Below are 57,022 nucleotides of genomic sequence, written 5' to 3' on the forward strand. Positions count from 1 at the left end.
TTCCAACAGATCGCCCTTGCCGGTCACGACTTTCATGCCCGCGACCCAGTTACGGGTCATGCCGTAGCGAATCACCTTGATTCCGCCGGCATTGGTGCCGATATTGCCGCCAATCTGGCTCGAACCTGCCGAGGCGAAATCCACCGGGTAGTACAGGCCTTTTTCTTCGGCGACGTTCTGCAGGTGCTCGGTGACCACGCCCGGCTGGCAGACCGCAGTGCGATCGGTCATGTTCACGTCGAGGATCTGGTTCATGTAGTCGAAGGACACAACGACTTCGCCATTGGCGGCCACGGCAGCGGCGGACAGCCCGGTGCGACCGCCGGACGGCACCAGCGCAACCTTGTGCTCATTGGCCCAACGGACAATGGCCTGAACCTGCTCAGTGGTCTTGGGGAACACGATGGCGGTCGGGGCCGGGGCAAAATGCTTGGTCCAATCCTTACCGTAAGCATTCAGGGAGTCGGCATCGGTCAGCACCTTGCCAGGCTCAACCAGGGTCTTCAGCTCTTCAATCAGGGCAGGATTGGTCATCGACAGAACTCTCGAACAATTCATGGTCATCCTGAGAACGCTTCACGTCGCAGGAATGAGTGTTTAGCGGGGTGCATATGCTAGCATAACGACCCCGCAGGATAGTGCCCAACGGCTGTTCTGCGGCGACGGCTTTCTTGCCGTCCGGGTCAGCATCTGTTGACCATTTCCTGCCATTTTTCTCCGGGATACAGGTTTACGCAGATGAGCAAGACTTCTCTCGATAAGAGCAAGATCAAGTTCCTTCTTCTCGAAGGCGTCCACCAATCGGCTGTCGACGTCCTCAAGTCGGCGGGCTACACCAGCATCGAGTACCTCACAGGTTCTCTGCCGGAAGCCCAGCTGAAGGAAAAGATCGCTGATGCTCACTTCATCGGCATTCGCTCCCGCACTCAACTGACCGAAGAGATCTTCGATCAGGCGAAGAAACTGGTGGCTGTCGGCTGTTTCTGCATCGGCACCAACCAGGTCGACCTCAACGCGGCTCGCGAACGCGGCATCGCGGTGTTCAACGCACCGTACTCCAACACTCGCTCGGTAGCCGAGCTGGTGCTGGCCGAAGCGATCCTGTTGTTGCGCGGCATCCCTGAGAAGAACGCCTCCTGCCACCGTGGCGGCTGGATCAAGAGCGCGGCCAACTCCTTCGAAATCCGCGGCAAGAAGCTGGGTATCGTGGGTTACGGCTCGATCGGTACTCAATTGTCGGTCCTGGCTGAAGGCCTGGGCATGCAGGTGTACTTCTACGACACCGTGACCAAGCTGCCACTGGGCAACGCAACGCAAGTTGCCAGCCTGCCCGAGCTGCTGGGCATGTCCGACATCGTCACCCTGCACGTACCAGAAACCGCTGCGACCCAGTGGATGATCGGCGAGAAAGAAATCCGTGCGATCAAGAAGGGCGGCATTCTGATCAACGCCGCTCGCGGCACCGTGGTCGAACTGCAAGCCCTGGCGGACGCGATCAAGGACAAGCACCTGATCGGTGCGGCCATCGACGTATTCCCGGTGGAGCCGCGCTCCAACGAAGAAGAGTTCGAAAGCCCGCTGCGTGGCCTGGACAACGTGATCCTGACCCCGCACATCGGCGGTTCCACCGCTGAAGCCCAAGCCAACATCGGTCTGGAAGTGGCAGAGAAGCTGGTCAAGTACAGCGACAATGGTACGTCGGTATCGTCGGTGAACTTCCCGGAAGTGGCTCTGCCGGCTCACCCTGGCAAGCACCGTCTGCTGCACATCCACGAGAACATTCCGGGTGTGATGAGCGAGATCAACAAGGTCTTCGCCGAAAACGGTATCAACATTTCCGGTCAGTTCCTGCAGACCAACGAGAAAGTCGGCTACGTCGTGATCGACGTCGACGCCGAGTACTCGGAAATGGCACAAGAGAAGCTGCAGCACATCAACGGCACCATTCGTTGCCGCGTGTTGTTCTGATCGCGTTTTGAGCGACAAAAAAGGGAGCTCCTCGGAGCTCCCTTTTTTACGGCTGCTTTTTCATGCCTGTGGAAACGTTACTTCACATTCACGGTGATCTTCTTCGACACGATGGGCGGATCGAACGGCAGGTGAGTGCTATCGCCCAGCTCGAGCTGCAAGGTGTGCTTGCCTGGCGTCAGTTTAACTTCAGCCTGGGTCTGCGCCTTGCCGAAGTGCATGTGGTTGGCATCTTGCGGAATGGGAGCGCCGGCGGCAGGAAGCTTGTCGACATCGATCAGCAAATGGTGATGACCGGTGTTTTTGGTGACATTACCCGCTGGCGCCAACGCGATGTTCTCGACGGCGAACTTGACGATGAAGGTTTGCGGAACCGTGGCACCGTCCGCAGGAGAAACGATGGACACTTCTGCACCCTTGGGGGCCGGGGTAGCAGCCGTTGCCAGCATCGAAGCACTCAGCAACAGGCCAGCGAATGCTGCTCGTGACATAAACGTTTTCATTCTCTTCTCCAGTTTTTTCGTAAAATCCGCGTGACCATGACAACTTCACGGCCATTCGTTGTCGAAGGCTCTCGACAACCATAGCAAAGCGAGCCTGAACAGAGCGTCGCGATAATGAATTCAAAGGAGTGACCATGCGTTTTCTGCCTGGCCTGATCTGCCTGCTACCCCTTCTGAGCCCTTTGGCTCATGCCGAAATGATTGACGATGTAAACGACCGTGGTGAATTGCGTATTGCCCTTGAGGCTAATACACCGCCCTTCAATTTCAAGGAGGACGGCAAACTTACGGGCTTCGAAGTCGAATTGGGGCAACTGCTGGCCGACGAACTGGACGTACGGGCCGACTTCGTCGTGACCGATTCCAGTGATCTGTTGCAAGGCGTTGAAACCGGCAAGTACGACGTCGCCATCAACCACATAGCAGTGACCCCGGACCTCAAGGATCGTTTCGACTTCAGCGAACCTTACATTCACACCAACGCGCAATTGATCGCGCAGAAGGAAGAGCAACCGCGCTCGATGCTGCTGGTGCAATCGCTGACTGAAGAAAAGCCAAAAGACAGCTCGCCGGTTAGCCTGGCGATTCCGTTTCAGAAGGGTAACCCGGCGTTTCATGCCAGCCTGGAAAACGCGCTGCAGCGGATCAAGGCGGATGGACGATTGGAGGCCTTGTCGCAGAAGTGGCTGGGGGCGGATACGAGTGTGGCGCCCAAGCCTTAAGAAGTTTGTCGCTCTTTAGATCCAGCCCCTCACCCTAACCCTCTCCCCAGAGGGGCGAGGGGACTGTCCGAGGTGTCTGGCGCTATCCATCGACCTGAAAAGTCGAATGGAACTCAGGTTTGAAAAGCTTGAAGATCAGCTCCCTTTCCCCCTCTCCCCATTGGGGAGAGGGCTGGGGTGAGGGGTGGCTCTTGAATCAGTTCAGATTATTCAAAGCCACCGCAGCTTCAACCAACTCGAGCTCACTGAAAACCTGCACACCGTGACGCTTGAGCAACGCCGCAGTAACACCCTCGCCACTCACCTTCACACCACTAAACGTCCCGTCATACGTCAACAGATTCCCGCAAGACGGGCTGTTGGCCTTGAGTACGGCAATGCGGATGCCGTGCTTTTGCACCAACTCCAACGCCTGATAAGCCCCCGAGAGAAACTCGGCGCTGACGTCCTCGCCCTCGGTGGTGATCACTGAGGCGTGGCCATCAAGCACTTCACTACCCTGCCCGCCCGGAATCTCTGCCGCCGCCCGTGGCGTCGGCAAGCCACCAGCAACCTCCGGACACAACGGCACCACCCGACCTTCATCAAGCCACTGCTGAAGCTGATCGAAAGGCCCACTGGCCCCGCCGTCGTAACGTACCCGGTGGCCCAGCAGACAGCGGCTTACCAGAATTTTTTGCATGATCAGAACGGCTCGTTGCCACGCCGCCGGAACCAGCCGGTCAACGACAGGCGATCTCGGGTCGCGGGCAGGACTTCGTGGGGCACTTCACCCGACAGAAACACCACCAGGCATCCGCCGGTAGGCACTACATCGTGCTCGACACCTTCACCCAGGTACATACGCAACTGGCCGCCGTGCTTGGGCAACCAGCCGTCATTGAGATAGACCACCGCCGACACCATGCGCCGGTCGTCGTCGCGGAAACGATCGACATGCTTGAGGTAGAACGCACCGGGCGGGTACAGCGCGAAATGGCTTTCGAAATCGTCCAGGCCCAGAAACAAACCGCGATTCATCGCCTCGCGCAGGCTGTCCATCAAATCCAGATAGCTGTCGCACGCCAACGCCTGGCCGTGCTCGATCCACTGGATATGGTCGCCGCGAATCCCCTCGCGAATCTCGGATGTCGACCCGCGCCCCACAGCGGCCGGGGCCAATTCACCCTCGGCAGCACGTTTACGGCACTCAGCCGCCAGTTCCTGGGTCAGACCCAGAGGAAGGAAAACGTTCTGCTGCGACCAGCCGTGTTCAGCCAGGTCATCGACGATACGTAACAGCAGCGGGTGATCAGAGGGTATTTGCATGCCGCGCATAGTATTCCTGTGCCTGAAAATCCGACAGAGCCGCGCAGCGGGTTGATACGAATTCTCGACAAGTACGAATGCCCCACGGAGAATAGTCGCCTGCTGACAGGAGTCCCTATGCGCCGTTTGCTTTTTTCACTGTTGATGTTCTGTGTATTGCCCGCTTGGGCAGACGGCCACGACCAGTTGTACAAGGTCGCCGGTTGGCCAGAACAACGTGCGCATTTCAACGACGCTCTCTCCGCCGCTCAGCAGCGGTACCAGAACAGCCTGCCGCCGGCAGTGTTCCAGGCGCTGGTGAATAACAGCAATCAGCGCTTTGCCCCCCAGGCCGTGGACCAGCGCGCCGAAGCGCAATTGCGCAAGACCCTGGCCGATCCGAAACCCGCGCTGAGTTTCTTTCAGTCCCCTCTGGGCAAAAAAATCGTTGCCGCCGAATTGCTCGCGACCCGTCGCGATCAGCTGGCAAAAAACGCCAAGGGTTTACCCAAGATCCAGGCCAGCGACAGCCGCATGCTGATCATCGGCCATCTGGCCCAGGCCCTGCCCGCTCGCGAGGCTGGCGCTGAAGTCAGTCTGGCGATTGCCGGCGTCGCGGCTGACAGCCTCAGTTCGATGATCCCCGGCCTGCTCGGCGGTGGTCAGGCTCAAGGCATGTTGAACGGTCAGCGTCAGCGCTTGATGGACCAGATCGGCAACGACCTGAACAACACGCTGTTGTATGTCTATCGCGACCTGTCGGATAACGAACTGGAAGAGTTCGCCACGTTTGCCGAGTCTGCCGAAGGCAAGGCTTACTATCAGGCAGCCCTGGCGGCGATTCGCGCGGGGTTGGCGGTGGGGCAGGACACTTCAACGCTTCGCCAGTAATATTCGGCGCCTGAAAGACCGCCTTCGCGAGCAGGCTCGCTCCCACAGGAGAATGCATTCCAATGTGGGAGCGAGCCGGCTCCGGGCGGCGTTCCGACGAAGAGGCCCGAACTGCCACTAAAGATTCCGGCCTTTAATCCGCTTGCTCAAAAACCCGAAATACTCCCGCCGCAACGCCAGCGTCTCATTCGCCAGGTGATGCCGCGCCTCAGGCAACATCAACACCTGCGGCCGATCGAACTTGCCCTGCAATACTTCAAGGTTATGCTCCCAATCCACGGTCATGTCCGCCTGCCCCTGCACAATCAGCGGTCGCCGCGTGCTGTCCGGTGCGGCTTCGATACGTTTGATCCAGCGTGCCAGCGCACCGACCCAGGCGGTTGGCAAGCGGAGCGGCTGCAACGGATCGGCTTGCAGGAAGGGCAAAAAATCCGGGTCGTTGGAGTTCTCGCTGAAGCGCCGGGCGATGGCTTTGACGAAAGGCTTGAGCAGGTAATAGCTGAGCTGTGACCAACCCCAGGCCCGCGGCCTTACCAGCGGCGACAGCAGGATGACCTGGCCCTGGGCCGGGCTGCTGGCGCCTTGATTGAGGACATGATCAATCACGATCGCGCCACCCGTGCTTTGCCCGCACAGGTGCCACGGCTGCGGCAGATCGAGGGATTGCGCCTCGGCGAATAATTTTTGCAGCGTGTCCTGATACTCGGCGAAATCCTTGATGCTGGCCCGTTCGCCGCTGGACAGCCCATGCCCCGGCAGGTCGCAGGCAATCACCGCGAAATCCTGATCCAGCGCCCATTCGATCACATGCCGGTAAAGCCCGGTGTGATCGTAAAAACCGTGGAACAAAAACAGCGTCGCCTTCGCCCGCTCGGGCCACCAGACCTGGCTGACCACTTCATAACCATCGACGTCGAAACGCCCAAGGCCACTGCGCAGGTCACGCCCCGCAAAATCCAGCCCGTAGAAACGCTGGTAAGCCAGCGCTTCTACCGACAGCGGCTGCCTGTCGGCCAGTGGCCGCAGGCTGGCACGCAGGTGATCGGGGTCGAAAGTGGCAGACATGAGCAATTCCAGAACGCAAACGGACTTTATAGGCCTGCGATATTCATCTGTCGCGGCAAGCATGGCAAGCTAGCGCACCTTCGAGGATTGAAATCCATGCGCTCGCCCTACCGCGCCACACTGCTTGCCAGCCTGCTCGCCCTCGTGTGTGCCGGCGCGCTGTGGGTTGCCTACGACTGGTTTCAGGGCCGCTACCTGCGAACGTTCAGCGGGCACACCGCGGTGTTCTCCGGCGACCCGTTGCGCCTGCCCGATAACCTCGCCGGCCCCGGCGCCATCCGCCTCGTGCACTTCTGGGACCCGGCCTGCCCGTGCAATGTCGGTAACCAACAACACCTGAGCGAACTGGTTGAGCACTATGCACCGCAAGGCGTGGAGTTTTATGCGGTACAAAAGCCTGGCAGTCACGGTCAGTTGCCGAGCACCTTAAGCCGCCTGAAAAGCATCGTCGTCCTGCCAGGCTCCGAACAGATCCCCGCGAGCCCGGCCGTGGCGATCTGGGATCGCAGCGGCAAACTGGCGTATTTCGGCCCGTACAGCGAAGGCCTGACCTGCAATTCGAGTAACAGCTTTATCGAACCGATTCTGCAAGCGTTGAACGAAGGCCGCCCGGTGAATGCCACGCACACACTGGCCGTGGGTTGTTACTGCCCGTGGCCCGTCGACGCAGTGAAGTAAAGCTGACAGGAGACGTGAATCCCTCCTAAGTGCGATGGCCCTATCGCCAAGCCGTGTTAAACAGTGCCGCCAGGGAACTGCTGCCACTCATAACAACAAGGAATCACCATGAAACGTAGCTTGACCGTTCTCGCCCTGCTGATTGTCGCGCTCGCCGCAGGTGGCGGCTGGTACGTTTACAGCAAGCAGCCGACACGTCAGGGCATGGTGGAGCTTCAACACCTGCAAGGTTCGGTCACCGTGCGCTACGACGAGCGCGGCATCCCGCACATCCGCGCCGAGAACGAAACCGACCTGTACCGCGCCCTCGGGTACGTGCACGCCCAGGATCGGCTGTTTCAGATGGAAGCCCTGCGCCGCCTCGCCCGCGGCGAGCTGGCCGAGGTACTCGGCCCAAAACTGCTCGACACCGATAAGCTGATGCGCAGCCTGCGCATTCGCGAACGCGCCGACACCTACCTGGCGAATATGGACAAACAGTCGCCGGCCTTTATCGCCATGCAAGCCTATCTGGATGGCATCAACCAGTATCAGGACAGCCATCCAAAACCTGCGGAGTTTGATGTACTGGGCATTCCCAAGCGCCCATTCACTGCCCAGGACACCATCAGCATCGCCGGTTACATGGCCTACAGTTTTGCCGCAGCGTTTCGCACCGAACCGTTGCTGACCTACGTGCGCGATCAGCTCGGCGCCAACTACCTGACTGTCTTCGATCTCGACTGGCAGCCCAAAGGTGTGCTCAACGGCAACACACTGCCCCTCGCCAGTACCGACTGGAAAGACCTCAACGCCCTCGCCCGCCTCAGCGAACAGGCACTGGCCGACAATGGCTTGCCGCAGTTCGAGGGCAGCAACGCCTGGGCCGTCTCCGGCAGTCGGACCAAAAGTGGTAAACCGCTGTTGGCCGGCGACCCGCATATCCGTTTTTCCGCACCGTCGGTGTGGTATGAAGCGCAGCTCTCGGCGCCGGGCTTCGAGCTCTACGGCCACTATCAGGCATTGATGCCGTTCGCCTCCCTCGGGATGAACCGCGACTTCGGCTGGAGCATCACCATGTTCCAGAACGACGACCTCGATCTGATCGCCGAAAAGGTCAACCCGGACAACCCCAATCAGGTCTGGTATCGCGGCAAGTGGGTGGACATGGTGACCAGCGAACAGCAGATCGCGGTCAAGGGCCAGGCGCCGGTAACCCTGGTGCTGCGCCAGTCGCCCCACGGTCCGATCGTCAACGATGCGCTGGGGAGTGGCGTCGGCAAAACGCCGATCGCCATGTGGTGGGGTTTTCTCGAAAGCCAGAATCCGATCCTTGAGGGCTTCTACCAGCTCAACCGCGCCGACACCCTGGCCAAGGCGCGCGGTGCCGCCGCAAAGGTTCAGGCGCCGGGCCTGAACATCGTCTGGGCCAACGCCAAGGGCGACATCGGCTGGTGGGCAGCGGCGCAGCTGCCAAAACGTCCGGCGGGTGTGCGCCCGGGGTTCATCCTCGACGGCAGCACCGCCGACGCGGACAAGGAAGGTTTCTACCCGTTCAGCGCCAACCCACAGGAAGAGAACCCGGCACGCGGTTACATCGTCTCGGCCAACTTCCAGCCGGTGTCGCCGACCGGCATGGAGATTCCCGGTTACTACAACCTGGCTGATCGAGGTCAGCAGCTCAATCGCCAGCTCAGCGACAAAACCATCAAGTGGGATCTGGACGCCAGCCAGAAGCTGCAACTGGGCACTACCACCGCCTACGGCCCGCGCTTGCTGGCGCCGCTGCTGCCGGTATTGCGTGAAGCGGTGAGCGATCCCGCCGAACTCAAACTGGTTGAGCAATTGGCCCAATGGAAAGGCGACTACCCGCTCGACTCCACCAGCGCCACGCTGTTCAACCAGTTCCTGTTCAACCTGGCTGACGCGACGATGCACGATGAATTGGGCAATGACTTCTTCGAGACATTGCTATCGACCCGAGTCATCGATTCCGCCTTACCGCGACTGGCCGCGACCCCCGACTCGCCATGGTGGGACAACCGCAACACCCTCGGCAAGGAAACCCGCGCCGATACGGTCAAGGTTGCGTGGCAAGCGAGCATCGCTCATCTCAAGACCACCCTCGGCACCGATTTCGCGCAATGGCAGTGGGGCAAGGCGCACACGCTGACCCATGGCCATCCGCTGGGGCAACAAAAGCCGCTGGACCGGATCTTCAATGTCGGCCCCTTCGCGGCACCCGGCACTCACGAAGTACCGAACAACCTCTCGGCCAGGATCGGCCCGGCGCCTTGGCCAGTGACGTACGGTCCGTCGACCCGCCGCCTGAACGACTTCGCCGACCCCACCCACAGCCTGACCGTCAATCCGATCGGCCAAAGTGGCGTGCCGTTCGACAGCCACTATGACGACCAGGCTGAGGCGTATATCGAAGGGATCTACTACCAGGCGCATTTAAACGACGAAGAAGTCACGGCCAACACGCGCAGTACGTTGAAGCTATTGCCGGCGCGTGCGGCGCAATAGATTTTTGTTGCCTGGGCGGCCGTCTTCGCGAGCAGGCTCGCTCCCACATTGAACCATGTCTACCTGGACAACTCGGTCAACTGTGGGAGCGAGCCTGCTCGCGAAGAGGCCCTGAAAGGCAACAACAATGTCTGCTCAAACCATCGCCGCAAAGTTCAGCCTGAACTGCTGCGGCGTCACCCCCAGCCGGCGGTTGAACACACTGCGCATGTGCTGGGCATCGCGAAACCCGCACTGATAGGCCACGGTTTTAAGCGGCGAATGGGTGCTTTCAAGCAGCACCCGCGCCGCGTCCACTCTGGCCCGCTCGACGAACTCCGCCGGGGTGATTTTCGCCTCTTTGGTAAACACCCGGGAAAAGTTGCGTGCACTCATGTTGGCGGCGTTGGCCAGGTCGGCAATCGTCAGATCGCCCGTCAGGTTGGCCAACACATAGAGCTGCGCCTGCGCCACCGCCGAAGTGGGTTCGGCGTGTGGCGTGAGGAATGGGCTGAACTGTGACTGCCCGCCGGAGCGCTGAGTGAACACCACCAGTCGCTTTGCCACACTCAGCGCTACTTCCGGCCCGTGATCCCTGGCCAGCAAGTACAGCGACAGATCAATCCCCGCCGTGACACCTGCCGAGGTGTAGAGCTCGCCGTCCTCCACGTAAAGGCGATCCGCCTCGACCTGAGTCGACGGGCACAACTGCGCCAGCGCCGCGGCGTCGCCCCAGTGGGTGGTCACCGTTCGCCCGTCCAGCAACCCGGCCCGGGCGAGCATGAACGCGCCGTTGCAGATCGAGCCAAAGCGTTGCGCCAGTGCGCAGGCATCACGCAGCCAGGCATCGAATGCCGCACCGAAATCCATGAACGGCAACTGCGGCCCACCGGCCACCAGCAGCAAGTCATAGGCCTCAAGCGCTTCACTGAAATGTCGATGGGCATTGAGTGACAAACCGTTGGAGCACGGCATCACCCCGCGCTCGACACCGATCACCTCCAGTCGATAGTGATCTGGCGACTCAAGGAAACGATTGGCTTCTGAAAACACATCCATGGGACCGGTGACGTCCAGAGACTGAACGCCTGAGAACACCACGATGGCAACGGTTTTACTCATGGCAAGATTCGCCTTCCAGGTATTGAAATGAAAGTCGGCCATCACACGATCTGTAGCAGCTGCCGAGCCTGCGAGGCTGCGTTCGGCTGCGTTCGGCTGCGCAGCAGTCGTAAACCCTGCGCACGCGATTCACCTGAAAGACCGCAGTGCCTGATTTCACGACTGCTTCGCAGCCGAACGCAGCCTCGCAGGCTCGACAGCTGCTACAGGGCGTGCGTGTGTCCCGGATTCAAACTTAGCCAATCCTCGGGCAACAAGCGAGGCTGGCGCGATATGCATGTTCATTGGCCGGGATCGCAGCCATGGATCGATTGTCCGGTTTCGGGTGCGCGAACAGACTGAACCTATCAGCGCCGCCACGGCGTTCCCCATGAGGAAAGCACCATGAGCAGCATCATTGCCGGTATCAAAATCCCCGACAGCGCGTTGGCCAAGGCCACCACGGAATACATCCGCGACGTCGAATCAGACCTGCTGTATCACCACTCGCGTCGGGTGTTCCTGTTCGGTGCCTTGAGCGGTGAACGCAAGCAACTGGCCTACAACCCCGAACTGTTGTACGTCGGCGCAATGTTCCATGACTTGGGTCTCGTGGAAGGTCATCGCACTGACGATGAACGCTTCGAAGTCGATAGCGCCAACGCTGCCAAAGCGTTCCTCAAGCCCTATGGTTTGTCCGACGACGATATCGAGCAGGTCTGGTTGTCGATTGCTCTTCATACTACGCCGGGGGTGCCGCAACACCTGCGGCCTAACGTAGCACTGGTCACTGCCGGCGTTGAGATGGATGTGTTGGGCATTGATTACGCGGCGTTCCCCAGCGCGCAACGCGAAGAAGTGGTGCATGCCCACCCGCGTGGCGAAGGGTTCAAGGAGTGCATTCTGTGTGCGTTCGCCAATGGCTTCAAACACAAGCCGGACACCACTTTCGGCACCGTAAACGCGGATGTTCTGGTCGACAGTGAGCCGGGCTTCAAACCGATGAACTTCGTCGAGATCATCCGCAAATCCCCTTGGGTCGCCTAAACAAAATGTGGGAGCGAGCCTGCTCGCGAAGTGGCCATGTCAGTCGACACAGATGTTGACTGATAGACCGCTTTCGCGAGCAGGCTCGCTCCCACATTGGATTCGGGTTGGCCACAGCGTTGTGGTCAATCCGACATCAGGCTCAAGCCGCTTCCGGCGCCTGGGCGCGACGCACGTCCGGTTGTTTCCAGGAGTCGGCAGCACCTTCTTCGATCGCCTGCTGAATCGCACGTTTGCGACTTTCTTCGGCACGACGGCTGAAGAACCAGACCAGGAACGTCATCAGCGATACCGCCAGCAAAATCAGGCTGGCCACGGCATTGATCTCGGGCTTCACGCCCAGACGCACCGCCGAGAACACTTCCATCGGCAGGGTCGTGGAACCCGGGCCCGATACGAAGCTTGCCAACACCAGGTCATCCAGAGACAGGGCGAAAGACATCATGCCGCCTGCGCCCAGCGATGGCGCGATCATCGGGATGGTGATCAGGAAGAACACCTTCCACGGCCGCGCACCAAGGTCCATGGCCGCCTCTTCGATGGACAAGTCCAGCTCACGCAAACGCGCCGACACCACCACCGCCACATACGCCGCACAGAACGTAGTGTGGGCAATCCAGATGGTGACAATGCCACGCTCCTGCGGCCAACCGATCATCTGCGCCATGGCCACGAACAGCAGCAACAGCGACAGACCGGTGATCACTTCGGGCATCACCAGCGGCGCGGTGACCAGGCCACCGAACAGCGTGCGACCTTTGAAGCGGGTGATACGGGTCAGGACGAACGCGGCCAATGTACCCAGTGCCACCGCCGCCACCGCCGTGTAGCAGGCGATTTCCAGCGAGCGCACCACCGAGCCCATCAGCTGAGTGTTGTCCATCAAACCGACGTACCACTTGATCGACCAGCCGCCCCACACCGTTACCAGTTTCGAGGCGTTGAACGAGTAGATCACCAGGATCAGCATCGGCGCGTAGATGAACAGCAAACCTGCTATCAGCATGAAGCTTGAGAAACGGAAGCGTTTCATTCTTTGCCCTCCATTTCTTTGGCCTGGCTACGGTTGAACAGGATGATCGGCACAATCAGGATCGCCAGCATCACCACCGCCAGGGCGGACGCCACCGGCCAGTCACGGTTGTTGAAGAACTCTTGCCAGAGCACTTTACCGATCATCAGGGTTTCCGGACCGCCGAGCAGTTCCGGGATCACGAACTCGCCCACCACCGGAATGAACACCAGCATGCAGCCCGCGACGATGCCGTTCTTGGACAGTGGAATGGTGATCTTCCAGAAGCTGTTGAAGGTGCTCGAACCCAGGTCGGATGCGGCTTCCAGCAAACTGGCATCGTGCTTCACCAGGTTGGCATAGAGCGGCAGGATCATGAACGGCAGGTACGAATACACCACGCCGATGTACACGGCGAGGTTGGTGTTGAGGATCTGCAGCGGCTCGCTGATCCAGCCCATGCTCATCAAAAAGCCGTTCAACAGACCGTTGTTGCTGAGGATGCCCATCCACGCATAAACGCGGATCAGGATCGCGGTCCAGGTCGGCATCATGATCAGCAGCACCAGCACCGTTTGCAGCTCTTTACGGGCACTGGCAATGGCGTAAGCCATCGGGTAGCCGATCAGCAAACAGAGGACGGTGCTGATCAGCGCCATCTTCAACGAGCCGAGGTAGGCGGCGATGTACAACTCGTCGCCGGCCAGCATCGCGTAGTTACTCAGGTTAAGCAGCAACTGCACTTTTTGGTCGAGGTAGCTGTAGATCTCGGTGTACGGCGGAATGGCCACGTCGGCTTCGGCGAAGCTGATCTTCAGAACGATGAAGAACGGCAACATGAAGAACATGAACAGCCAAATGAACGGAACCCCGATGACCATCTGACGGCCACCGGGAATTATTCGATTGAGGCGGCGTTTGAGTTTGCGCATGTTCATGAGCGAAGTACCACGCCGCTGTCGTCTTCCCAATACACGTAAACCTGGTCACCCCAGGTTGGGCGCTGACCGCGGCGCTCGGCGTTGGCGACGAAAGACTGGACGATTTTGCCGCTCGGCAGTTCGACGTAGAACACCGAATGGCCACCGAGGTAGGCGATGTCGTGCACCTTGCCGCTGGACCAGTTGTACTCGCAGGTCGGCATGGTCGGCGTTACCAGCAACTTTTCCGGACGGATCGCGTAAGTCACGGATTTGTCCTGCACCGAGGTGCTGATGCCGTGGCCCACGTAAATCTGGCGGTCCAGGTCCTTGCAGGTGATGGTCGCGTGACCTTCAGCGTCGTCGATCACTTCACCGTCGAAGATGTTGACGTTGCCGATGAACTCGCAGACCAGACGGCTGGTCGGGGTTTCGTAGATGTCGATCGGGCTGCCGATCTGGGCGATCCAGCCCAAGTGCATGATCGCGATGCGCTCGGCCATGGTCATGGCCTCTTCCTGGTCGTGGGTCACCATGACGCAGGTTACGCCGACTCGCTCGATGATCTCGACAAGCTCAAGCTGCATTTGCGAACGCAGCTTCTTGTCCAGAGCACCCATCGGTTCGTCGAGCAGCAACAGCTTCGGTCGCTTGGCCAACGAACGCGCCAGGGCCACACGCTGACGCTGACCACCGGACAACTGATGCGGCTTGCGCTTGGCGTATTGCGTCATCTGAACCAGCTTGAGCATGTCCGCGACACGGGCATCGACTTCAGCGGCGGGAATCTTGTCCTGCTTGAGGCCGAAGGCGATGTTCTGCGCCACGGTCATGTGCGGGAACAAGGCGTAGGACTGGAACATCATGTTGATCGGTCGCTCGTACGGCGGCATTTCGGTGATGTCTACGCCATCGAGGTAAATGCGCCCCTCCGTGGGCCGTTCGAAGCCTGCGAGCATACGCAGCAATGTGGATTTGCCCGATCCCGAGCCGCCGAGCAGGGCGAAAATCTCGCCTTTCTTGATTTCCAGGGACACATCGTCCACGGCAATCGTCTCGTCGAACTTCTTCGTGACCCGGTCGATTTTGACCAGCACCTGTTTAGGTGACTGGTCGCCCTCGAGGGCTTTCTTATAGGCGCCGGAGGCAACTGCCATTTACGAAACTCCCAACAAAATTTGCAGTTCGCCCGAGGTGGGCGAACCTTGGATAGTTTGAGCCTTGCAGCTATTTACCCGATTTGACCTTGGTCCAGCTGCGGGTCATCAAACGTTGAATGTTTGGTGGTAACTCGATAGACACGTAAGTCTTGTCGAGCACTGCTTGCGGTGGATAAACCGATTTGTCGGTGCGAATGGACTGTTCCATCAGTGTGTCCGACCCTGGGTTAGGGTTGGCGTAACCCACGTAATCACTGACTTGGGCGATCACCTCAGGTTTCAGCAAATAGTTGATGAAGGCGTGGGCTTCCTTGACGTTGGCCGCATCCTTGGGGATCGCCAGCATGTCAAACCAGAGCGCGCCGCCCTCTTTCGGAATCGAGTAGGCGATGTTCATGCCTTTGCCGGCTTCAGCCGCGCGGGCCTTGGCCTGGAACATGTCGCCGGAAAAACCGATCGCCACGCAGATATCGCCGTTGGCCAGGTCCGCGATGTATTTGGACGAATGGAAATAGGTCACGTAAGGCCGCACCGCCAGCAACTTGGCTTCGGCCTTTTTGTAGTCTTCGGGGTTGGTACTGTTGGCGTTCAGGCCCATGTAGTTGAGGACTGTGGGCATCATTTCATCGGCGGAGTCGAGGAACGCCACACCGCAGCTGTGCAGTTTTTTGATGTTTTCCGGCTCGAACACCACATCCCAGGAATCGATCTTGTCGAGGCCCAGCACAGCCTTGACCTTGTCGACGTTGTAACCGATGCCGTTAGTGCCCCACAGATACGGCACGGCGTACAAGTTACCCGGATCGTTTTGCTCCAGGCGCTTGAGCAGCACCGGGTCGAGGTTGGCGTAGTTGGTGAGCTTGGACTTGTCGAGCTTCTGGAAAGCGCCCGCCTTGATCTGCTTGCCAAGGAAGTGGTTCGACGGAACAACCACGTCATAACCGGTACGCCCGGCCAGCAACTTGCCTTCCAGGGTTTCGTTGGAGTCAAAGACGTCATAAACCGGTTTGATGCCGGACTCTTTCTGGAAATCTGCCAAGGTGGTCGAGCCGATGTAGTCCGACCAGTTATAAATATGCACAGTCCCAGCGGCCTGGACACTAACGGCAAGCGTCAGCCCGGCACCGATGAGCAGCGCATTGCGCAACAAAGAAAAAATTGGCACGTGGAGGTCCTCTAAAATTAGTTGGGCCCAAGTTGCCCCGCGTTACATGACAGCCATGGCGGCCTGGCAACAAAACCGGCGCGCAACTTACCCTCGAAAAACCGTTCCAGCAAAACTTTTATGCAGATACCTGTAGCAGCTGCCGAAGGCTGCGTTAAGGTCCGAAGGACCTTCCCGCGTTTTCAACAGCACAACTGCTTCGCAGTTGGACGCAGCCTGCGGCAGCCGCTACAGGGTTTTACTTACTTACCGGATTTGATCTTGGTCCAACTGCGAGTCAGGATCCGCTGGGTGGCGGCCGGCAAGTCGGCAATCGCGTACAGCTTGGCCAGCACGTCCGCTGGCGGGTAGATGCCTGGGTCGGCGGTGATGTCTTTATCGACCAGTGCGGTGGCTGCCGCGTTACCGTTCGGGAAGCGCACGGCGTTGGTGATTGCAGCCATGACTTCCGGCTTCTGCAAGTAGGTCATGAACTTGTAGGCGCCTTCGACGTTTTCGGCATCTTTAGGGATGGCGACCATGTCGTAGAAGCTGCCTGCACCTTCTTTCGGAATGTTGTAGCTGACTTTCACCTTGTCACCGGCTTCTGCCGCACGGGACTTGGCCTGGTAGATGTCGCCCGAATAACCCACGGCGACGCAGATGTTGCCGTTCGCCAGGTCGGAGATGTACTTGGACGAGTGGAAGTAGGCGATCGAAGGACGGACTTTCAGCAGCAGGGCTTCGGCCTTGTCGATGTCTTCTTTCTTCTGGCTGTCGGTTGGCAGGCCCAGGTAATGCAACGCCGCCGGAATCATCTCGGTTGGCGAATCCAGCAGGCTGATACCGCACGACTTCAGTTTGGCGGCATTTTCAGGCTTGAAGATCAGGTCCCAGGAGTTGGTCGGTGCATCGGCGCCCAGTGCAGCCTTGACCTTCTCGGCGTTGAAGCCGATACCGATCGAACCCCACATGTAAGGGAAGGCGTGTTCGTTGCCCGGGTCGCTCACCGATACCGCTTTGAGCAGGTCAGGGTTCAGGTTTTTCCAGTTAGGCAGCTTGGACTTGTCCAGCTTCTGGTAAACGCCGGCCTTGATCTGCTTGGCCAGGAAGTTGTTCGACGGTACGACGATGTCGTAGCCGGACTTGCCTGCCAGCAACTTCGCTTCCAGAGTTTCGTTGCTGTCAAAAACGTCGTACACCACCTTGATCCCGGACTCTTTCTCGAAGTTCGCGATGGTGTCCGGTGCGATGTAATCGGACCAGTTGTACACGTGCAGAACCTTGTCGTCCGCCTGAACTGCGCCCGCCATCATGCCCATCAGGGACATGGCGAGGAGGGTCTTGCCAGCTATCTTCATACCTAATGCCTTCATGGGTAATGCTCCAATTTTTCTTTTTAACCACGTGTTCAGCGGCCTTTCCTGGGCATCTGAAACAACCGGTAGTCTGGCAACATCCAAGGCAGGCTTTCAAGGAAAGACCCATCCTTTGTTTGCGCTGAGCGAAATGCGAACATCACACTCCGCTCAGAGCCTAGCACTTAGCCCTGTAATGCACTCAGGGTCAGGTCCAGACACTTGCGTGCCTTGGTCACCAACTCATCGATTTCAGCCGGTGTAATCACCAGTGGCGGAGCGATGATCATGGTGTCACCGACGGCGCGCATGATCAGGCCGTTGTCGAAGCAGAACGTGCGGCAGATCATGCCAACGCCCTTGCCTTCGTAACGCTTGCGAGTGGCCTTGTCCTGCACCAGTTCGATCGCCCCCAGCAGCCCCACCCCACGCACTTCCCCCACCAACGGGTGATCGTTCAGTTCCCGTAGACGCTTTTGCAAATAAGGTGCCGTTTCTGCACGAACGCGCTCGATAATTTTTTCTTCGCGCAGGATGCGGATGTTCTCCAATGCCACCGCAGCAGCCACCGGGTGCCCGGAATAGGTGAAACCGTGGTTGAAATCGCCGCCTTCATTGAGCACCGCCACCACTTCGTCACGCACAATCAGGCCACCCATAGGGATGTAGCCGGACGTCAGGCCTTTGGCGATGGTCATCATGTCGGGTTTGAGGTCGTAGAAATCGCTACCGAACCACTCACCGGTACGGCCGAAACCACAGATCACTTCGTCAGCCACGAACAGGATGTCGTACTTGGCGAGGATTTCCTTGATGCGCGGCCAGTAGGTGTCTGGCGCAATGATCACGCCGCCGGCACCCTGGATCGGCTCGGCGATAAAGGCACCGACGTTGTCCACGCCGACTTCCAGAATCTTCTCTTCCAGCTGATTGGCCGCCCAGATACCGAACTCCTCCGGTGTCATCTCGCCGCCTTCACCGAACCAGTACGGCTGCGCGATGTGGACGATGCCCGGGATCGGCAAGTCGCCTTGTTCGTGCATGTACGTCATACCACCCAGGCTCGCGCCGGCCACGGTGGAACCGTGATAGCCGTTCTTGCGGCTGATGATGACTTTCTTCTTCGGCTGGCCCTTGATCGCCCAGTAGTGACGAACCATACGCAGCATGGTGTCGTTGCCTTCGGAACCGGAACCGGTGAAAAACACGTGGTTCATGCCTTCAGGCGCGATGTCGGAGATGGCCTTGGCCAGTTCCAGCACCGGCGGGTGAGCCGTCTGGAAGAACAGGTTGTAGTAAGGCAGTTCGCGCATTTGTTTACTGGCGGCATCGGCCAGTTCATCGCGACCGTAGCCGATGGCTACGCACCACAGACCGGCCATGCCGTCGAGGATCTTGTTGCCTTCGCTGTCCCAGAGGTAAACGCCCTTGGCGTTGGTGATGATCCGTGGGCCTTTCTCTTTCAGCTGCTTGAAGTCGCTGAACGGGGCCAGGTGGTGATCGTTACTCAGGGTTTGCCATTCACGGGTTTGCGGGTTGTTGCTGGTCATGCGAATTCTCCTAAGATTTCAGTGAAGGCGCCCTCTTGCGGCGCCCGGCGCATCAGACGGCGAAGAGCAGGAATTCCCGCTCCCACGAACTGATCACGCGCTTGAAGTTTTCATGCTCGGCCCGCTTGACCGCGACGTAGCCAGTGATGAATTTTTTGCCCAGGTATTTCTCGATAGTCGCGCTGTGTTCCATGCGTTCCAGCGCGTCTTCGATGGTCAGTGGCAGGCGCAGGTTGCGGCGTTCATAGCCACGGCCCACCACCGGCGCACTCGGGTTCAGGCCTTCGACCATGCCGATGTAACCGCAGAGCAGGCTCGCAGCGATCGCCAGGTACGGGTTGGCGTCGGCGCCCGGCAGGCGGTTTTCCACCCGACGGTTTTGCGGCCCGGCATCTGGAACCCGCAGACCCACGGTGCGGTTCTCTTCGCCCCACTCCACGTTCACCGGTGCCGAGGTGTCCGGCAGGAAGCGGCGGAACGAGTTCACGTTCGGGGCGAACAGCGGCAACAGTTCGGGGATCAGTTTCTGCAAACCACCGATGTGGTGCAGGAACAGCTGGCTCATGCTCCCGTCTTCGTTGGAGAAGACGTTCTTGCCGGTCTCGATGTCGATGATGCTCTGGTGCAAGTGCATCGCACTGCCCGGCTCGCCAGTCATGGGTTTGGCCATGAAGGTGGCCGCCACGTTGTGCTTGAGCGCGGCTTCGCGCATGGTGCGCTTGAACACCAGGATCTGGTCGGCCAGGGACAGGGCATCGCCGTGACGGAAGTTGATTTCCATCTGCGCCGTGCCGTCCTCGTGGATCAGCGTGTCGAGGTCCAGCTCCTGCAATTCGCACCAGTCGTAGACGTCTTCGAACAGCGGATCGAATTCGTTTGCCGCTTCAATCGAGAAGGACTGGCGACCGGTTTCCGGGCGACCGGAACGGCCAATCGGCGGTTGCAACGGGAAGTCCGGGTCTTCGCAGCGCTTGGTCAGGTAGAACTCCATTTCTGGCGCCACGATCGGCTGCCAACCCCTGTCGGAATAGAGTTTCAGAACCTTCTTGAGCACGTTGCGCGGCGACAGCTCGATCGGGTTGCCTTGCTTGTCGTAGGTGTCGTGGATCACCTGGGCGGTGGGCTCGATGGCCCAAGGCACAAGGAACACCGCGTTCTGGTCGGGGCGGCAGATCATGTCGATGTCGGCCGGGTCGAGCAGTTCGTAATAGATGTCGTCTTCGACATAGTCGCCGGTCACGGTTTGCAACAGAACGCTCTCGGGCAGACGCATGCCTTTTTCGGCAATGAACTTGTTGGTCGGCGAGATCTTGCCCCGGGTGATACCGGTCAAGTCGCCAACCATGCATTCGACTTCTGTGATCTTGTGGTCTTTCAACCAATCGGTGAGCTGGTCGAGGTTGTTACTCATAAATGCCTCTTAGGCTTGGTTTCCTGACTCTTAATAAGTCAGGCGTTGTTTGACGCATCGGCGTCGCGTTGTAATGCGCGCTTGCGGCAGGCATCGCCAAATGCCTGGAAGATCGCAAGGTAATCCGGGTTTGAGCTTACCTGCCATTCGGGATGCCATTGCACTCCCAAAGCAAAACCCTTGCCCTGCGGGATCGAGACGGCCTCGATCAACCCGTCAGGAGCCAAGGCCTCGACGCAAAGGCCCGGCGCCAGACGTTCAACGCCCTGACCATGAATCGAATTGACGTGTATCTCGCTCGCCAGGCCCAGACCTGCGAGCACACCACCCGGTTGAATGTGCACCGGGTGACTTGGCGCATACTGTCCTTCAAGCGGTAGGCTATCGTCCTCACGGTGATCCATGAATGGACCGGCTTCGTGGACTTTTTGATGCAGGCTGCCGCCGAACGCCACGTTCATTTCCTGAAAGCCGCGGCAAATACCGAGCACGGGAATACCGGCCTCGACTGCGGCGCGGATCAACGGGAGGGTGGTGGCATCGCGTGCAGAATCATGAGCAGTGCCCGGCGCACTGGCGGGGCCGCTATAGTGAAACGGTTCTATATTGGAAGGAGAGCCCGTAAAGAGAATGCCATCCAGACCGTCCAGAATATCGGACGGGGATAGCAGATCCGCCAGGGACGGAAGAATCACCGGCAGGCCCTTGGCCGCTGAAGCCACGGCGCGGACGTACTTGTCGCCACTGATGTGATAAGCATGCAGACCGATCTGCTTAGAGCAGGCGGTGACGCCGATTAACGGCAGGCGAGACATGAAGCACCCCGGTATTATTGGTGTTATGGGTTTGAATCGAGCTTAGCCTTGTTCATTTTTTTACACAACACCCCCGTAAAAAATACAACACGGCCCGCTCAAGCCCGCAGGCGCTAAAGCGCTCAAAGGCATAAAAACGCCCTAAAGTGCCTCAAAAAAGCCCCGCGGGCGCTTTTTTAGGGCAAAAAAGGCCTCGCTTGACTTCGGCATGCCGTTCGGGTTGACTGGAATCCGAAGAGATCAATGATTGATATTTTTAACAACAAAGGTGTTGCATCATGTCGGTACCCCCGCGTGCCGTTCAGCTTAACGAAGCGAACGCGTTCCTTAAGGAACATCCTGAGGTTCTGTACGTTGACCTTCTGATTGCGGATATGAATGGTGTGGTGCGCGGCAAGCGCATTGAACGCACCAGCCTCCACAAGGTTTACGAGAAAGGCATCAACCTGCCGGCCTCTCTATTTGCTCTGGATATCAATGGCTCGACGGTCGAAAGTACCGGTCTGGGCCTGGACATCGGCGATGCTGACCGAATCTGCTATCCAATCCCTGACACCCTGTGCAACGAGCCTTGGCAGAAGCGCCCTACCGCGCAACTGTTAATGACCATGCACGAACTCGAAGGTGAACCTTTCTTCGCGGATCCCCGTGAAGTTCTGCGTCAAGTTGTTGCCAAGTTCGACGAGATGGGTCTGACCATCTGCGCCGCGTTCGAACTGGAGTTCTACCTGATCGACCAGGAGAACGTGAACGGTCGCCCACAACCGCCTCGCTCACCAATATCCGGCAAGCGCCCGCATTCGACTCAGGTTTACCTGATCGACGACCTCGACGAATACGTCGACTGCCTCCAGGACATTCTGGAAGGCGCGAAAGAGCAAGGCATCCCTGCCGACGCAATCGTCAAGGAAAGTGCCCCGGCGCAGTTCGAAGTCAACCTGCACCACGTGGCCGACCCGATCAAGGCCTGCGACTACGCGGTCCTGCTCAAGCGTCTGATCAAAAACATCGCCTACGACCATGAAATGGACACCACCTTCATGGCCAAGCCTTACCCGGGCCAGGCGGGCAACGGTCTGCACGTCCATATCTCGATTCTTGATAAAGATGGCAAAAACATTTTTGCCAGTGAGGATCCCGAGCAGAACGCCGCACTGCGTCACGCGATCGGCGGTGTGCTCGAGACCCTACCGGCGCAGATGGCTTTCCTCTGCCCGAACGTCAACTCCTACCGTCGTTTCGGCGCACAGTTCTACGTGCCGAATGCCCCGTGCTGGGGTCTGGACAACCGTACTGTTGCGGTGCGTGTGCCAACCGGTTCCGCCGACGCGGTCCGTCTGGAACACCGCGTTGCCGGCGCGGACGCCAACCCGTACCTGCTGATGGCTTCGGTCCTGGCAGGCGTGCACCACGGCCTGACCAACAAGATCGAGCCGGGCGCACCCGTGGAAGGCAACTCCTACGAGCAGAACGAGCAAAGCCTGCCGAACAACCTGCGCGATGCATTGCGCGAGCTGGACGACAGCGAAGTCATGGCCAAGTACATCGATCCGAAATACATCGATATCTTCGTCGCGTGTAAAGAGAGCGAGCTGGAAGAGTTCGAACACTCCATCTCCGACCTCGAGTACAACTGGTACCTGCATACCGTGTAAGCGGTTGCAGTAAAAACAACGCCGCCGGCCTCACAGCTTGCGGCGTTTTTATGTCCGAACACTAACTTTGTGGCGAGGGGATTTATCCCCGTTGGGTCGCGAAGCGGCCCCAAAGTCTGCAGTTGCAGTGTGTCAGGGATATCGCGTACAGAGGTTTTGCGACTGCTTCGCAGCCGAACGGGGATAAATCCCCTCGCCACAGGGGTAATCGTCGCTATATGGATCTGCGTACAATGCCCGCTGCCCCGCAGGAGACTTCAATGACCCGACTCGCCACCCCACGCAAACCCCGCGCACGCAGCCAGGCCCGGATCGACTCGATACTCGATGCCGCCCGCACGCTGCTGGCTGCCGAGGGCGTGGCCAGCCTGTCGATCTACAGCGTCGCCGAACGCGCAGAGATCCCGCCCTCCTCCGTCTACCACTTCTTTGCCAGCGTCCCGGCGCTGCTCGAAGCCCTGACGGCCGACGTCCACGCTGCGTTCCGTGCCTGCCTGCAAGCGCCCATCGACCACGACGCCCTCAACGGCTGGCGCGATCTGTCGCGACTGGTGGAACAACGCATGCTCGCGATCTACAGCGAAGACGCCGCCGCCCGCCAGCTCATTCTTGCCCAGCACGGGTTGACCGAAGTCACCCAGGCCGACCGTCAGCACGACATCGAACTCGGCGACCTGATGCACAAACTCTTCGATCACCACTTCGAGTTGCCGACGCTACCGACCGACGTCGACGTGTTTGCCCTGGCCATGGAGCTCGGCGACCGCGTCTATGCGCGCTCGGTGCAACAACACGGACAGATCACCCCACGCATGGCCGAAGAAGGCATGCGGGTGTTTGATGCGTATATCGGTTTGTACTTGCCGCCGTACTTGCCCAAACGTGCGCTTGCAGTCTGACGCACTATCAAATTTCGCAATCGTAGAGGGACAAACGCCGGATCACTGTTCCCGGCAGCAGCAATCCCCCTGGCGCCACCACGGCGTTGGCACCAAGGCGTGATCCGTCACCCAGCAGGGCCCCGAATTTGTCACACCCCGTCGACTGAAGAACATCGTTCACCCTCACGTTAACGCCTTTGTCAGCGCGCTCATTGCGGTAGTTGGCGATGATACTGCCGGCTTCCAGATTGACCCCGGCGCCCAACACCGAGTCACCGACGAAGTTGAAGTGGGCGAGTTTGGTACCGCTGAAGACGAACGAAGACTTGAGTTCCGCACCGGGACCGATGATGCAGTTTTCACCCAGCCAACAACCGCCGCGCAGATAGGCGCCGGTTGCAATGAAACAACCGGGGCCGATGATTAAGGGACCTTTCAGTACAGCGCCCACCTCCACCTGCGTGGTGCGATGAATGGCGATATCGTCGACGATGTCATAGTCGTCCTGCGGCAACTGCGAGAGCAGGTGATGCACACGCCCCGGTGCATCGACCACTAACGCCCAAGGTGTCAGTTCAGCCCATTCGGCAAGCGGTGAACAGGGTGCATCCTGAATGTAATCACAAAGCCTGACCATCAATGTCTAACCCCCTTATTTCTCCAGAAACGGACGCATGGAGCTTCTCCCGCAAAGCCATGCCCACTACACCGTACTCAATGCCGTCACAACAGGCCATCGGCATAGGGGACGGCCTTCATAGGCCGTTCCCCTGCCACACCACCCGGCATGCGGGTCCGCACCGGGCGGTTCGAGAGATTGAGGTCAGGAGAGACGCGGTAAACCCGTTCTGTCGAACCACGCTATATCGAGCACTCGGTTGAGTTCAAGAGCGCTATTGCGCCACCAGCAGCGAGAGCTTCCCGCCACTTTGCGAGCAGTAGCCTCACTTGCACCCAACCTGCGCAGCTCTCGATAGATCGTTGAACTACGCCGCCATTGCTTGAGCTGGATTGCTCGTAGTCGGTGTCGTATCCATTCATCTAACTCTCGCCAGATTCTGGGAGTTTGCGACAAGCCGAAATATCCCTTCCAGCCAAGCATGTAGGGCCTTAATCGGTCGACAACTTGTTGCAAGCTGCGGCCACCTGAGCGCCGGGTAAACCAGCGGATGCACTGTTTGAAGCGCTGACGCGCTTTGACCGCTACTGTCCTTTTGACGCCTTGTGGAGAAGCCCAGAACGCGTACCCCAGAAACTTGCGACCAAATACACTCGCCACCGCACTCTTGCTCTCGTTGACGCTCAAGTGCAGCTTTTCATACAGACGCTTGAGCAAGGCCATCACTCGCTGCCCGGCCTTCTTGCTGCGAACATACACATTCGCATCGTCGGCATAGCGCACGAAGCAATGACCTCGACGTTCAAGTTCCCGATCCACTTCGTCCAGCAGCACGTTCGCCAGCAACGGCGACAGCGGGCCGCCTTGCGGCGCCCCGCAGCGGCTTTTCTCGACTACGCCATTGATCTGCGTTCCCGCATCCAGATACGCCCGAATCAGCCGGATAACCGCCCGATCCGCAATCCGCTTGCGTAAACGATCAATCAAAATATCGTGATCGACCCGGTCGAAGAACTTCTCCAGATCAACATCCACCACCACTCTTCGCCCTGAAGACACATGGCGCTGAGCCGCCAAAACAGCATCCTGCGCGCAACGTCCCGGGCGAAAGCCGTAGCTGTGTTCACTGAAAGTCGGATCGAGTTCTGGTTGCAAGACTTGCAGCAACGCTTGTTGGATCAAGCGATCGGTGACCGTTGGAATTCCCAACTCGCGCTGACCGCCGTCAGGTTTGGGGATGACCACACGTCGTACCGGGCTGGGCCGGTAGACGCCTGAAAGAAGCTGTTCGCGAATCGCCGCCCACTGGCTCAGTAGATGTTCGGCGGTCTGTTCAATATCCAGACCATCGACGCCCGCTGCTCCCTTGTTGGCCTTGACCCGCTTCCATGCCCGCTTCAGGTTTTCTCTCGCAAAGGCCCGATCCAGCAGCCCTTGCCCTGCGTTGTCGGATTCATCTTGCGGGCGATTGACCTCGTCGCTGATGGGGCTTCTCACGGTTTCACCGCTCGCGTCCTCACATCCGCCCCGCGTTTGGCAGGCATCTGACTTCCGGTCGTTCGCATCAACATGGCCTATAACGCTTTCTCTCGTTCGGCCCTTCGTCAAAAAAAAAAAAAAGACTACTACGGCCTCTGCTGACTTCTCGCTCCGGCTTGCACCGTCGCCCTTTCAGGCACAAGGCGAGATCTCCCCAGGTAAGAACGCAATCCTTCACCACACAACCGCCGGATTTACGCAACCTGATCCTTGACCACAAGAGCTTCGCGGTTTTATGCCCGCTCGCCCTGATCGGCTTCGCCTTCTATCCGGTTCTTGTACATCGGCTCATGGCTTCGATCCACGCTTCCTCCCCACACTCGGTCGCCCTCATGCAGTTGCGCTTCACTTCGTTCGCTGTGGTCAGCTTACGGCGGGACTTTCACCCACAAGATTGCGCCCATGCTGGGCGCACATAAAAAACCCCGAAGGGCTTAAACCCTTCGGGGTTGTTGTTTGCGCACGCGTTTACAACTTGGCGATCGACACCTCGGTGGATTTCACAAACGCGATCACTTCGCTGCCGACCACCAGTTCCAGCTCTTTCACCGAGCGAGTGGTGATCACCGAGGTGACGATGCCGGAGGCGGTCTGTACGTCGATTTCGGACAGTACGTCGCCGAGTACGATTTCCTTGATGGAGCCTTTGAACTGGTTACGAACGTTGATGGCTTTGATCGTCATGATGTTGATTCCTGTCGTTGGATAAGGCTTGAGTTATTGAGCCCAACGCAATTGCGTGGGCAATGGTGAAACAGGTTCCGGTGCCGGCGGTTCGCCGGGCAACGCCAGCACGCGATTGAGGACTTCGGTTTCCAGCGCCGCCAGCCGATGAGAGCCGCGAACCCGAGGGCGCGGCAACTCGACGTGCAGGTCGAGTCCGACTTCGCCCTCTTCGATCAGGATCACCCGATCGGCAATCGCCACCGCTTCACTGACGTCGTGGGTGACCAGCAACACGGTGAAACCGTGCTTCTGCCAGAGCCGCTCGATCAGCTGCTGCATTTCAATTCGGGTCAGTGCGTCCAGCGCGCCCAGCGGTTCGTCCAGCAACAGCAAACGCGGTTGATGGATCAGCGCGCGGGCCAGGGCCACACGTTGCTTCTGGCCACCAGACAAGGCGGCCGGCCATTCATTGGCGCGATCCGCCAGGCCCACCGACTCCAAGGCTTCCAGCGCTTGTGGCCGCCAGTTGCCATTGAGCCCGAGACCGACGTTGTCGATGACCTTTTTCCACGGCAGCAATCGCGCTTCCTGGAACATCAATCGAGTGTCTTCCCGCGCATCACTGAGCGGCGCGGAACCCGCGAGCAATTCACCGCCCGTGGGTTTGTCGAGACCGGCGAGCAAGCGCAGCAAGGTACTTTTGCCGCAACCGCTACGACCGACCACGGCGACAAACTGACCGGCCGGGATGTGCAGGTCGATCTCTCGCAGCACTTGCCGCGAGCCGAAGGTTTTTTGCAACTTGCGCACTGCCAGCGGAATCCCGCGCAGCAGTCGTGGAGGTTGTTGAGCCGTCATGCCGCACCTCCTTTGACAACCTGATAGGCCGGGTGCCAGCGCAACCACACGCGTTCAAGTCCACGCGCCGCGAGGTCGGCGAGTTTGCCGAGCACCGCGTACAAAAGAATCGCCAGCACCACCACGTCGGTCTGCAAGAACTCCCGGGCATTCATTGCCAGGTAGCCGATGCCGGAACTGGCGGAAATGGTTTCCGCGACAATCAACGTCAGCCACATGAAGCCCAGCGCAAAGCGCACGCCGACCAGAATCGACGGCAGCGCGCCCGGCAGAATCACCTGACGGAACAGGCTGAAACCGGACAAGCCATAACTGCGGGACATTTCCACCAGCGCCGGATCGACGTTGCGGATGCCGTGATACGTGTTGAGGTAGATCGGGAACAACGTGCCCAACGCCACCAGGAAAATCTTCGCTGACTCATCGATGCCGAACCACAGGATCACCAGTGGAATCAGCGCCAGGTGCGGCACGTTGCGGATCATCTGCACCGAACTGTCGAGCAGGCGCTCGCCCCATTTCGACAGGCCGGTGATGAAACCGAGGGTCAGACCGATGCTGCCGCCGATGGCGAAGCCCAGCGCCGCGCGCCAGCCGCTGATCGCCAGGTGCGTCCAGATTTCGCCGCTGCGCACCAGGCTGATGCCGGCTTCGATGACCGCGATCGGCGCCGGCAGAATCCGTGTCGACAACCAGCCCGCCGACACCGACAACTGCCACACCGCCAGCAGCAACACCGGCAACGCCCAAGGCGCGAGGCTATGGATAAGTTTCTTCATGGCGCGCCTCAGCTCTGCGACGCGGCTTTGGGGAGGATGTCGTTGGCGACCATCTCACCAAACGGGCTGACGTAACCGGCGCTTTTCGGCAACTCCGGACGCTCGATATCGAGGTGCGGGAACAGCAACTCGGCGACGCGGTAAGACTCCTCCAGGTGTGGGTAACCGGAGAAGATGAACGTGTCGATGCCCAGGTCCGCGTATTCCTTCACGCGGGCGGCCACGGTCGGACCATCGCCCACTAATGCTGTACCGGCCCCGCCGCGCACCAGTCCGACACCGGCCCACAGGTTGGGGCTGACTTCCAGGTGGTCACGGCTGCCGCCATGCAGCGCGGCCATGCGTTGCTGACCGACCGAGTCGAAGCGCGCCAGAGAAGCCTGGGCGCGAGCGATGGTGTCGTCGTCCAGATGAGAGATCAGCCGATCCGCCGCTTGCCAGGCTTCGGCATTGGTTTCACGAACGATCACATGCAAGCGAATGCCGAAGCGCACGGTGCGACCGAGCTTTGCGGCTTTGGCTCGTACTTGTTCAATCTTCTCGGCAACAGCGGCCGGTGGTTCGCCCCAGGTCAGAACCATTTCGACCTGCTCTGCCGCGAGGTCTTGCGCCGCTTCCGAAGAACCGCCGAAGTACAGTGGCGGACGCGGTTGCTGGATCGGCGGGTAGAGCAACTTCGCGCCCTTCACGCTGATGTGCTGACCGTCGTAATCGACGGTTTCGCCTTCCAGCACGCGGCGCCAGATGCGGGCGAATTCCACCGAAGCTTGATAGCGTTCTTCGTGGGTCAGGAACAAACCGTCGCCGGCCAATTCTTCCGGATCGCCACCGGTTACCAGGTTGAACAACGCACGACCGCCGGACAGACGATCCAGCGTCGCGGCCTGACGCGCTGCCACCGTCGGGGAAATGATCCCGGGGCGCAGGGCGACGAGGAATTTCAAACGCTGGGTCACCGGGATCAGCGACGCGGCCACCAGCCACGAATCTTCGCAGGAGCGTCCGGTAGGAATCAGCACCCCGCCGAAGCCCAGACGATCCGCCGCTTGCGCGACTTGTTGCAGATAACCGTGGTCGACGGCACGAGCGCCTTCGGCGGTGCCAAGGTAATGGCCGTCGCCGTGGGTAGGCAGGAACCAGAAGATATTGAGGCTCATGGAGTGGTCTCCTTAGGAATCGAATTACTGCGCTTTGGCAACGGCCGCCGGTGGCGTCCAGATCACGTCTTTGATGCTCAGCGGCTTTGGAATCAGCTTGAGCTGGTAGAAGCTGTCGGCGATTTTCTGTTGGGCGGCGACCACTTCAGGCGTGAGGAACAGCGCGCCGTAACCCTGGCGTTTCACCGAGGTCAGGGTGATGTCGGCCGGCAGGCCGAGCAGCGGCGAGACTTGTTGAGTCACGTCTTCGGGATTGGCCTTGGACCATTCGCCGACCGCGCGCACTTCTTCCACCAGGGTCTTGATCACCTCCGGATTTTTCTGCGCATAGGGCTTGGTCGCGAGGTAGAACTGATGGTTGTCGACGATGCCTTGGCCATCACGCAGGGTGCGTGCTTGCAACTGTTGTTCGGCAGCGGCCTGGTACGGGTCCCAGATCACCCAGGCATCGACGCTGCCACGTTCGAACGCAGCGCGGGCATCGGCCGGCGGCAGGAATACGGTCTGGATGTCGGTGTATTTGAGGCCGGCGTCTTCCAGTGCGCGGACCAGCAGGTAGTGAACGTTGGAGCCTTTGTTCAGGACGACTTTCTTGCCCTTGAGGTCCTGCACCGATTTGATCGCCGAGTCCTTCGGTACCAGGATCGCTTCGCTGTGCGGCGCGGGTGGTTCGTAGGCGACATAGAGCAAATCGGCGCCGGCTGCTTGAGCGAATACGGGTGGCGTTTCACCTGTAACGCCGAAGTCGATGGAGCCGACGTTCAGGCCTTCGAGCAGTTGCGGGCCGCCGGGGAATTCGGTCCATTGCACGTCCACGCCTTGGGCGGCGAGGCGTTTTTCGAGTGTGCCTTTGGCTTTGAGCAGCACCAGGGTGCCGTATTTTTGATAGCCGATTCGCAACGTCTCGGCTTGTGCTTGAGAAATAACGCCGAAGGACACAGCCGCAGCAAACAGAGCGACCAGACCACGACGCAAAATGACAGTGCGCATAGCGCTCTCCTTTTTTGCAGTTGGGTTTTGGCTGCACCTGCTTGGCCGTTAGCGGCTGAGTAAGGTGAGTGGATCAAATTCAGGCTTGGCTTAAGTGCTGGCTTAAATGCTCCAGCGAGCACTCAACAAACGTTCATTCAACAGGTTCGGATCGATCGGCTTGGGCCGCCTCGCCATGGCGCTGAAAAACAGCTCCAGTGATTCATTCAGTCGTTCTTCCAGTTCGGGTGCCAACTGCGCCTGGGCGCTGCCTTCGCCGTAAGCGATCTGGCTGTCTACGGCGAAAATCCCGTGAAGCATTTCCTGGGCTTTCAACGCCGAGAGCACCGGCTTGAGCGCGTAATCCACCGCCAGCATGTGGGCGATGCTGCCGCCGGTAGCCATTGGCAAAACCACCTTGTGGGCCAGGGCGCGTTCGGGCAGCAGGTCCAACACGGTTTTCAATGCGCCGGAGAACGACGCTTTGTAGACCGGTGTAGCGATCAGCAGGCCATCGGCGTTTTCAATCTGCTGCAGCAGGTCGATCACCTTCGGGCTGTCGAAGCGTGCATGCAGCAAGTCTTCGGCCGGGAAGTCCCGGACCTGGTAACTCACCACTTCCACGCCTTGCTCCTGCAACCAGCGTTGGGAGCGCTCCAGCAGCACCCCGGAACGGGAGCGTTGGCTGGGACTGCCACCGAGTGAGACGACCAGCATTCAGACGATTCCTTGAACGGTGTTAGCGATTCGCGGTTTGCGATCTCGCTTAGGTGGAAGTGACCTTAACAGGTGATTGTTATATCCATAAATCATATTTATTCATTTGGTTATGCCTTGTAGATCTATGCGAAACAGCTTAGTCCAGGCAAAAAAATGGGCCGTAGAAACGGCCCGAAATCCCCTGCTTTGTGGATGCTGTTTACTCTGAACCTGTAGCGGCTGATGGGCCGCCTTCGCGAGCAGGCTCGCTCCCACATGGACGGGCGAACTCCTGTGGGAGCGAGCCTGCTCGCGAAAGCGGCATCAGCGGCACCGCGAAGAACGAAGGCTTACTTGTTCGGCTGTGGCGTCAGACGCAGGTACGGCTTCACCGCGCGATAGCCCTTGGGAAAGCGCTTCTGGATTTCGTCTTCATCCTTGAGCGACGGCACGATCACCACTTCATCACCGTCCTGCCAGTTGGCCGGGGTGGCCACCTTGTAGTTGTCGGTGAGTTGCAGCGAGTCGATCACCCGCAGAATTTCATGGAAGTTACGGCCAGTGCTCGCCGGGTAGGTGATGGTCAGCCGAACCTTTTTGTTCGGGTCGATCACGAACAGCGAACGCACGGTCAGGGTGTCGTTGGCGTTGGGGTGGATCAGGTCGTAGAGGTCCGAGACCTTGCGGTCGGCGTCGGCAAGGATCGGGAAGTTGACGAGGGTGTTCTGGGTTTCGTTGATGTCTTCGATCCACTTGTGGTGCGAGTCCACCGGGTCCACGGACAGGGCAATGGCTTTCACACCGCGCTGGGCAAATTCGTCCTTGAGCTTGGCAGTGAAGCCCAACTCGGTGGTGCACACCGGGGTAAAGTCCGCCGGGTGGGAAAACAGCACGCCCCAGCTATCGCCCAGCCATTCGTGGAAACGGAGGGTGCCGGCGCTGGAATCCTGTTCAAAGTCGGGGGCGATATCGCCCAGTCTGAGGCTCATGGTGCTGCTCCTGGTGAGTGCTTGTTGAGGTCAACTGTGCCTGCATTTTTTATTCATTAAAAAGAATAAATATCGATTTGTTTAGAACTTAAATGAATATTAAAAATGTGTTCACTGGACCCCGGCGACGATCGGGACGACTATCGCCCACAAGGTTCGAGAAGGCCTTGAGTTGCTGCACAAAGAGGGAAATGTCGAGGAGGGTTTACGGGGGTGAGCCTGACTTGAAAACGCAAAAGCCCCGCCCGGCGTGATGCCGGGCGGGGCTTTTTTTTACATCGATTAGCCACTGTGGGAGCGAGCCTGCTCGCGAAGGCGCCGTGTCAGTCACAAATTTGCTGAATGACACACCGTTTTCGCGAGCAGGCTCGCTCCCACACGCTATTACAACAGCGGGATCGAGTAGCTGACGATCAGACGGTTTTCGTCCTGGTCGCGTTGGCCTGGGATGTCGTTGCGCCACATGGCGTTTTTCCACATGACGCCCAGGTTTTTCAGTGCGCCGCTCTGGACTACATAGGCCAGGGTCAGGTCGCGCTCCCACTCGGAACGGCCGGTTGCGTTGACGTTAGCCTGAGCAACCCCCACTTTGCCGGTGGTGTCGATGTTATCGCCCCGCACGTAAACGATGCCGGCAGTAGCGCCTGGCAAGCCAAGCTTGGCGAAGTCATACGAGTAGCGAGCGTTCCAGGTACGTTCGCCTGCGCGGGCGAACTTGGAGATCTGCATGTCGGTAGTGAGGTAAGCCGACGCGCCGTCACCCTGGTTCAGGTAAGGGAAGTCGCTGTTACCGTTGCTGACCTGGTAACCGCCACCAAAGGTGTGACCGGCAACCGAGTACAGGAACAGGCCGCTATACAGGTTGTTATCGACTTTGCCTTTGGTGATGCCGGTACCGTAGTCACCCGTGGTGAAATAGGCGGAATCATGACCGTTGGCGCCATCGTCGCGGCTGTTGAAGTAACGCAAGTCAGACTTCAGTACGCCCGGACCGATCGACCAGTTGTGAACCAGACCCAGGAAGTGTTGCTTGTAGAAATCGTCCAGGTTGCCGTAGTAGTACTGGGCAGTCAGGTCTTTGGTGATTTTGTAATCGCCACCACCGTAGATGAACTTGTTGCTGTCACGACCAGCAGCGGTGTGAGCGTTCGCACCAGCAATCGACAACTCTTCGTTGTTGCTGGAGTTACGACCCTTGGCGTGCTCGATCTGACCACCGACCAGTGTCAGGTCTTTGATCTCGTTCGTGGTGATCTGACCACCTTGAAAGGTTTGCGGCAGCAGACGGCCATCGTTGCTCACGATAACCGGCAATTTTGGCTGCAGAGTGCCCAACTTCAGTTCGGTCTGGGAGATCTTGGCTTTGGCAGTCAGGCCCAGGCTGGAGAAGTTATCAACCGCTTCGCCGTTGGACTTGCTTGGGAAAACCGTACCGCCGTAAGAAGTCGACGTGGCGCCGTTAGTGCCGCCGCCCGAATCCAGACGCACACCCAGCAGACCGATAGCATCAATACCGAAGCCCACAGTGCCTTGGGTGTAACCGGAGATGAAGCGCAGGTCGAAGCCTTGACCCCATTCTTCAGCCTTGCTTTGAACGCCGGCGGCCTTGGCCCTGGCGGTACCCGCGTCGGAGTCACGGTTATCGTTGTTGATGTAGAAGTTACGCAGCCCCAAAGTAGCCTTGCTGTCTTCGATGAAACCGGCGGCGCCTGCCTGCTGCGCCAAAACCCCTACGGCCACAGCCAGGGCCAAGGTGGACTTGTTCATTTGTTTCGCTCCTATCGTTTCTAATTTTGTGGTCCTGGGTCGAACGCCCTGGATCCTGAAATGCGCGGTTAGCGCCAGAGCGCATGTCAACGTAACCATGCGCATCTACGGTCGTGGTCTACCCACGGTGATTTGGGCCCGCATATTAAACCTAAAAGATTTATTCCATCTTTTTTAATGCCATTCAGGAATATAGCTTCGCGCTATTACTCTGAGTCGGGACACAAGGTATCGGCTCATAAGCCACCCACTTTAGGCGTTTGGCTTAAAAGCTAAAAAGAATAAAAAATTACTACATAAGCTCTGTTTGGAATATTGAAAAACACACAAAAAAAAGCCTCGCCGGCGGGCGAGGCTTTTTCTGACGGCTGTTACAAGAAGCTGTAGGTGTAGTTGAAGATCAGACGGGTCTGGTCTTGATCAAGGGTGCTGGTGTTGCCACGGTAGGTACCGTGACGCAGTGTTGTACCAAACCCTTTAAGTGCGCCCGTTTGAATCACGTAGTCAATACGCGCGTCGGTCTCGTGCTCACTCAGGTCTTTACCAATACCGTTGGTAGCCTTGATGTCTTGGCCATTCAAGTAAGCAATCGAAGCTTTCAAACCTGGCACGCCCAGTGAGGCGAAGTCATAGGAGTACTGACCGAACGTGGTGTTTTCACCGGCACGGATAAAGCTGCCAACCGTGGCGTCGGTAAACGAGTAGAAGCTGGAGCCACCGGCACCTTCTTGACGACCGTTGCCATCGATAAGGCTGCCCTGGTTCAAGAAAACGAAGCCGCCGTCATCGTTGACACGCTGATGCCCGAGCAGGAACGCGCTACCACCCAGGGTGTAGGTGAACATGGCGCTCCAGGTCTTGTTATCAACCTCGCCCGGGGTCTTGGCAAAGCCGTTGTTGTTGTTGAAGCGGTAGCCCACATCGCCGTTCTTACCGTCAGAGCGGCTATCGAAATAGCGAATGTCGGTCTTGAAGGACTGGTTAGGGGCGATCGGGTAAACGTGCACCAGGCCGAGGAAGTTCTGCTTGTAGTAGTCTTCCAGGTTCGCATAGTAGTACTGCAGCATGAGGTCTTTGGTGACCTTCCAGTCAGCACCGGCGTAACGGAACTGGTTGCTGTCCTGAGTACCGCCAGCCACCGCCAGGCCAGTTCTGTTGGAGGAGGCGCGACCCGACGCGTGCTCCAGTTGACCCAAGTTGAAGGTCACATTGTCAATTTCCTTCGAGGTGATGGTGCCACCGTCAAAGGTCTGCGGCAGCACACGGCTGTCGTTCGCGATCAGGATCGGCAAGTTAGGTGCCAGAGCGCCACCTAAGTGGGCCTCGGTCTTCGAGAAGCGCGCCTTGACGTTGCCATCTAAACGGCTCCACTCATTCGCCGCCGAACCATCGGAATCGCTGGGGAAGAATGAGTTGCTGTTACCGCTCGGGTGGTGACCCTTGCCACCATCCAGATGGATACCCACGAGCGCCTGGGCGTCGATACCAAAACCAACGGTACCTTGGGTGAAACCGGACAGGTAATCGAACTTGAGCCCCTCAGCAGTTTCTCGCTGTCTGTTAGCAGGAGTGCTGGCACCTTCACGCATATCAGCGTCGTAATACATGGTGCGAGAGCTGACGGAAGCCTTGCTGTCTTCCAGGAAACCCGCGGCGCCTGCCTGCTGCGCCAAAACCCCGACGGCCACGGCCAGAGCCAAGGTGGACTTGTTCATTGTTTCACTCCTCTCGTTTCTAATTCTTGTGTTCCTGGCCCTGGGTCGTATGCCCGGGATCCTAAGATGCGCGATTAGCGCCAGACCGTGACTCACAAGTCAATCGTAACTATGTGTGTCTACGACCATAGTCTAATCCCCAGTCAATTCGCTCCTGCCGGGCCATAAGCCCAAAAAGAATCACCCAATTCTTTTTCATACCGTTTAGGAATTTAGCTCTGCACTTCCCCATTGAACCGGAGCGCTGCACCGGCTCATAAGCTAATTCCTAAATGGTATTTGTTAGCCATTTTTTAGATCGATTAGCTTTGACGCAACTCGTAATCAATTCCTATCGAAAGGCAGCGCCATGACGACCAAACGCGCACTATCCAGCTTAATTGTTACAGTTTGTGTATTGCTAGTAGTTTCTTCGAACGCTCACGCGGCGAACCTCACGGTCGGTTATCAAACCGGCATCGACCCCAGCAAAGTCCCCCAGGCAGATGGACTGTACGAGAAGACCATAGGCCAAAAAATTGATTGGCGTCGTTTCAATAGCGGCCCGGAAGTGGTTACAGCCATTGCTTCCGGCGACGTGCAGATCGGCAACCTCGGCTCAAGTCCGCTGGCGGCGGCTGCTTCGCGCAATCTGCCGATCGTTGCGTTCATTGTTTCTGCCCAAATCAACGCCGCTGAAGCCCTCGTGGTACGCAACGGCAGCGGCATTGATAAACCGGAAGATCTGATCGGCAAGACCATCGCCACACCCTTCGTTTCAACCTCCCACTACAGTTTGCTGGGTGCGCTGAAGCACTGGGGCCTGGACGCCTCGAAAGTCAAAGTGGTGAATTTGCAACCGGCGGAAATCGCGGCGGCGTGGAAGCGTGGTGACATCGACGGTGCGTTTGTCTGGTCACCCGCGCTGGGGGAAATTCGCAAGACCGGCAAGACTTTGACCGACGCCGCGCAGGTTGGCCAATGGGGTGCACCGACCTTCGAAGTCTGGGTTGCGCGCAAGGATTACGCCGAGAAACACCCAGAGGTCGTGGCCAAATTCGCCAAGGTCACGCTGGACTCGTTCGCCGACTATGCCGCACATAAGGACAGCTGGACCGCTGGCTCGGTACCAGTGCAAAAAATCGCCAAACTGACCGGTGCCAACGCCGCCGATGTACCGGAGTTGCTGGCCGGTTCAACCTTCCCGGATGCTAAAGCACAACAGACCACCGCGCTGCTGGACGGCGGCACGGCCAAGGCCATTGGCGAAACGGCGAAGTTCTTGAAGGAACAAGGGAAGGTCGAGACGGTGCTGCCGGATTATTCGCCGTATGTCAGTGCGAAGTTTGTCACCGAATAACACGCTGAAACCTGTGGCGAGGGAGCTTGCTCCCGCTGGAGGCCGAAGGACTCCCTGTATCAGCGATACGGTTCTGTCAGGCACACCGCATTGACCGGTTTTGGGGCCGCTTCGCAACCCAGCGGGAGCAAGCTCCCTCGCCACAAAAGCTTGCGTTTACAAGGCTTTTTCGAAGATCTTCGAATTACGCTGATAGTTGTACAGCGACGCCCGCGCCGATGGCAGACGTTCTACGCTGCTCGGCACAAATCCACGCTCGCGAAACCAGTGAGCGGTCCGGGTCGTCAGTACGAACAAGGTTTTCAACCCCTGCGCCCGGGCACGGGTTTCGATGCGCTCCAGCAGCTCGTCACCACGACCGCCATGGCGGTATTCCGGGTTCACCGCCAGACACGCCAATTCCCCCGCATCCGAATCAGCAATCTGATACAGCGCCGCACACGCGATGATCATGCCTTCGCGCTCGACCACACTGAACTGCTCGATCTCACGCTCCAGCACCTCGCGGGAACGGCGCACCAGAATGCCCTGCTCTTCCAGCGGGCTGATCAAGTCCAGCAAACCACCGACGTCTTCGATCGCCGCCTCGCGCACAATCTCGAATTGCTCCTGGGCAACCAGCGTACCGCCACCGTCGCGGGTGAACAGTTCGGTCAGCAGCGCGCCGTCTTCGGCGTAGCTGACGATATGACTGCGAGCCACGCCGCCGCGGCAGGCCTCAGCGGCCGCATCCAACAGCTCAGCTTGATAGTTGCTGCCCAAGCGCTGCAGATGCGCCGGCACTTGTTGCGGACGCAACTCACGAACCAGACGACCGTTTTCATCGATCAGACCCAGGTCGGCGCCGAACAACAGCAGCTTGTCCGCCCCCAGATCAATGGCCGCGCGGGTGGCAACGTCTTCGCAGGCGAGGTTGAAGATCTCACCGGTCGGCGAGTAACCCAGTGGCGACAACACCACGATGGAACGCTCATCCAGCAGGCGATTGATGCCCTTGCGGTCGACCCGACGCACTTCGCCGGTGTGGTGATAGTCGACGCCTTCGAGCACGCCGATCGGGCGCGCCGTCACCAGGTTGCCGCTGGCTACTCGCAGACGCGAGCCCTGCATCGGCGACGAAGCCATGTCCATGGACAACCGCGCTTCGATGGCGATACGCAGCTGGCCCACCGCATCGATCACGCACTCCAGCGTTGCGGCATCGGTGATGCGCATCCCGTGGTGATAATGCGGGGTCAGGCCGCGCGCAGCCAGGCGGGTTTCAATTTGCGGACGGGAACCGTGAACCAGCACCAGTCGCACGCCCAGGCTGTGCAACAGCACCAGGTCGTGGACGATATTGCCGAAGTTCGGATGCTCCACGCCGTCGCCGGGCAGCATGACGACGAAGGTGCAATCGCGGTGGGCGTTGATGTAAGGCGAAGCGTGACGAAGCCAATTAACGTATTCGGGCATGAACCTGGGCCTGTAATAAATAGCAGCCAAAAAATGGGCGAAACAGAAAAACGCACAGCGGGCTGATGGTTATCGTCGGAACAGGCTTGGCGACACGCGCGCTCTCCTCATGAATACGGGTTGGGACACTGGCAATTTACAAGGCTTGCCAGTCAATGCACAGACCTTGTGGGAGCGAGCCTGCTCGCGAAGGCGGCGTGTCAGACACGTCAGTTGCGACTGACTCTCTGCTTTCGCGAGCAGGCTCACTCCCACATGAATTGTGCTCAACCGACTGGCATTGGCGTTTTGGCCGGTGTCAGGCAGTAATGTTCAATCAGTTGACGTAATAGATGCACCGTAGGCTGCAAACGTGACATTTCGAGGTATTCCCCCGGTTGGTGCGCACAGGCGATGTCGCCAGGGCCGAGCACCAGGGTTTCGCAGCCAAGACGCTGAAGATAAGGCGCTTCGGTGCCGAACGCCACTGCTTCGGCGCGATGGCCGGTGAGCTTTTCGGCGACCCGGACCAATTCAGCGTCCTCCGCCTCCTCGAAGGGTGGCACTTCGGGGAACAGCGGCGCGTAGTCGATCTTCACCTGATGCCACTCCGCAATGGGCTTGAGCTTCTGCAGAATCTCCGCGCGCAGGGCATTGGGGTCCATGCCCGGCAACGGGCGCAGATCAAACTCCAGCGAACACTGGCCGCAAATACGGTTGGGGTTATCGCCGCCATGGATGCAGCCGAAATTCAGGGTCGGCGTCGGCACGCTGAACTGTGGATTACGGAACTCACGCTGCCACAACAGGCGCAAACCGCGCAGTTCACCGATGGCGTCGTGCATGGCTTCGAGTGCACTGTGGCCGAGGCGTGGATCCGAGGAGTGGCCGCTCTGACCGAGGATGTCGATGCGCTCCATCATGATGCCTTTGTGCATACGGATAGGCTTCAGCCCGGTCGGCTCGCCGATTACTGCCGCACGACCCAGTGGCCGCCCGGCTTCGGCCAAGGCGCGGGCACCGGACATCGAGCTTTCTTCATCGCAGGTGGCGAGGATCAGTAGCGGCTGCTTGAACGGCTGATCGAGCAGAGGGATGACGGCTTCGATGGCCAGCGCGAAAAAGCCCTTCATGTCGCAACTGCCCAGCCCGACCCAGCGGCCGTCGACTTCGGTCAGCTTCAGCGGATCGGTCTGCCATAGCGCGCCATCGAACGGCACGGTGTCACTGTGACCGGCCAGCACCAGGCCGCCGGGGCCGGAACCGAAACTGGCCAGCAGATTGAATTTGCCGGGGCTGACCTGCTGGATGTCGCAGGTAAAACCCAGATCGCCGAGCCACGTCGCCAGCAAATCAATCACCGGACGGTTGGTTTGATCGAGGCTGGCCTGCGTACAGCTGACGGACGGTGCGGCGATCAGCGCAGCGAATTGATCTTTCATGGACGGCAAAGGCATCGCTGACTCCAACTCCCGATTTGAACTCCATCATAGAACCATCCGGCGACAGGAATAAACCGCCGCGGCGCGTAGGTTTGGTCAGTGCTGTACACTGCACGACCTTGGCAGCCACACATTCCCCCGGCTGCGCTCCCGATCCTGGATTTTCCGGCCATGCAGAAAGAAACCGAAATCAAACTCCGCGTCAGCCGCGAAACCCTCGCTGCCCTGCGCGAGCACCCGCTCCTGAAAAAACGCAACAAAAGTGGCTGGGAACGCCGTGAGTTGATGAACCAGTACTTCGACACGCCTGAGCGCGACCTGGCCCGCGCCAAGGTTGCCCTGCGCCTGCGCCGCGATGGCGAAGAAGTGATTCAGACCCTCAAGACCCGCGGCCAGAGTGTCGCCGGTCTGTCCGAGCGTAATGAATACGACTGGAACCTGCCCAAAGCCAAGCTCGACGTGAAGAAACTCGACGGCGAATGCTGGCCCGAAGAACTCGCCGAACTGGACAAGAAAACCCTGAAGGCGATCTTCACCACCGATTTCGTCCGCGAACGCGCTGAAATCGCCTGGGGCCGTGGCAAGACCAAAGTGGTCATCGAAGCCGCGCTGGACCTCGGCCACGTGGTGGTCGGCAAGCAGAAAGAAGAAATCTGCGAGCTGGAACTGGAACTGCGCGAAGGCGAGCCGGCTGCCCTGCTGGAACTGGCCGCCGAATTGGCCGCGACCCTGGCCCTGATGCCGTGTGACATCAGCAAGGCCGAACGCGGTTATCGCTTGTACGACGCCAACAGCTACTCGTTGAGCTTGCCGGCGCCGCAGATCACCGCCGAAACACCGCTGGACGACGCTTTCGCCGCGCTGAGCTGGCACTTGCTGAGCAGCAGCCAGCGTCTGGCCGAGCAGTATCGCTTCAATGGCCACTGGCGCCTGTTGCTGGACTGGGTCGAAAACCTGGCTGAATTGCGCGCGCTGCTGAGCAGCCTGGGCCAAGCTGCGCCACGTCAGTCGACGCACGATCTGCGCGTCGCGCTGGATGCCTTGCTGGAAGACTGGCGTCCGCTGGTACAAGCCGGTGTCGACGACGAAGATGTGCGCAAAGCCGCGCCGGAGCAGTTCCTCGAAGAACTGGAAGATCCGCGTTGGGGCCTGTTCTCGCTGAACACTTCGCGCTGGTTGCTGGCCCGCACCTGGGCGGCCGATCGCAATGTCCGTGGCAATCGTCAGGGCGCTGCCCAATTGGGTAGCTGGCTGCCGCGTTTGCTGGGTGAAGAAGCGACTTCCCTGCAACTGCAGCGTTATCAGCAACAGCCGGAAGACCTGGCCGAACAACTGCCGCGCATCGAGCGCATCCAGGCCTGGCTGCACCACGCCCGCAGCGTACTGGACATCCCGGAAATGGATCGCCTGTACGGCGAGCTGAAACAATTGGCTCAACTGGCCAACGAGCCGATCAGCGATGAATCGCTGGATGCACGCAAGCAGCAGGCGATTGCGGTGTATCAGAATCGTGCCTGGAAAATGCTTCTGCGCATGTAACACAGTCATCGCGAGCAGGCTCGCTCCCACACTGGATCTGTGCCAGACACACATCCCCCTGTGGGAGCGAGCCTGCTCGCGAAGAGGCCAGCCCGGTCACCGAAAAACTCAGACCGGCAAACTCGTCGTGGACTTTATCTCCGACAACGCCACAATCGAATTCACCTCCTGAATCCCCGGCACCATCGACAGCTTCTCGAAGAAGAAGCGCTCATACGCCTCGATGTCCGCCGTGACGATCCGCAGCAAGAAATCCACCGACCCCATCAGCACATAACACTCCAGCACTTCGGGAAAACCGCGAATCGCCTCGGTGAACTCGGTGAAGTTCGAACGCCCGTGAGCGTTGAGTTTGATTTCAGCGAAGATCTGCGTGTTAAGCCCGATTTTCTTCCGATCGAGTAAGGTCACCTGCCCGCGAATGATCCCCTCTTCCTTCATCCGCTGAATCCGCCGCCAGCACGGCGACTGCGACAGCCCCACCTGTTCGGCGATCTGCGCGCTGGAGAGCGAAGCGTCCTCTTGCAGCAACGCGAGAATCTTGCGATCGTAGCCATCCAGCTCGTTATGCATAAAAAAACCTTTGATTGATAACTTACCGAATCAAGCAATTCAAACAATCGCCAATAAGCCCCATCATAGATAAGAAATGCCCGGTACCGAATGTAAAAATTCCTCCAGTGATTTTGGAGACCGACCATGCCGCATTTAGAAGCCGTCAACACCCCGCACACCCGCGCTGATGTCTGGAATGTCAGCAACGCCCACTGCCTTGTTCACTATCAATTGCTGGCCGAGGCCGAACCGGATCTGCTGTGCCGGGCGCTCAACCTGTTCGCCTTGCAGTTTCTGACGCCGCAACAGGTCAACGTGCAGCGGATGGACGATCTGCTGTCGATCGACATCGTGATGGACGGTCTGAGCTGGCACCGCGCCCAAGTGATCGCGGAAAAATTACGTAACCTGATCAGTGTTTTTTCGGTAGAGCTGCAAGCGGCTGATTCTGCATGGAATGAACCGGCTCAGGCGGCGGGCTGAAAAAACTCGACACGGCTTCGTCGGGTAGTGGCCCAACGGTCTGCCGGTCCGCGACTATCCTTTGCGAACTGTTGTTCATGAGGAGCCCGCATGTCCGTTCAACTTGCCATTCAGGACCGCTGGCTGGATCTCAATGATTTGCTGCGAGAACTGGTCGCCCAAGGCTTTATCAGCCAGGACTCGGCCGAACACGCGCTCAATGCTCGACGCCGTCACGCCACCCATGGCCAGATGCACCCACTGGAATTCATCGCCAGCCAACACCTGGACGACCTCAGCCGTCCCGGCAAGCACCTTGACCTGGAAAGCCTGACGCTTTGGCTGTCGCAGCAGGCCGGCCAGCCTTATCTGCGTATCGATCCGCTGAAAATCAACGTGGCGGCGATTACGCCGCTGATGTCCTACGCCTTCGCCCAGCGCCACAAGATTCTTGCGGTGTCTATCGACCGCGACGCAGTCACCGTGGCCAGCGCCCAGCCCTACGTCAACGGCTGGGAAGCCGACCTGACCCATGTGCTGAAGCTGCCGATCAAGCGCGTGGTCGCCAACCCGGTGGACATCCAGCGCTTCAGCGTGGAGTTCTTCCGCCTGGCCAAATCGGTCAGCGGCGCGACCAATGCCGATCAGCAGATAAACACAATGGGCAACTTCGAACAGTTGCTCAACCTCGGCGCCAGCGATCAGGAACCGGACGCCAACGACGCGCACATCGTCAACATCGTCGACTGGTTGTTCCAGTACGCGTTCCAGCAGCGCGCCAGTGACATCCACATCGAACCCCGGCGCGAACAAGGCACGGTGCGCTTTCGCATCGACGGCGTGCTGCACAACGTCTATCAATTCCCGCCGCAAGTGACCATGGCGATCGTCAGCCGCCTGAAAAGCCTCGGGCGGATGAACGTCGCGGAAAAACGCAAACCCCAGGACGGCCGGGTGAAAACCAAAACCCCGGACGGTGGCGAAGTCGAGCTGCGGCTGTCGACATTGCCTACCGCATTCGGTGAAAAAATGGTCATGCGGATCTTCGACCCGGAGGTACTGCTCAAGGACTTTGATCAGCTGGGCTTCTCCGCCGAAGACTTGCGCCGCTGGCAGGATATGACGAGCCAGCCCAACGGCATCATTCTGGTCACTGGCCCGACCGGTTCCGGCAAGACCACCACGCTGTACACCACCCTGAAGAAACTGGCGACACCGGAGGTCAACCTCTGCACCATCGAAGACCCGATCGAAATGGTCGAGCCGGCGTTCAATCAGATGCAGGTCCAGCACAACATCGACCTGACCTTCGCCGCCGGTGTGCGCGCACTGATGCGGCAGGATCCGGACATCATCATGATCGGTGAGATTCGAGATCTGGAAACCGCTGAAATGGCGATCCAGGCTGCGCTCACGGGCCACTTGGTGCTGTCGACGCTGCACACCAACGATGCGCCTAGCGCGATCAGCCGCTTGCTGGAATTGGGCGTGCCGCATTACCTGATCAAAGCCACGGTGCTCGGCGTCATGGCCCAGCGCCTGGTCCGCACCTTGTGCCCGCATTGCAAGGCGCCGCTGACGCTGGGTGAGGAAGACTGGCAAACCTTGACCCGGCCCTGGCAGGCATCGCTGCCGAACAACTCACATCGCGCCATCGGTTGTCTGGAATGTCGCGATACCGGTTACCGCGGCCGCGCCGGGGTCTACGAAATCATGCAGCTGACGGACGGCGTCAAGGCGCTGATCAGCCCCGACACCGATTTGCTGGCTGTGCGGCGTCAGGCGTTCAAGGAAGGCATGCGCAGTTTGCGCTTGTCGGGGGCGCAGAAAGTGGCAGCAGGTTTAACGACGATCGAGGAGGTGCTGCGAGTAACGCCGCAGAGCGAGCAAAAGTAGGCGCGGCCGCCATGGAACTCGATTGGGGGATTGGCAATCCAACGCCGTAGTTAACCCAGTGGAGTCACCCAATATGCGTCTCAAACTTGCTGTCGCTACCATCGCCTTGTTGTCCCTTCCTGTCGGTTCGGCGATGGCCGATAGCTTTTGGCGTAACGTCATCTCATCCGGTGCGACTACCGGTTCGACCTACCTGACCTTCAAGGATCACAAGCTGATCATTGCCGCTCAGGACGATGCTGGCAGCTTTGTCGCCAGTGACGGCGGCATTCGCGGCCCATACCTGGAGGCCGCAATGCAGAAAGTCCGCGCCGACAACCCTGGCCTGCAGGCCACGGACATGGAACTGGCGAACGCGATCCTGGCGAAGAATGCCGTCGCTTCCGAGTAAGCTTTTCAGCTGAACAAAAATGCCGCTCCCAGGAGCGGCATTTTTTTGTACAACACGAAACCCTGTGGGAGCGAGCCATGTGGCGAGGGGATTTATCCCCGTTGGGCTGCGGAGCAGCCCCGGCATTTCAAAGTTAAACCGCGTTTACGACTGCTTCGCAGTCGAACGGGGATAAATCCCCTCGCCACACAGGCTCGCTCCCACATTGGTTATGCGACGCCTGGTATTTCAGCGGTAATCGTCTACCGGGACACACGCACAGAACAGATTGCGGTCGCCGTAAACGTTATCCACCCGGTTCACCACCGGCCAATACTTATGCGCCTTGGTGTGAGCATCCGGCGTCACCGCCTGCTCGATGCTGTAGGGCCGCTCCCAGACCCCGGTGATATCCGCCAAGGTATGCGGCGAACGTTTCAGCGGGTTGTCATCGGCCGGCCAGTTGCCGTTCTGCACCTCGGTGATTTCCGCGCGGATACTCAGCATCGCCCCGATAAACCGGTCCAGCTCCGCCTTCGATTCACTTTCGGTCGGTTCGACCATCAACGTTCCCGGCACCGGGAACGACATGGTCGGCGCATGGAAGCCATAGTCCATCAGCCGCTTGGCGACGTCCTCCTCGCTGATCCCGGTCAGCGCCTTGAGTGGCCGCAGATCAAGAATGCACTCGTGAGCCACCCGCTCGTTGCGCCCGGTGTAAAGCACCGGAAACGCCCCGGACAGATGCTGCGCCAGGTAATTCGCGGCGAGGATCGCCACCTCACTGGCATCCGCCAATTGCGGCCCCATCATCGCGATGTACATCCAGCTGATCGGCAGAATGCTCGCGCTGCCCCAGGGCGCCGCACTGACTGCGCCGTTCTGCGCCAGCGGTCCGTCGATCGGCACCACCGGATGGTTGGCAACGAACGGCGCCAGATGTGCCCGCACACCAATCGGCCCCATGCCCGGCCCGCCGCCACCATGTGGAATGCAGAAAGTCTTGTGCAGGTTCATGTGGGACACGTCGGCGCCAATGTCCGCCGGGCGCGCCAGTCCGACCTGGGCGTTGAGGTTGGCGCCATCCATGTACACCTGGCCGCCGTGGCTGTGGATAACTTCGCAGATTTCGCTGATGCCTTCCTCGTATACCCCATGGGTCGAAGGATACGTCGCCATCAGGCAGGCGAGTTTGTCTCCGGCCTCTGCGGCCTTGCCTTTGAGGTCATCCAGATCAACGTTGCCCGCCTCGTCGCACTCGACGATCACCACCCGCATGCCGGCCATTTGCGCCGAAGCCGGGTTGGTGCCGTGGGCCGAGGACGGGATCAGGCAAATATCCCGCGCGCCCTCATGACGACTCTCGTGATATTTACGAATCGCCAGCAACCCGGCGTACTCGCCTTGGGCGCCGGAGTTGGGTTGCATGCAGATCGCATCAAAACCGGTAATCGCGCAGAGCCAGCGCTCCAGTTCTTCGATCATCAGCGAATAACCGACCGCCTGCTCTTCCGGCACAAACGGGTGCAAGTTGGCGAACTGCGGCCACGTGATCGGGATCATCTCGCTGGTGGCATTGAGTTTCATGGTGCAAGAGCCCAGCGGGATCATCGATTGATTGAGCGCCAGGTCCTTGTTCTCCAGTTGCTTGAGGTAGCGCAGCATCTCGGTTTCGCTGTGATGGGCGCTGAACACCGGGTGACGCAAATAAGGCGAGGTACGCAGCAGACCTGCGGGAATGCCGCAAGCAAGGGTTTCAGCGTCCAGTTCGTCGACGTTGAGCCCATGATCGGCACCGAGGAACACATCAAACAACTTCGCGACGGTGGATTCGTCAGAGGTTTCGTCGAGGCTCAGCCCCAACTGCCCGCGCCCGAGGATGCGCAGATTGATCTGCGCCGCCTGTGCACTTTCGATGATTGCGGTCTGTGTGCCACCGACCTCCAGTGTCAGCGTGTCGAAAAAGTGTGTGTTGAGGCGGGTGATGCCATGGCGCTCCAGGCCGGCGGCGAGGATGCAAGTCAGCCGATGGACGCGTTGGGCAATGCGTTTGAGCCCTTCCGGACCGTGGTAGACCGCATAGAAACTGGCAATGTTGGCCAGCAGTACCTGAGCGGTGCATATGTTCGAGTTAGCCTTTTCCCGGCGGATATGTTGCTCGCGGGTTTGCAGGGCCATGCGCAGGGCGACATTGCCGCGAGCATCTTTCGACACGCCGATGATCCGCCCGGGAATCGCCCGTTTGTACTCATCGCGACTGGCAAAAAACGCTGCGTGAGGGCCACCATACCCCATGGGCACGCCGAAACGCTGGGATGAACCGAACACCACGTCGGCACCCAACTCCCCCGGCGGCGTCAGTAACAACAGACTCAACAGATCGGTTGCGACACACGCCAAGGCTTGCTGCGCATGCAGATGATCGATCAATGGACGAAGATCGCGGATCTCGCCGTGGGTGTCGGGATATTGCAGGAGCGCGCCGAACACCTGGTGCTGTTTCAAGTTATCCACAGTGTCGATGATCAGCTCGAAGCCGAACCCTTCGGCTCGGGTCTGCACCACGGAAATGGTCTGCGGATGGCAGTTTTGGTCGACGAAGAACAAATTGCTTCTGGACTTGGCGACACGCTTGGCCAGTGCCATGGCTTCCGCCGCCGCCGTGGCTTCGTCCAGCAGCGAGGCGTTGGCCAGTTCCAGGCCAGTGAGGTCGATGGTCAATTGCTGGAAGTTCAGCAGCGCTTCGAGCCGGCCTTGGGCGATCTCCGGTTGATACGGCGTGTACGCGGTGTACCAACCGGGATTTTCCAGCACGTTGCGCACAATGACGGTCGGCGTGAGGGTGCCGTGGTAGCCCATGCCGATCAGGCTGGTCCAGACCTGGTTTTGCTCGGCGTAACCACGCAGTTTGGCCAGTGCAGCTTCTTCGTCGAGGGCGGGGGGCAGGTCGAGCGGCCTGTTCAGGCGGATTCCCGGCGGCACCGTCTGCTCGATCAGTTCGACGCGGCTGCCGAGGCCGAGGCTGTCGAGCATCGCCTGTTGCTCGGCGGCATCGGGCCCGAGGTGGCGGCGAAGGAAGGCATTGGGGTCGCGTAACTGGCTCAAGGACGGCAACTGGGACATGACGGGCTCTCTCTTGACTGGCGCTCAACGTCGATGCAACACGGTCAAACCAGCATAGCAGTCGATACCCGAGCGGATGGATTGGCGCCAACGACCATTGCGGATCATCATGCTCGGCATCTGCCCAATGTCCGCTGATCAGGTGACTGTATTTATGAGCCAACTGCCTTTCCTGCCGTTCTCCAAACCCACCATCGACGAAGCCACGATTGCCGCTGTGGGTGACGTATTGCGCTCGGGCTGGATTACCAGCGGCCCCAAGGTCCAGGCCTTTGAAGCGCAACTCTCCGAGTATTTTGGCGGGCGCCCGGTGCTCACCTTCAACTCCGGCACCTGCACCATGGAAATCGCCTTACGCATTGCCGGTATCGGGCCGGGCGATGAAGTGATCACCACACCGATTTCCTGGGTGGCCACCGCCAACGTCATTCTGGAAGTCGGCGCTACGCCGGTGTTTGCCGACATTGACCCGATCACCCGCAACATCGACCTGGATCAGCTGGAAGCGGCAATCACCCCGCGCACCAAAGCGATCATTCCGGTGTACCTCGCCGGTTTGCCGGTGGACATGAGCCGGTTGTATGCGATCGCCAAAAAACACGGATTACGGATTGTCGAAGACGCCGCGCAAGCCTTGGGTTCGAGCTGGAACGGCCAGCGCATTGGCTCGACCGGCGATTTCGTGTCCTTCAGTTTCCAGGCGAACAAAAACGTCACCTCGTCAGAGGGCGGTTGCCTGGTATTGAACAATGCCGAGGAAGTGCGACTGGCGCAAAAGTACCGTTTACAGGGCGTCACCCGTAGCGGCTTCGATGGACTGGACGTTGATGTGCTGGGCGGTAAGTTCAACATGACCGACGTTGCGGCGGCAATCGGCCTTGGGCAATTTGCTCACATCGAAGCAATCACTGCTCATCGCCGTGAACTGGCCAGGCACTATTTCGCTTGTTTTGGCGAGGATTTCGAAGCGTTGTATGGGGCTCAATTGCCCCCGGCGGATTTCGAGAACAGCAACTGGCATTTGTTTCAGCTGGTGTTGCCTGAGCGCAGGGATGGCCAACCGGCACGGGCTACCTTCATGGAGCAGATGCAGGCATTGGGTATCGGCATCGGCTATCACTACCCGCCGATTCACCTGCTGAGCCTTTACCGCGAGCGCGGGTTCAAGGAAGGGATGTTTCCGGTGGCCGAACGGGTCGGTCGACTGATCGTTTCACTGCCGATGTTTACGGCCATGAGCAAAGCGGATGTCGAGCGTTCGGTGGCAGCGGTGAAGTCCGTACTAAAACCATAGAACCTGTTGGAGTGAGCCTGCTCGCGAAGTGGAGTGTCAGTTGGCATTAATGTTTGCTGACACACCGCTTTCGCGAGCAGGCTCGCTCCCACATGGATTTCGCAGGGCAAGGATTACTCGCCGATGGCGGCCTTGTAGGCCATCGCGTCGAGCAGCTTGTCCAGCTCAGAGGTATCGCTTGGCTCGAGTTTGAAGATCCAGCTGTCATAAGGCGCGCCGTTGAGCAGTTCCGGGCTGTTGGCCAATTCTTCGTTAACGGCAATGACTGTGCCGGAAACTGGCGAGTAGATATCCGACGCGGCCTTGACCGACTCAACGACACCCGCAGCCTCACCGGCAGCGAACACTTTGCCGATTTCCGGCAACTCGACGAACACTACGTCACCCAAGGCTTCCTGAGCATGGTCTGAAATACCCACTTTCACGCCGCCATCATGCTCTAGACGGGCCCACTCGTGACTTTCGGCAAAACGCAGGTCGGCAGGAATATCGCTCATGTTCTGTGTCCTCAAGAAAAATGTCAGCGGTCGTAGTCCGCCAAAAAAAGTTAGATCAAGGTTTTGCCATGGCGTACGAAGGTCGGTTTGACCACTCGGACCGGGTACCACTTGCCACGGATTTCCACTTCTGCGCGGTCGGCTGTCGCCATCGGCACGCGCGCCAGTGCTATCGACTTGCTAAGCGTAGGAGAGAAACTACCACTGGTGATCTCCCCTTCGCCAACATTGGCGATGCGGACCACTTGATGAGCACGCAAAACCCCACGCTCCTCAAGGACCAGACCGACCAGTTTGTACTGCACGCCACCCGCCCTTTCGGCTTCAAGCGCGCTGCGACCAATGAACTGGCGAGTGGCCGGTTCCCAGGCAATGCTCCAGGCCATGTTGGAGGCCAGCGGTGAAACGTCTTGGTGAATGTCCTGACCGTAGAGGTTCATGCCGGCTTCGACCCGCAGAGTATCGCGCGCCCCAAGGCCGATCGGCGAGATGCCTGCGCCCACCAGATCGTTGAAGAACCCTGGCGCTTGATTGGCCGGCAGCACGATTTCCAGGCCATCTTCGCCGGTGTAACCCGTGCGCGCGATGAACCAGTCACCATCGGCCTGGCCTTCGAAGGGCTTGAGCATCTGAATCAGGTTGCCGCGGGACTGGGTCACCAGTTCGGAGATTTTGTGCCGGGCCTGGGGACCTTGAATGGCCAGCATCGCCAGCTCTGAGCGCTCGTTGAGCCGCACCTTGAAACCATCGAGGTGAGCCTGCATCCAGGCGAGGTCCTGATTACGGGTAGAGGCGTTAACCACCAGCCGATAACCGTCCTCGAGACGGTAGACGATCATGTCGTCGACGATGCCGCCGCGCTCGTTGAGCATGGTGCTGTACAAGGCACGGCCAGGGCTGTGCAGACGTTCGACGTCATTGGCCAGCAAATGCTGGAGCCAGGCCTTGGCCTGAGGGCCGCTGACATCGATCACGGTCATGTGGGATACATCGAAAACCCCGCAATCACGGCGCACCTGATGGTGTTCCTCGACCTGCGAGCCGTAATGCAGAGGCATATCCCAACCGCCAAAATCGACCATCTTCGCGCCGAGGGCGAGATGAAGGTCATACAGAGGCGTACGCTGTCCCATGGGTTTCTCCTTCCGGGCGTGGCGAAGGTGCGGGCAGGTGCTGAACGGGGTGAAAGCCTTGAAATAGAAGGCTTTCAGCCGATTTCAGCTACCAGGTCTGTAGGACGGACCGCACCGAATGCCGCGCATTGTAGCCTCAAGGTGTAGGACTGGCACCTAGGCGTTTCGATGCGCTGAACGTCGAATCAATCCGATGACCGGTAACAGCCCGACCAAAACCAGCGTCAGGGCCGGCAACGATGCCCTCGCCCACTCGCCTTCGCTGGTCATTTCGAAGATGCGCACCGCCAACGTATCCCAGCCAAACGGGCGCATCAGAAGGGTCGCGGGCATTTCCTTGAGCACATCGACGAACACCAGCAATGCGGCGCTCAACGTGCCGGGCAGCAATAACGGCAGATACACTTTGAAAAACAGTCGTGGCCCACTGACGCCAAGGCTACGTGCCGCTTCGGGCAAAGATGGCCGTATTCGCGCCAGACAGCTTTCAAGCGGCCCATAAGCCACCGCGATGAAACGCACCAGATAGGCCAGCAACAACGCCGACAGGCTGCCCAGCAGCAATGGTTTGCCGGCGCCGCCCAGCCAACCCGACAACGGGATCACCAGTTGGCGGTCCAGGTAACTGAACGCCAGCATGATCGACACCGCCAGCACTGAACCCGGCAAGGCGTAGCCGAGGTTGGCCAGGCTGATGCCGGAGCGGATCGCTCGGGTCGGCGCCAGGCGTCGGGCAAACGCCAACACTAAAGCAACACCGACGGTGATCAACGCCGCCATGCCGCCCAGGTACAAGGTATGGACGATCAGCCCCGCGTAACGCTCATCCAGATCGAAACGCCCGCGCTGCCAGAACCACACCATCAGCTGCAGCATCGGAATGACGAAAGCGCAAGCGAATACCAAACCGCACCAACTCATGGCCGCCAGCGCTTTGAAACCGCGCAGGTGATACAGCGCCTTGACCCGCGGTCGTTCGTTGCTCGCCCGGTTGGCCCCGCGAGCACGACGCTCGCCGTACAGCACGACCATCACCACCAGCAGCAACAGGCTGGCCAGTTGCGCGGCAGTGGAGAGGCTGAAAAATCCGTACCAGGTCTTGTAGATGGCGGTTGTGAACGTGTCGAAGTTGAACACCGACACCGCGCCGAAATCCGCCAGGGTTTCCATCAGCGCCAGCGCCACGCCAGCGCCGATGGCCGGGCGCGCCATGGGCAGCGCGACTCGCCAGAACGCTTGCCACGGGGATTGCCCCAGGACTCGCGCCGCTTCCATCAGGCCTTTGCCCTGCGCCAGGAACGCGGTTCGCGCCAACAGGTAAACGTAGGGATAGAAGACCAGCACCAGGACCAGAATCACGCCGCCAGTGGAGCGCACGCGCGGCAACCTCAAACCCGTGCCGAACCATTCGCGCAACAGGGTTTGCACGGGGCCGGCGAAATCCAACAGGCCGACGAAGACGAATGCCAGCACGTAGGCAGGAATGGCGAATGGCAGCATGAGCGCCCAGTCCAGCCAACGCCGACCGGGGAATTCGCAGAGGCTGGTGAGCCAGGCCAGGCTCACACCCAAGAGCGTCACGCCGATACCGACGCCGAGCACCAGGGTCAGGGTATTGCCCAGCAGACGCGGCATCTGGGTATCCCAGAGGTGGGACCAGATCTGATGATCGATGGTTTGCCAGGACAACAGCAAAACGCTGAGGGGCAGCAGGACCAGCGCAGCGATGGCGAAGACCAGGGGATACCAGCGGCGTTGGGCGGGGTGGGCCACGTTAAGGTCTCTGAGACGGGGAGTTTGGTGTCTGGTTCAAGATCGGCTCCTCTAACCCTCCCGAAACGTCGGACCGCCCCAGAGGGGCGAGGGGACTGATCGAGTTGTTTGTTGGAAATTCTGCGACCTGAAATTCCAGAGTCGAATTCAGGATTTGAAAAGCATAAAGATCGGCTCCCTTTCCCCCTCTCCCCTCTGGGGAGAGGGCTGGGGTGAGGGGTCGATCTTGAATCAGCGACATAATAACGACTGACTCAGTTCCAACCCGCCCGATCCATCATCCGAATCGCTTCAGCCTGACGCTTGCCGGCAATTTCCACAGGCAAAGTATCAGCCACAAACTTGCCCCAGCTCGCCACTTCTGCAGAAGGCTGAACCGCAGGGTTGGCCGGGAATTCCTGGTTCACGTCAGCAAAGATCTTCTGCGCTTCAGGCGTGGTCATCCATTCCACCAAGGCCTTGGCCGCTTCCGGGTGCGGGGCGTGTTTGGTCAGGCCGATGCCCGACAGATTCACGTGCACGCCACGGTCGCCCTGGTTCGGCCAGAACAGCTTCACCGCCAGGTCAGGCTTCTGCTTGTGTAGACGACCGTAGTAGTACGTGTTGACGATACCGACGTCGCATTGACCCGCGTTGATGGCCTCCAGCACCGCGATGTCATCCGAGAACACATCGGTGGACAGGTTATTCACCCAGCCCTTGAGAATCTTCTCGGTTTTGTCGGCGCCATGGACTTCGATCATGGTGGCGGTGAGGGACTGGTTGTAGACCTTTTTCGCTGTGCGCAGACACAGACGGCCTTCCCAGTTCTTGTCAGCCAGACCTTCGTAAGTGGTCAACTCACCGGGTTTCACCCGATCGGTGGAGTAAGCGATGGTCCGCGCCCGCAGGCTCAGCCCGGTCCAGACATGGGCGGATGAGCGGTATTGCAGCGGGATGTTGGCGTCGATCACTTTGGAAGTGAACGGTTGCAGGATGCCCATTTGCTCAGCCTGCCAGAGGTTACCGGCGTCGACAGTCAGCAGAAGGTCAGCGGTGGCGTTCTCGCCCTCGGCCTTGATCCGCTGCATTAGCGGCGCTTCCTTGTCGGTGATGAACTTCACCTGCACGCCGGTTTTCGCGGTGTAGGCATCGAAGACCGGTTTGATCAGCTCGTCGATACGCGAGGAGTAAACCACCACCTCATCAGCGGCCTGGGCAGCAGTGCTGCCAATCAGGATCAGGGCGAGTGCGGTCAGTAGACGCTTCGGTACCGGCATGGGAGCGATCTCTCGATTGAAAAATTGAAGACAAATGATATGGACTCACATTTAGCTTCTCAATCGAACAGTTCGCGGAGGCGTTACGAGATGTTGCATAGACTGAGATTGATGTTCGATGTACCGCCGCCTTCGCGAGCAGGCTCGCTCCCACCTTTGGAATGCATTTCAAAATGTGGGAGCGAGCCTGCTCGCGAAGGGGCCATCAGACGCAGTGAAGATTCAGGCCTTGGCGAGTGCCGGCAGATCCCCGATCAACCCAAGCGCTTCACGCACAAACAGCGCCTTGGCTTCGGGCATCTGGTCGACCATCTTCAACCCGGCATTGCGCAACCAGCGCACCGGCAACGGATCGGCCTGGAACAGACGCTCGAAGCCTTCCATCGCCGCCATCAACGCCAGGTTGTGAGGCATGCGCCGTCGCTCGTAACGGCTGAGCACTTTCACATCCGCCAAACGCTCGCCACGCGTGGCCGCTTGCAACAGCACTTCGGCCAGCACGGCGGCGTCCAGGAAACCAAGGTTCACGCCCTGCCCGGCCAGCGGGTGAATGGTGTGCGCCGCATCACCGATCAACGCCAAACCTTCAGCTACATAACGCTTGGCATGACGCTGCCGTAGCGGTACGCACAGACGCGGGTCGGCGTTGAGCACCGTGCCGAGTCGGCCTTCGAAGGCCCGTTCCAGCTCTTTGCAGAAACCTTCGTCGCCCAGCGCCATCAGGCGTTCGGCCTCGCTCGGCGTGGTCGACCAGACGATCGAACACCAATCCTGCTGACCGTCACGCTCCAGCGGCAGAAACGCCAGCGGACCGTTGTCGGTGAAACGTTGCCACGCGGTCAGTTGATGAGGTTTGGAGCTGCGCACGCTGGTGACAATCGCATGGTGCATATAGTCCCACTCGCGCGTCGCCATGCCGGTCAGACGCCGAACGGCGGAATTAGCGCCATCCGCGGCGATCACCAAAGGTGCACGCAAGGTGCGGCCATCGGCCAGGGTCAGCAGCCAGTCGTCGCCGGAGCGACGCATTTGCTCCAGGCGCGCATTGGCCAACATTCCGAGATCACAGTCGTGCAGGCGGTCGAGCAAGGCATCCTGAACCACGCGGTTCTCGACGATATGCCCCAGCACGTCGGCATGCACACTGGTCGCCGAAAAATGGATCTGCCCGGTGCCGCTGCCATCCCAAACATGCATGTCGGTGTAAGGGCTGCTGCGCCGATTGGCGATGCCATCCCAGACGCCCAAGCGTTCGAGAATCCGCTGGCTGGCAGCCGATAAGGCGCTCACTCGCGGTTCGAACGGCGCCTGCCCATCGAAGGGTTTGACGCTCAGGGGGCTGCCGTCCAGCAGCAGGACTTCCAGCCCGCTGTCCTGCAACGCCAGCGCCAGGGCGCTGCCGACCATTCCGGCTCCGACAATCAGCAGATCTGCGCGCATTTCCATGCTTTAAGCCTGTCTCGCTTGCGGCTTGAGCCGCATATAAAGGGATTTTCCGACCGCCACTTAAGCATCGGGACGCGTGCCCAAACCCATGGCCTGCCGCGCGAACCAGCGTTTGGCCGGCGGCAGCAGATCGAGACCGAGCAGACCGATGTTGCGGCCCAGGGAAACCAGCGGTTGAGTGCTGCCGAACAAACGGGTGACCTGATCGGAGAAGCCCACGGTCAGGTTCTGATCCAGACGCTGACGCTCGCGGTAAGCCTGTAAGGTCGCAAAGTCGCCGGGAGATGTTTCGCTGGCCAACAACGCGTCGGCCAGCGCTTGAGCATCACGCAAAGACAGGTTGAAACCTTGCCCTGCAATCGGGTGCAAACTGTGGGCAGCATTGCCGAGAATCGCCAGATGCGGACGCACCTGCTCTTCGGCCTCGATCAATGTCAGCGGGTACAAATGCCGCGCGCCAACCTGCTTCAAAGTGCCGAGGCGATAACCGAACACGCCTTGCAACTCGCTGAGGAAGCTCTTTTCATCGAGGGCCGCCAACCGTTGCGCATCCATCCCCAATCGGGTCCAGACCAGCGCGCAGCGGTTTTCCGGCAGCGGCAACAAGGCCATCGGCCCGTCATCGGTGAAACGCTCGAAGGCCATGCCGTTGTGCGCTTCACTCGGTGTGATGTTGGCAATCAACGCGCTCTGGTTGTACGGACGCTTTTTGATGCCGATCCCCAGTTGCTCGCGCAAGCCGGAACGGCCGCCATCAGCCAGCACCGCAAGGTCGCATTCCAGGGTAGTTTCATCGTTGAGGGTCAGCCGATAGCCATCGATCAGCGGTTCCATGCGCGTGACTTCTGCCGGGCAGCGCCAGCTGATGACGTCTTTGTCCAAACCCTGCCAGAGGCATTGGCCGAGCCAGGCGTTTTCCACCACATAACCCAGCGCTGGAACGCCCTCTTCCATCGCCGATAGCCGTGCCGTGGAAAAACGCCCACGGTCGGAGACATGAATCTGCTTGATCGGCTCGGCGCGACGGGAGATTTCCTGCCACACGCCCAGCCGTTGATAAATCTGCTTGGCACCGTAGGACAACGCCGAAGAACGGGCGTCATAGCTCGGTTGATAGGTGTCGCCAGGGGCAAAGGGCTCGATCAGCACGATCTTCCAGCCGCGAGCCTTGGCTCCGGCCTGCAGTGCCAACGCCAGGCTGGCACCGACCAGTCCACCCCCAATAATTGCCAGATTGACTCGACTCATGCCGCTTGTGTCCGCGCGGCGGCCATCAAGGCCTCGATCTCGGCGACCGTTTTCGGCACGCCTTTGGTCAGGATTTCACAGCCGGTTTTGGTGACCACTACGTCGTCCTCGATTCGTACGCCAATGCCGCGCCATTTCTTCGCCACGTTCTGGTTGCCCGGGGCAATGTAGATGCCCGGTTCCACGGTCAGCGCCATGCCGACTTCCAGCACGCGCCATTCGCCGCCGACCTTGTATTCGCCGACATCATGCACATCCATGCCCAGCCAGTGGCCGGCGCGGTGCATGTAAAACGCTTTATAGGCTTCGCTGGTTATCAACTCGTCGACGTCGCCCTGCAACAGGCCCAACTTCACCAGACCGGCGGTAATCACCCGGACCGTGGCTTCGTGGGCCTGATTCCAGTGTTTGTCCGGGGCGATTTCCGCAAACGCAGCTTCTTGCGACGCCAGCACCAACTCGTAGATCGCCTTCTGTTCCGCTGAATACTTGCCGTTGACCGGCCAGGTGCGGGTGATGTCGCTGGCGTAGCAGTCGATTTCGCACCCGGCATCGATCAACACCAGGTCGCCGTCCTTGAGCACCGCATCATTCTGCTGGTAATGCAGGATGCAGCTGTTGCGCCCAGCGGCGACGATCGAGCCGTAGGCCGGCATTTTCGCCCCGCCCTTGCGGAACTCGTAGTCGAGTTCGGCTTCGAGGCTGAACTCATGCAACCCCACACGACTGGCCTGCATCGCGCGGATGTGTGCCTGAGCGGAAATCCGCGCGGCCTCACGCATCACCTTCACTTCTGCCGC

The 57,022-nt window shown here is 59.3% G+C and carries 50 protein-coding genes (2 of these 50 running past the window's edge); 14 read left to right on the forward strand and 36 right to left on the reverse strand.

The window, feature by feature from the left end:
• On the reverse strand, positions 1 to 534 hold the beginning of the coding sequence (locus tag ACYZTW_RS31715; RefSeq protein ID WP_462003149.1) for an FAD-binding oxidoreductase. The gene continues 861 nt to the left of window position 1, outside the view; 534 of the gene's 1,395 nt are visible here — the first part of the coding sequence; its start codon is at positions 532 to 534; the stop codon falls past the left edge of the window.
• Positions 535 to 738: 204 nt separating this feature from the next.
• Between ACYZTW_RS31715 and serA the strand changes: the two genes are divergently transcribed.
• On the forward strand, positions 739 to 1,968 hold the full coding sequence (serA, locus tag ACYZTW_RS31720; RefSeq protein WP_462003150.1) for a phosphoglycerate dehydrogenase: 1,230 nt from the start codon (positions 739 to 741) through the stop codon (positions 1,966 to 1,968).
• Between the two features lie 77 nt (positions 1,969 to 2,045).
• Here the strand turns inward: serA and ACYZTW_RS31725 are convergent, their stop codons facing one another.
• Positions 2,046 to 2,471, reverse strand: a complete 426-nt coding sequence (locus ACYZTW_RS31725) for a DUF4399 domain-containing protein (RefSeq protein WP_462003151.1) — start codon at positions 2,469 to 2,471, stop codon at positions 2,046 to 2,048.
• A 134-nt stretch (positions 2,472 to 2,605) separates the two neighbouring features.
• On the opposite strand from ACYZTW_RS31725, the gene ACYZTW_RS31730 reads away from it, so the two are divergent.
• Complete coding sequence (locus ACYZTW_RS31730; RefSeq protein WP_462003152.1) at positions 2,606 to 3,193, forward strand: transporter substrate-binding domain-containing protein; 588 nt, start codon at positions 2,606 to 2,608, stop codon at positions 3,191 to 3,193.
• Between the two features lie 196 nt (positions 3,194 to 3,389).
• Here the strand turns inward: ACYZTW_RS31730 and ACYZTW_RS31735 are convergent, their stop codons facing one another.
• Both ACYZTW_RS31735 and ACYZTW_RS31740 read right to left on the reverse strand, forming a co-directional pair.
• Positions 3,390 to 3,875, reverse strand: a complete 486-nt coding sequence (locus ACYZTW_RS31735) for a 2-thiouracil desulfurase family protein (RefSeq protein ID WP_462003153.1) — start codon at positions 3,873 to 3,875, stop codon at positions 3,390 to 3,392.
• Positions 3,876 to 3,877: 2 nt separating this feature from the next.
• A complete protein-coding gene (locus ACYZTW_RS31740; RefSeq protein ID WP_462003154.1) occupies positions 3,878 to 4,510 on the reverse strand; it encodes a 2OG-Fe(II) oxygenase in 633 nt (210 codons plus the stop codon).
• Positions 4,511 to 4,618: 108 nt separating this feature from the next.
• On the opposite strand from ACYZTW_RS31740, the gene ACYZTW_RS31745 reads away from it, so the two are divergent.
• Positions 4,619 to 5,371 (forward strand): DUF2059 domain-containing protein, encoded by a 753-nt coding sequence (locus ACYZTW_RS31745; RefSeq protein WP_462003155.1) that lies wholly within the window; start codon positions 4,619 to 4,621, stop codon positions 5,369 to 5,371.
• Positions 5,372 to 5,488: 117 nt separating this feature from the next.
• Here ACYZTW_RS31745 and bipL read toward each other — a convergent pair whose 3' ends face one another.
• A complete protein-coding gene (bipL, locus tag ACYZTW_RS31750; protein ID WP_462003156.1) occupies positions 5,489 to 6,436 on the reverse strand; it encodes a phospholipase BipL in 948 nt (315 codons plus the stop codon).
• Positions 6,437 to 6,532: 96 nt separating this feature from the next.
• Here bipL and ACYZTW_RS31755 point away from each other — a divergent pair, with 96 nt between their 5' ends.
• Together ACYZTW_RS31755 and ACYZTW_RS31760 are read left to right on the forward strand one after the other, a co-directional pair.
• On the forward strand, positions 6,533 to 7,114 hold the full coding sequence (locus ACYZTW_RS31755; RefSeq protein WP_462003157.1) for a DUF6436 domain-containing protein: 582 nt from the start codon (positions 6,533 to 6,535) through the stop codon (positions 7,112 to 7,114).
• A gap of 108 nt (positions 7,115 to 7,222) precedes the next feature.
• Entirely contained in the window at positions 7,223 to 9,622 is a 2,400-nt protein-coding gene (locus ACYZTW_RS31760; protein ID WP_462003158.1) for a penicillin acylase family protein, read from the forward strand.
• Positions 9,623 to 9,757: 135 nt separating this feature from the next.
• On the opposite strand, the gene ACYZTW_RS31765 is transcribed toward ACYZTW_RS31760, so the two are convergent.
• Positions 9,758 to 10,723, reverse strand: coding sequence for a GlxA family transcriptional regulator (locus ACYZTW_RS31765; RefSeq protein WP_462003159.1), 966 nt, complete (start codon positions 10,721 to 10,723; stop codon positions 9,758 to 9,760).
• Positions 10,724 to 11,107: 384 nt separating this feature from the next.
• Here ACYZTW_RS31765 and ACYZTW_RS31770 point away from each other — a divergent pair, with 384 nt between their 5' ends.
• Positions 11,108 to 11,749 carry an HD domain-containing protein gene (locus ACYZTW_RS31770; protein WP_462003160.1) on the forward strand — a complete coding sequence of 214 codons (642 nt, stop codon included), beginning with the start codon at positions 11,108 to 11,110 and terminating at the stop codon, positions 11,747 to 11,749.
• A 142-nt stretch (positions 11,750 to 11,891) separates the two neighbouring features.
• Here the strand turns inward: ACYZTW_RS31770 and ACYZTW_RS31775 are convergent, their stop codons facing one another.
• From ACYZTW_RS31775 to ACYZTW_RS31810, 8 genes are all read right to left on the reverse strand, one after another.
• On the reverse strand, positions 11,892 to 12,782 hold the full coding sequence (locus tag ACYZTW_RS31775) for an ABC transporter permease subunit (RefSeq protein WP_462003162.1): 891 nt from the start codon (positions 12,780 to 12,782) through the stop codon (positions 11,892 to 11,894).
• Positions 12,779 to 13,699 (reverse strand): ABC transporter permease subunit, encoded by a 921-nt coding sequence (locus ACYZTW_RS31780; protein ID WP_462003163.1) that lies wholly within the window; start codon positions 13,697 to 13,699, stop codon positions 12,779 to 12,781. The genes ACYZTW_RS31775 and ACYZTW_RS31780 overlap by 4 nt, the downstream gene beginning before the upstream one ends.
• A complete protein-coding gene (locus tag ACYZTW_RS31785) occupies positions 13,696 to 14,838 on the reverse strand; it encodes an ABC transporter ATP-binding protein (protein ID WP_123434796.1) in 1,143 nt (380 codons plus the stop codon). The genes ACYZTW_RS31780 and ACYZTW_RS31785 overlap by 4 nt, the downstream gene beginning before the upstream one ends.
• A gap of 70 nt (positions 14,839 to 14,908) precedes the next feature.
• On the reverse strand, positions 14,909 to 16,006 hold the full coding sequence (locus ACYZTW_RS31790) for a polyamine ABC transporter substrate-binding protein (RefSeq protein WP_462003165.1): 1,098 nt from the start codon (positions 16,004 to 16,006) through the stop codon (positions 14,909 to 14,911).
• A 242-nt stretch (positions 16,007 to 16,248) separates the two neighbouring features.
• A complete protein-coding gene (locus ACYZTW_RS31795; protein WP_462005871.1) occupies positions 16,249 to 17,346 on the reverse strand; it encodes a polyamine ABC transporter substrate-binding protein in 1,098 nt (365 codons plus the stop codon).
• A 182-nt stretch (positions 17,347 to 17,528) separates the two neighbouring features.
• Complete coding sequence (locus ACYZTW_RS31800; protein ID WP_462003166.1) at positions 17,529 to 18,893, reverse strand: aspartate aminotransferase family protein; 1,365 nt, start codon at positions 18,891 to 18,893, stop codon at positions 17,529 to 17,531.
• Between the two features lie 52 nt (positions 18,894 to 18,945).
• Positions 18,946 to 20,304 carry a glutamine synthetase family protein gene (locus ACYZTW_RS31805; RefSeq protein ID WP_462003167.1) on the reverse strand — a complete coding sequence of 453 codons (1,359 nt, stop codon included), beginning with the start codon at positions 20,302 to 20,304 and terminating at the stop codon, positions 18,946 to 18,948.
• 38 nt (positions 20,305 to 20,342) lie between these two features.
• The gene (locus ACYZTW_RS31810) at positions 20,343 to 21,119 is read right to left on the reverse strand and encodes a gamma-glutamyl-gamma-aminobutyrate hydrolase family protein (RefSeq protein WP_462003168.1); all 777 of its coding nucleotides are present in this window, start codon (positions 21,117 to 21,119) and stop codon (positions 20,343 to 20,345) included.
• 278 nt (positions 21,120 to 21,397) lie between these two features.
• On the opposite strand from ACYZTW_RS31810, the gene ACYZTW_RS31815 reads away from it, so the two are divergent.
• Together ACYZTW_RS31815 and ACYZTW_RS31820 are read left to right on the forward strand one after the other, a co-directional pair.
• Entirely contained in the window at positions 21,398 to 22,774 is a 1,377-nt protein-coding gene (locus tag ACYZTW_RS31815; RefSeq protein ID WP_008150449.1) for a glutamine synthetase family protein, read from the forward strand.
• 260 nt (positions 22,775 to 23,034) lie between these two features.
• A complete protein-coding gene (locus tag ACYZTW_RS31820; RefSeq protein WP_462003169.1) occupies positions 23,035 to 23,673 on the forward strand; it encodes a TetR/AcrR family transcriptional regulator in 639 nt (212 codons plus the stop codon).
• 7 nt (positions 23,674 to 23,680) lie between these two features.
• Here ACYZTW_RS31820 and ACYZTW_RS31825 read toward each other — a convergent pair whose 3' ends face one another.
• From ACYZTW_RS31825 to ACYZTW_RS31875, 11 genes are all read right to left on the reverse strand, one after another.
• Positions 23,681 to 24,292: an LbetaH domain-containing protein gene (locus ACYZTW_RS31825; RefSeq protein WP_462003170.1), complete on the reverse strand. Its 612-nt coding sequence runs from the start codon at positions 24,290 to 24,292 to the stop codon at positions 23,681 to 23,683.
• A 186-nt stretch (positions 24,293 to 24,478) separates the two neighbouring features.
• The gene (gene ltrA / locus ACYZTW_RS31830) at positions 24,479 to 25,771 is read right to left on the reverse strand and encodes a group II intron reverse transcriptase/maturase (RefSeq protein WP_462001131.1); all 1,293 of its coding nucleotides are present in this window, start codon (positions 25,769 to 25,771) and stop codon (positions 24,479 to 24,481) included.
• Positions 25,772 to 26,281: 510 nt separating this feature from the next.
• On the reverse strand, positions 26,282 to 26,497 hold the full coding sequence (locus ACYZTW_RS31835) for a TOBE domain-containing protein (protein ID WP_003229256.1): 216 nt from the start codon (positions 26,495 to 26,497) through the stop codon (positions 26,282 to 26,284).
• A gap of 33 nt (positions 26,498 to 26,530) precedes the next feature.
• Positions 26,531 to 27,337, reverse strand: a complete 807-nt coding sequence (ssuB, locus tag ACYZTW_RS31840) for an aliphatic sulfonates ABC transporter ATP-binding protein (RefSeq protein WP_462003171.1) — start codon at positions 27,335 to 27,337, stop codon at positions 26,531 to 26,533.
• A complete protein-coding gene (gene ssuC, locus ACYZTW_RS31845) occupies positions 27,334 to 28,116 on the reverse strand; it encodes an aliphatic sulfonate ABC transporter permease SsuC (protein WP_462003172.1) in 783 nt (260 codons plus the stop codon). Before ssuC ends, ssuB begins: the two co-directional genes overlap by 4 nt.
• 8 nt (positions 28,117 to 28,124) lie before the next feature.
• On the reverse strand, positions 28,125 to 29,273 hold the full coding sequence (gene ssuD, locus ACYZTW_RS31850; protein WP_462003173.1) for an FMNH2-dependent alkanesulfonate monooxygenase: 1,149 nt from the start codon (positions 29,271 to 29,273) through the stop codon (positions 28,125 to 28,127).
• 24 nt (positions 29,274 to 29,297) lie between these two features.
• Positions 29,298 to 30,263, reverse strand: coding sequence for a sulfonate ABC transporter substrate-binding protein (locus ACYZTW_RS31855; RefSeq protein ID WP_462003174.1), 966 nt, complete (start codon positions 30,261 to 30,263; stop codon positions 29,298 to 29,300).
• A gap of 102 nt (positions 30,264 to 30,365) precedes the next feature.
• Positions 30,366 to 30,959, reverse strand: a complete 594-nt coding sequence (gene ssuE, locus ACYZTW_RS31860) for an NADPH-dependent FMN reductase (protein WP_149628369.1) — start codon at positions 30,957 to 30,959, stop codon at positions 30,366 to 30,368.
• 332 nt (positions 30,960 to 31,291) lie between these two features.
• A complete protein-coding gene (locus ACYZTW_RS31865) occupies positions 31,292 to 31,930 on the reverse strand; it encodes a peroxiredoxin (RefSeq protein WP_462003175.1) in 639 nt (212 codons plus the stop codon).
• A gap of 384 nt (positions 31,931 to 32,314) precedes the next feature.
• A complete protein-coding gene (locus tag ACYZTW_RS31870) occupies positions 32,315 to 33,697 on the reverse strand; it encodes an OprD family porin (RefSeq protein WP_462003176.1) in 1,383 nt (460 codons plus the stop codon).
• 371 nt (positions 33,698 to 34,068) lie between these two features.
• On the reverse strand, positions 34,069 to 35,412 hold the full coding sequence (locus ACYZTW_RS31875) for an OprD family outer membrane porin (RefSeq protein ID WP_462003177.1): 1,344 nt from the start codon (positions 35,410 to 35,412) through the stop codon (positions 34,069 to 34,071).
• 349 nt (positions 35,413 to 35,761) lie between these two features.
• Between ACYZTW_RS31875 and tauA the strand changes: the two genes are divergently transcribed.
• Positions 35,762 to 36,751 (forward strand): taurine ABC transporter substrate-binding protein, encoded by a 990-nt coding sequence (tauA, locus tag ACYZTW_RS31880; RefSeq protein ID WP_462003178.1) that lies wholly within the window; start codon positions 35,762 to 35,764, stop codon positions 36,749 to 36,751.
• A gap of 156 nt (positions 36,752 to 36,907) precedes the next feature.
• On the opposite strand, the gene argA is transcribed toward tauA, so the two are convergent.
• Entirely contained in the window at positions 36,908 to 38,206 is a 1,299-nt protein-coding gene (argA, locus tag ACYZTW_RS31885; RefSeq protein ID WP_462003179.1) for an amino-acid N-acetyltransferase, read from the reverse strand.
• Between the two features lie 266 nt (positions 38,207 to 38,472).
• The gene (gene argE / locus ACYZTW_RS31890; protein WP_462003180.1) at positions 38,473 to 39,642 is read right to left on the reverse strand and encodes an acetylornithine deacetylase; all 1,170 of its coding nucleotides are present in this window, start codon (positions 39,640 to 39,642) and stop codon (positions 38,473 to 38,475) included.
• 156 nt (positions 39,643 to 39,798) lie between these two features.
• On the opposite strand from argE, the gene ACYZTW_RS31895 reads away from it, so the two are divergent.
• Entirely contained in the window at positions 39,799 to 41,166 is a 1,368-nt protein-coding gene (locus ACYZTW_RS31895) for a CYTH domain-containing protein (protein ID WP_462003181.1), read from the forward strand.
• Between the two features lie 108 nt (positions 41,167 to 41,274).
• Here ACYZTW_RS31895 and ACYZTW_RS31900 read toward each other — a convergent pair whose 3' ends face one another.
• Positions 41,275 to 41,739, reverse strand: coding sequence for an Lrp/AsnC family transcriptional regulator (locus ACYZTW_RS31900; protein ID WP_462003182.1), 465 nt, complete (start codon positions 41,737 to 41,739; stop codon positions 41,275 to 41,277).
• Positions 41,740 to 41,865: 126 nt separating this feature from the next.
• Between ACYZTW_RS31900 and ACYZTW_RS31905 the strand changes: the two genes are divergently transcribed.
• The 3 genes from ACYZTW_RS31905 to ACYZTW_RS31915 all read left to right on the forward strand — a co-directional run bounded on the left by ACYZTW_RS31905 (position 41,866) and on the right by ACYZTW_RS31915 (position 44,470).
• Positions 41,866 to 42,204, forward strand: a complete 339-nt coding sequence (locus tag ACYZTW_RS31905; protein ID WP_462003183.1) for a hypothetical protein — start codon at positions 41,866 to 41,868, stop codon at positions 42,202 to 42,204.
• A 90-nt stretch (positions 42,205 to 42,294) separates the two neighbouring features.
• Positions 42,295 to 44,079 carry a GspE/PulE family protein gene (locus ACYZTW_RS31910; protein ID WP_462003184.1) on the forward strand — a complete coding sequence of 595 codons (1,785 nt, stop codon included), beginning with the start codon at positions 42,295 to 42,297 and terminating at the stop codon, positions 44,077 to 44,079.
• 73 nt (positions 44,080 to 44,152) lie between these two features.
• Entirely contained in the window at positions 44,153 to 44,470 is a 318-nt protein-coding gene (locus ACYZTW_RS31915) for a DUF2388 domain-containing protein (RefSeq protein WP_134420813.1), read from the forward strand.
• Positions 44,471 to 44,698: 228 nt separating this feature from the next.
• Here the strand turns inward: ACYZTW_RS31915 and gcvP are convergent, their stop codons facing one another.
• A complete protein-coding gene (gene gcvP, locus ACYZTW_RS31920; protein ID WP_462003185.1) occupies positions 44,699 to 47,572 on the reverse strand; it encodes an aminomethyl-transferring glycine dehydrogenase in 2,874 nt (957 codons plus the stop codon).
• Positions 47,573 to 47,726: 154 nt separating this feature from the next.
• On the opposite strand from gcvP, the gene ACYZTW_RS31925 reads away from it, so the two are divergent.
• Positions 47,727 to 48,866 carry a DegT/DnrJ/EryC1/StrS family aminotransferase gene (locus ACYZTW_RS31925; protein ID WP_462003186.1) on the forward strand — a complete coding sequence of 380 codons (1,140 nt, stop codon included), beginning with the start codon at positions 47,727 to 47,729 and terminating at the stop codon, positions 48,864 to 48,866.
• A gap of 113 nt (positions 48,867 to 48,979) precedes the next feature.
• On the opposite strand, the gene gcvH is transcribed toward ACYZTW_RS31925, so the two are convergent.
• The 7 genes from gcvH to pepP all read right to left on the reverse strand — a co-directional run.
• Positions 48,980 to 49,363: a glycine cleavage system protein GcvH gene (gene gcvH / locus ACYZTW_RS31930; RefSeq protein WP_462003187.1), complete on the reverse strand. Its 384-nt coding sequence runs from the start codon at positions 49,361 to 49,363 to the stop codon at positions 48,980 to 48,982.
• A gap of 50 nt (positions 49,364 to 49,413) precedes the next feature.
• Complete coding sequence (gene gcvT / locus ACYZTW_RS31935) at positions 49,414 to 50,496, reverse strand: glycine cleavage system aminomethyltransferase GcvT (protein WP_462003188.1); 1,083 nt, start codon at positions 50,494 to 50,496, stop codon at positions 49,414 to 49,416.
• A 156-nt stretch (positions 50,497 to 50,652) separates the two neighbouring features.
• Positions 50,653 to 52,269, reverse strand: coding sequence for an ABC transporter permease (locus ACYZTW_RS31940; protein ID WP_462003189.1), 1,617 nt, complete (start codon positions 52,267 to 52,269; stop codon positions 50,653 to 50,655).
• 254 nt (positions 52,270 to 52,523) lie between these two features.
• Entirely contained in the window at positions 52,524 to 53,528 is a 1,005-nt protein-coding gene (locus tag ACYZTW_RS31945; protein ID WP_462003190.1) for an extracellular solute-binding protein, read from the reverse strand.
• Between the two features lie 222 nt (positions 53,529 to 53,750).
• Positions 53,751 to 54,968: a 2-octaprenyl-3-methyl-6-methoxy-1,4-benzoquinol hydroxylase gene (locus ACYZTW_RS31950; RefSeq protein ID WP_462005872.1), complete on the reverse strand. Its 1,218-nt coding sequence runs from the start codon at positions 54,966 to 54,968 to the stop codon at positions 53,751 to 53,753.
• A 66-nt stretch (positions 54,969 to 55,034) separates the two neighbouring features.
• Positions 55,035 to 56,222 carry a 2-octaprenyl-6-methoxyphenyl hydroxylase gene (ubiH, locus tag ACYZTW_RS31955; protein WP_033060622.1) on the reverse strand — a complete coding sequence of 396 codons (1,188 nt, stop codon included), beginning with the start codon at positions 56,220 to 56,222 and terminating at the stop codon, positions 55,035 to 55,037.
• On the reverse strand, positions 56,219 to 57,022 hold the 3' portion of the coding sequence (gene pepP / locus ACYZTW_RS31960; protein ID WP_462003191.1) for a Xaa-Pro aminopeptidase. The gene runs 531 nt beyond the window's last position; the window shows 804 of its 1,335 coding nt (coding positions 532–1,335); its start codon lies off the right edge, out of view; its stop codon occupies positions 56,219 to 56,221. The genes ubiH and pepP overlap by 4 nt, the downstream gene beginning before the upstream one ends.

The sequence above is a fragment of the Pseudomonas sp. LB3P25 genome (assembly GCF_054897985.1).

Excerpts from the sequence above, each read along its gene's own strand:
- serA (WP_462003150.1), top strand. The coding sequence starts at position 739 with ATGAGCAAGACTTCTCTCGATAAGAGCAAGATCAAGTTCCTTCTTCTC.
- ACYZTW_RS31725 (WP_462003151.1), bottom strand. The coding sequence starts at position 2,471 with ATGAAAACGTTTATGTCACGAGCAGCATTCGCTGGCCTGTTGCTGAGT.
- ACYZTW_RS31730 (WP_462003152.1), top strand. The coding sequence starts at position 2,606 with ATGCGTTTTCTGCCTGGCCTGATCTGCCTGCTACCCCTTCTGAGCCCT.
- ACYZTW_RS31735 (WP_462003153.1), bottom strand. The coding sequence starts at position 3,875 with ATGCAAAAAATTCTGGTAAGCCGCTGTCTGCTGGGCCACCGGGTACGT.
- ACYZTW_RS31740 (WP_462003154.1), bottom strand. The coding sequence starts at position 4,510 with ATGCGCGGCATGCAAATACCCTCTGATCACCCGCTGCTGTTACGTATC.
- ACYZTW_RS31745 (WP_462003155.1), top strand. The coding sequence starts at position 4,619 with ATGCGCCGTTTGCTTTTTTCACTGTTGATGTTCTGTGTATTGCCCGCT.
- bipL (WP_462003156.1), bottom strand. The coding sequence starts at position 6,436 with ATGTCTGCCACTTTCGACCCCGATCACCTGCGTGCCAGCCTGCGGCCA.
- ACYZTW_RS31755 (WP_462003157.1), top strand. The coding sequence starts at position 6,533 with ATGCGCTCGCCCTACCGCGCCACACTGCTTGCCAGCCTGCTCGCCCTC.
- ACYZTW_RS31760 (WP_462003158.1), top strand. The coding sequence starts at position 7,223 with ATGAAACGTAGCTTGACCGTTCTCGCCCTGCTGATTGTCGCGCTCGCC.
- ACYZTW_RS31765 (WP_462003159.1), bottom strand. The coding sequence starts at position 10,723 with ATGAGTAAAACCGTTGCCATCGTGGTGTTCTCAGGCGTTCAGTCTCTG.
- ACYZTW_RS31770 (WP_462003160.1), top strand. The coding sequence starts at position 11,108 with ATGAGCAGCATCATTGCCGGTATCAAAATCCCCGACAGCGCGTTGGCC.
- ACYZTW_RS31775 (WP_462003162.1), bottom strand. The coding sequence starts at position 12,782 with ATGAAACGCTTCCGTTTCTCAAGCTTCATGCTGATAGCAGGTTTGCTG.
- ACYZTW_RS31780 (WP_462003163.1), bottom strand. The coding sequence starts at position 13,699 with ATGAACATGCGCAAACTCAAACGCCGCCTCAATCGAATAATTCCCGGT.
- ACYZTW_RS31785 (WP_123434796.1), bottom strand. The coding sequence starts at position 14,838 with ATGGCAGTTGCCTCCGGCGCCTATAAGAAAGCCCTCGAGGGCGACCAG.
- ACYZTW_RS31795 (WP_462005871.1), bottom strand. The coding sequence starts at position 17,346 with ATGAAGATAGCTGGCAAGACCCTCCTCGCCATGTCCCTGATGGGCATG.
- ACYZTW_RS31800 (WP_462003166.1), bottom strand. The coding sequence starts at position 18,893 with ATGACCAGCAACAACCCGCAAACCCGTGAATGGCAAACCCTGAGTAAC.
- ACYZTW_RS31805 (WP_462003167.1), bottom strand. The coding sequence starts at position 20,304 with ATGAGTAACAACCTCGACCAGCTCACCGATTGGTTGAAAGACCACAAG.
- ACYZTW_RS31810 (WP_462003168.1), bottom strand. The coding sequence starts at position 21,119 with ATGTCTCGCCTGCCGTTAATCGGCGTCACCGCCTGCTCTAAGCAGATC.
- ACYZTW_RS31815 (WP_008150449.1), top strand. The coding sequence starts at position 21,398 with ATGTCGGTACCCCCGCGTGCCGTTCAGCTTAACGAAGCGAACGCGTTC.
- ACYZTW_RS31820 (WP_462003169.1), top strand. The coding sequence starts at position 23,035 with ATGACCCGACTCGCCACCCCACGCAAACCCCGCGCACGCAGCCAGGCC.
- ACYZTW_RS31825 (WP_462003170.1), bottom strand. The coding sequence starts at position 24,292 with ATGGTCAGGCTTTGTGATTACATTCAGGATGCACCCTGTTCACCGCTT.
- ACYZTW_RS31835 (WP_003229256.1), bottom strand. The coding sequence starts at position 26,497 with ATGACGATCAAAGCCATCAACGTTCGTAACCAGTTCAAAGGCTCCATC.
- ssuB (WP_462003171.1), bottom strand. The coding sequence starts at position 27,337 with ATGACGGCTCAACAACCTCCACGACTGCTGCGCGGGATTCCGCTGGCA.
- ssuC (WP_462003172.1), bottom strand. The coding sequence starts at position 28,116 with ATGAAGAAACTTATCCATAGCCTCGCGCCTTGGGCGTTGCCGGTGTTG.
- ssuD (WP_462003173.1), bottom strand. The coding sequence starts at position 29,273 with ATGAGCCTCAATATCTTCTGGTTCCTGCCTACCCACGGCGACGGCCAT.
- ACYZTW_RS31855 (WP_462003174.1), bottom strand. The coding sequence starts at position 30,263 with ATGCGCACTGTCATTTTGCGTCGTGGTCTGGTCGCTCTGTTTGCTGCG.
- ssuE (WP_149628369.1), bottom strand. The coding sequence starts at position 30,959 with ATGCTGGTCGTCTCACTCGGTGGCAGTCCCAGCCAACGCTCCCGTTCC.
- ACYZTW_RS31865 (WP_462003175.1), bottom strand. The coding sequence starts at position 31,930 with ATGAGCCTCAGACTGGGCGATATCGCCCCCGACTTTGAACAGGATTCC.
- ACYZTW_RS31870 (WP_462003176.1), bottom strand. The coding sequence starts at position 33,697 with ATGAACAAGTCCACCTTGGCCCTGGCTGTGGCCGTAGGGGTTTTGGCG.
- ACYZTW_RS31875 (WP_462003177.1), bottom strand. The coding sequence starts at position 35,412 with ATGAACAAGTCCACCTTGGCTCTGGCCGTGGCCGTCGGGGTTTTGGCG.
- tauA (WP_462003178.1), top strand. The coding sequence starts at position 35,762 with ATGACGACCAAACGCGCACTATCCAGCTTAATTGTTACAGTTTGTGTA.
- argA (WP_462003179.1), bottom strand. The coding sequence starts at position 38,206 with ATGCCCGAATACGTTAATTGGCTTCGTCACGCTTCGCCTTACATCAAC.
- argE (WP_462003180.1), bottom strand. The coding sequence starts at position 39,642 with ATGCCTTTGCCGTCCATGAAAGATCAATTCGCTGCGCTGATCGCCGCA.
- ACYZTW_RS31895 (WP_462003181.1), top strand. The coding sequence starts at position 39,799 with ATGCAGAAAGAAACCGAAATCAAACTCCGCGTCAGCCGCGAAACCCTC.
- ACYZTW_RS31900 (WP_462003182.1), bottom strand. The coding sequence starts at position 41,739 with ATGCATAACGAGCTGGATGGCTACGATCGCAAGATTCTCGCGTTGCTG.
- ACYZTW_RS31905 (WP_462003183.1), top strand. The coding sequence starts at position 41,866 with ATGCCGCATTTAGAAGCCGTCAACACCCCGCACACCCGCGCTGATGTC.
- ACYZTW_RS31910 (WP_462003184.1), top strand. The coding sequence starts at position 42,295 with ATGTCCGTTCAACTTGCCATTCAGGACCGCTGGCTGGATCTCAATGAT.
- ACYZTW_RS31915 (WP_134420813.1), top strand. The coding sequence starts at position 44,153 with ATGCGTCTCAAACTTGCTGTCGCTACCATCGCCTTGTTGTCCCTTCCT.
- gcvP (WP_462003185.1), bottom strand. The coding sequence starts at position 47,572 with ATGTCCCAGTTGCCGTCCTTGAGCCAGTTACGCGACCCCAATGCCTTC.
- ACYZTW_RS31925 (WP_462003186.1), top strand. The coding sequence starts at position 47,727 with ATGAGCCAACTGCCTTTCCTGCCGTTCTCCAAACCCACCATCGACGAA.
- gcvH (WP_462003187.1), bottom strand. The coding sequence starts at position 49,363 with ATGAGCGATATTCCTGCCGACCTGCGTTTTGCCGAAAGTCACGAGTGG.
- gcvT (WP_462003188.1), bottom strand. The coding sequence starts at position 50,496 with ATGGGACAGCGTACGCCTCTGTATGACCTTCATCTCGCCCTCGGCGCG.
- ACYZTW_RS31945 (WP_462003190.1), bottom strand. The coding sequence starts at position 53,528 with ATGCCGGTACCGAAGCGTCTACTGACCGCACTCGCCCTGATCCTGATT.
- ACYZTW_RS31950 (WP_462005872.1), bottom strand. The coding sequence starts at position 54,968 with ATGCGCGCAGATCTGCTGATTGTCGGAGCCGGAATGGTCGGCAGCGCC.
- ubiH (WP_033060622.1), bottom strand. The coding sequence starts at position 56,222 with ATGAGTCGAGTCAATCTGGCAATTATTGGGGGTGGACTGGTCGGTGCC.